The organism is Stenotrophomonas sp. YJH_SMC_64 (assembly GCF_059371375.1).
Genome location: NZ_JCAFUN010000020.1, coordinates 1 through 57,671, shown reverse-complemented (window position 1 = coordinate 57,671; position 57,671 = coordinate 1). Strand labels below are relative to the sequence as shown.

Below are 57,671 nucleotides of genomic sequence, written 5' to 3'. Positions count from 1 at the left end.
GGCTGCGGGCCCGACTGGTCGGCCGGATGGTACTCGGCCTTGCCGGCGCAGGCCGACAGGGCGGCGGCCAATGCCAAGGCGGCGACGGTGGGCAGGATGTGCTTAGCCATGACGACCTCCCTGCAGCACCGGCGGCTGCAGTGACAGCAGGATCAGGCCCAAGGCGATCAGGGCCACGGTCAGCGCCGACAGGATCGTGCCTGGCACTGCAACGGCATACGCATCGCGGCTGTGCACGAAGGCGTTCCAGATGGCCAGCACCACCGCGACCAGGTTGAGGAAGAAGTCGATGCGGTCGATACGGGTGGCCGTGCCGTTGGGGCGCCAGACCGCGAACAGGTTGATCAGGCGCGGAAGGATGGCGATCAGCAGGCCGAAGGTGATCAGCCAGGCGGCGGCCTTGCCCCACATCACCTCGGCGCTGTTGAGGTAGATAGCGTCGAAGATCAGTGCACCGACGAAGAAGCCGAAGGGTATCGGGTTCAACAGGCTGAACAGCGTGGTGCCGAGGCCGCGATGGGCCTGGGCGAGCGGATTGACCATCATCGTGCTCCGTGCGGAAGGGTGCACGGGCTGTAGTAACACAGCGCGATGTGAGGGCGCGCGATGATACCTGGTAGATCCACGCCATGCGTGGATGCAGGTGCCAATCAGGATTGGCGTCCGCCAGATGCGGGGCACGGCGGTCGTCATTACCCCGCGGCATAAGCGTTTGTGACGCAATCGGCACATCTGCACATTGCTTGTGTGAAGAGGTAGGGAGTTCTTCGTTGTGTCGCGTTTGGCTCGTTGCGATGGGGCAGTTCCGCCCCGCCGTCCTGCCATGCCGATTCACAACAGAAGGATTCGTGTATGAAGCGACACACGCAACGCAACGTGCCACCGCGCGCCGCGCACCTGGCCCTCGCCACTGCCCTGGTGCTGGGCAGCCTGGCCGTCACCGCCCAGGCCCAACAGGCCGATCCGCTGGCGGGTATCCAGTGGCACCTGCTCAATACCGGGCAGACGGTCCCGGCCGACACGCTGCCGGTAGCCGGCAACGACCTGAACGTGGATGGCCTGTTCCGCAATGGCATCCGTGGCCAGGGCGTCACCATCGCCATCGTCGACGACGGCCTGCAGATCGCCCACCCGGACCTGGCGGCCAACGTGGCCGCGGTAGCCGGCAAGAACTTCACCAATGGCTCGAACAACCCCACCCCGACCAACCCGGATGTCGACAACCACGGCACGATGGTCGGTGGCATCGCCGGTGCGGTGGGCGCCAACAACCTGGGCGTGCGCGGTGTGGCCCCGGCGGCGACGCTGAAGGGCTTCAACCCGATTTCGCGCTCAGCCCTGGGCAACCAGCAGAGCAACATCGAGTACGCCTGGTGGGACGGCGCGGAGTCGGCCGACGTGCAGGTGTTCAACAACAGCTGGGGCGCCGGCCCGGGCAATCCGAACCTGCCGTTGGCGTACAGCGAAAACACGATTCGTTCGTATGAGCAGGCCCTGTCGGGTACGCGCGGTGGCCGCGGCGGCATCTACGTGAAGTCGGCCGGCAACAACTTCAACAATGCCTCGATCAGCCAGACCCAGGATGTCTGCACCACCGACACCAAGAACCGCAACACCGGCTGCGTGCCGGCTGGCCGCGACCCGCGCAACAACCTGTTCAACGTCATCACCGTAGGCGCGGTGCGCGCCGATGGCGTGCGCTCGTCGTATTCCTCCACCGGCTCGGCGCTGTGGGTGTCGGCCTTTGGCGGCGAGTACGGCCTGCAGGCGCAGTACGCCCCGGGCCTGGTGGCACGCGCCTACGACCCGGCCATCGTCACCACCGACGTGACCGGGTGCGCGCAGGGCAGCAACAAGAACACCAACCGCCAGAACACGCTGGACAGCAACCTGTCGGCCATCGACAGCACCTGCAACTACACCGCCAAGATGAACGGCACGTCCGCGTCGGCACCGATGGTGTCGGGCGTGGCGGCGCTGGTGCTGGAAGCCAATCCGAACCTGTCCTATCGCGATGTGAAGTACATCCTGGCCACCACCGCCACCCGCAACCACCCGAACCAGCCGGCGGTGACACTGGCCGACGGGCGCACGCTGGTGCCGGGCTGGACGGTGAATGCTGCCGGCCGTGCCTACAGCAACTGGTATGGCTTCGGCGTGGTCAACGCTGCACGTGCAGTGCAGGTCGCCGAGAACTTCCAGTCGCTCGGTGCGCTGGTCGACAGCGGCTGGCGCAACACCACGCGTACCGTGGCCATCGGCAACACCTCGGCTGCCGCCGCACGCCTGACCTTCCAGTTGGCCAACGGCGCGCGCAACATCGAAAGCGTGCAGCTGGGCTTCCGGGTCAACCACCGCAACACGCGCCAGCTGCAGTTCGTGCTGGTGTCGCCCAGCGGCACCCGCAGCGTGGTGCAACCGGCGTTCACCGCGATCGGTTCGGGCACGGGTGGCGCGCAGAGCAACTTCACCAGCTGGGACCTGCTGTCCAGCAATGCCTTCCTGGATGAAAATGCCAGCGGCACCTGGACGCTGGAAGTGACCGACATGGGGCAGGCCGCGACCGCAGCTTCGCGCGGCAACCTCGAATTCTTCAAGATCCGCGTTCTGGGGCACTGATGATGAAGACCACCATTCTGTTGAGCACGCTCGCCTTCGCGGCGATGACCTCCCCTGCCTGGGCACAGAGCTCGGGGCAGACCCCTCCAGCCAGGACCCTGTCGACCGTGGATGCGCAGGAACTGAAGGCGTCCGCTACCGGCCGCTCGTTCGATGTGGGCGGCACGCGCTTCCAGCTGTCTCCCTCGACCACCGTGAAGCAGGCCAGCGGCGGTCAGTTCACGATCACCCCGCAGGCGGCGGCGACCACCAGTTCGCGTACCAAGCGTTCGCTGGATGGCGCAGCGGCCGCGCCTGCTGATGCCGGTGCCGGCAAGTTCGCGGCGGCGGTCTCCCGCGACGGAGCGCCGGTGGTGGCGACCTCGCGGGTCAAGGTGTTCTTCACCGATGCGGCATCGGCCCAGCGCGCGGCTACGGCCACCGGTGGCACCGTGGTGAAGGTGTCGAAGGCTTCGGGCCAGGCCATCGTGGAGTATCCGTCGGTGAACGCGGCACTGGATGCGACCACCAGGCTGCTGTCCACCGCCGGTATCCGCGCCACCGAGCCGGACGTGGTGCAGTGGGAAGAGACCAAGTAAGGCGTTGAGCGGTGCCCCGGCCGGCTGGCTCTCCTGGCCGGCCGGGGATTGGTGTGGGGGTGTGCCGACCAACGGTCGGCACCCACCGCGGTAAAGGTGGCGTCAGCGGGCGGCGAGTGTGCCGCTGTGCTTGAGGTGGCAGCTGGCCAGCGCGTCGTTGCCGGCGGCGGGATGAGCGGGCTCCAGCAGCAGTCGCTGCACGTCCGAGAACAGCTTTTCCACCGGCATGCCGTAGGGCGCGAACAGGCGCAGTCGACCCTGGCGGTCGAACACGTAGCCACCGGCAATGTGGCTCATCGTGTAGGTATCCGGTACTTGACCGGGTTCCTTTTCGTAGAACGCCTTGAAGTCGCTGGCCATCGCCGCCAGCTGCGCTTCGTTGCCGACCAGTGCGATTGCCTTGGGGTCGAACGCTTCCACGTAGGTCCGCGCAACCTCCGGGGTGTCGCGGGCCGGGTCAACGCTGACGAACACCACCTGCAGCTGGTCGGCATCCTTGCCCATCAGGTGCTTGACCTGGCTCAGCTCGACCATGGTGGTCGGGCACACGTCCGGGCAACTGGTGAAACCGAAGAACAGATAAGTCACCTGCCCCTGCAGGTCCTTCGGGCCACGCACGGTGCCGTGGCTGTCGGGCATCGACCACTCCTGGCCGAGCTCTTCGCAGGCGATGTCCTTGGAGTAGAAGTCCATGCGCGACTGCGCACTGCAGCCGGCCAGCAGGCCGAGCAGCAGGCCTGCGGCCAGCCGCAGGCCACGTTGGGGGAACGCGATGCCTTTCACGGTTCGCAGGCTCAGTTGATCATCATGTGGTAGTGCATGCTCCAGATGATCCACACCGACAACGCGACGATGATGAACAGGATCACCAGGGTGAACACGAAGCTGGCCAGGTTCCAGCCACCTTCGGACTTGCGGTCCATGTGCAGGAAATAGACCAGCTGCACCAGGATCTGCGCCACCGCGAAGCCGACCAGCAGGAACAGCGTGAGCGGCCGCGACAGCACCGGGTTCATCACCAGTGCGAACGGCACCACGGTCAGCAGCGCGCACAGCACGAAGCCGATCAGGTAGGACTTGGTGGAGCCGTGCGCATTGCCGGCGCGCGAAGTTTCGACGTGGGCCATGTCAGAAGGCTCCGATCAGATAGACGAAGGTGAAGACGCAGATCCACACCAGGTCCAGGAAGTGCCAGAACAGGCTCAGGCACGACACACGGGTGATGTTGGTCGGGGTCAGGCCACGGCGGTAGACCTGGTGCATGACCACCGCCATCCAGATCAGGCCGCTGGCCACGTGCAGGCCGTGGGTGGCGACCAGCGCGAAGAACGCCGACAGGTAGGCACTGGTGCTGGGGCCTGCGCCTTCGTGGATCAGGTGCGAGAACTCGTAGATCTCCATGCCGATGAACGAGGCGCCGAGCACGAAGGTCACGCCCAGCCAGCGCAGCACCGCCGAGGTGTCGTGGCGGTGCATCGCCAGCACGGCCTGGCCGTAGGTGATGCTGGAGACCAGCAGCAGGAAGGTCTCGGCCATCACGAACGGCAGCGAGAACAGCTCCTTGCCGGTGGGGCCGCCGGCGTAGGCGGTGCTGAGCACCGCGTACGAGGCGAACAGCGAACCGAACAGCACCAGGTCGGACATGAGGTAGACCCACATGCCGAACACCTTCATGCCGCCCTGTTCGTGGCCGTGGTCGTGCTCGTGGTGGTCCTCGCGCGCCTGCGTGTCGCTGGCCAGTTCGGGGCGGGTCAACAGGTTCATGCGCGTACCTCCTTCAGCTTGGCAAGGTTGGCCGCTTCGGTGCGCGCCACTTCTTCGGAACTGACGTAGTAGTCCACATCCTCGTCGTAGGACCGCACGATCAGGGTGACGATCATCGCGATGAAGCTGGCCGCGGCCATCCACCAGATGTGCCAGACCAGGGCGAAGCACAGCACCAGGATCCAGATGTTGAGGATCAGCGGCACGCCGGTGTTCTTCGGCATGTGGATCGGTGCGTACTTCTTCGGCGGCGGCGGCAGGCCGCGCTTCTTCGCTTCGTGGAAGGCGTCCAGCTCATCGGCCTTGGGCACCACGGCGAAGTTGTAGAACGGCGGCGGCGACGGCGTGGCCCATTCCAGCGTGCGTGCATTCCACGGGTCGCCGGTCAGGTCCAGGTTGCGCTTGCGGTCGCGCACGCTCACGTAGATCTGCACCAGCATCAGGATGATGCCCGCGAACACGAACAGCGCGCCGATGAAGGCGGCGATCAGGTACGGCGTCCACGCCGGGTTGTCGTACTGGTTCATGCGGCGGGTCATGCCCATGAAACCCAGCATGTACAGCGGCATGAAGGCCAGGTAGAAGCCGATCACCCAGCAGGCGAACGACCACTTGCCCAGGCGCTCGTTGAGGGTGAAGCCGAACACCTTCGGGAACCAGTAGGCGAAGCCGGCCAGGTAGCCGAACAGCGCGCCGCCGATGATGGTGTTGTGGAAGTGCGCGACCAGGAACAGGCTGTTGTGCAGCAGGAAGTCCGCGCCCGGGATGGCCAGCAGCACGCCGGTCATGCCACCGATGGTGAAGGTGACCAGGAAGGCGATGGTCCACAGCATCGGCACGCTGAACTCGACGCGGCCGCCGTACATGGTGAACAGCCAGGTGAAGATCTTCACGCCGGTGGGGATGGCGATGATCATCGTCATGATGCCGAAGAAGGCATTGACGCTGGCACCGGAGCCCATGGTGAAGAAGTGGTGCAGCCAGACGATGAACGACAGGATGCCGATCGCCAGCGTGGCACCGACCATCGACTTGTAGCCGAACAGCTTCTTGCGCGCGAACGTGGCGGTCACTTCGGAGAAGATGCCGAACGCCGGCAGCACCAGGATGTACACCTCCGGATGGCCCCAGGCCCACACCAGGTTCACGTACATCATCGGGTTGCCACCCAATGTGTTGGTGTAGAAGTTGAAGTCCAGGTAGCGGTCCAGGGTGAGCGCACCCAGCGCCACGGTCAGGATCGGGAAGGCGGCGATGATGATCACGCTGGTGACCAGCACGGTCCAGGTGAACACCGGCATCTTCATCAGGGTCATGCCCGGCGCACGCATGCGCAGGATGGTGATGAACAGGTTGACGCCGGTCAGCAAGGTGCCGACACCGGACGCCTGCAATGCCCAGATGTAGTAGTCGACACCCACGCCTGGACTGAACTCGATGCCCGACAGCGGCGGATAGGCGACCCAACCGGTCATGGCGAATTCGCCAACGCCCAGCGAGATCATCATCAACGCTGCGCCGACCACGAAGATCCAGAAGCTGAAGGCGTTGAGGAACGGGAACGCCATGTCGCGCGCACCGATCTGCAGCGGCACGATGATGTTCATCAGGCCGACCACGAACGGGGTGGCCACGAAGAAGATCATGATCACGCCGTGCGCGGTGAAGATCTGGTCGTAGTGCTCCGGTGGCAGGAAGCCGTCACTGCCCGGCCCGGCCGCCGCCAGCTGCGCGCGCATCATCAGCGCATCGGCAAAGCCACGCACCAGCATGACCAGCGCCACCACCACGTACATGATGCCGATCTTCTTGTGGTCCACGGTGGTGAACCAGTCACGCCAGAGCGGCCCCCACAGCTTGAAGTACGTCACCGCGCCGAGCAGCGCGAGGCCGCCCAGCACCATGGCCGCCAATGTGACCACGACGATCGGCTCGTGCAGTGGCACGGCCTCCCACGTCAATTTACCCAACATGTTCGTTACTCCTGGGAAACCTGGGCACCGCCGGCAGCGCCCGCCGGGGTAGCAGCAGCGGTGTTCTCACCGACGCCGATGAACTGGTCGATGACCTTCTTGAACAGCAGCGGTTCAACACTGGAGAAGTGCTGCACCGGTGCGTTCTTCGACGGCGCGGCCAGCGCCTTGAACTGCGTGAAGCTGAGCGCGTCCGGCGCGCTGCGCACCTCGGCCACCCAGCGATCGAAGTCTTCGTTGCTGCTGGCGGTGGCGATGAACTTCATGTTCGAGAAGCCATGCCCGCTGTAGTTGCCGGACATGCCACGGAACTGGCCGGGCTCGTTGGCGATCAGGTGCAGCTGCGTGCGCATGCCGGCCATCGCGTAGATCTGCCCTCCCAGCTGCGGGATGAAAAAGGTATTCATCGTCGAGTTGGAGGTGATGTTGAACGCCAGCGGGCGGTTGGCCGGGAAGTTGAGCTGGTTGACCGTGGCGATGCCCAGGTCCGGGTACACGAACACCCACTTCCAGTCGGTGGCGATCACGTCCACGTGCAGCGGCTCACCGGCCACGTCCAGCGGCTTGTACGGGTCCAGCTCGTGGGTCGACTTCCACACGATCACCGCCAGCACCGCGATGATGATCAGCGGCACGCCCCAGACCACGATTTCCACCTTGGTGGAGTGCGACCAGTCCGGCGTGTATTTCGCTTTGGTGTTGCCAGCGCGGTAGCGCCAGGCGAATACGAAGGTCAGCACGATGGCCGGTATCACCACGATCAGCATCAGGCCGATGCAGATCAGGATCAGGTCGCGCTGGGCGAGCCCGACCATGCCCTTCGAATCCAGCAGCACCCAGTCACAGCCCGACAGGCCGACGCAGGCCAGGGCGACCAGCGCCAGGCGGATGCGGTTCCAGCAGATATTCATTGGAGGTCAACCCTGTTGAAGAAGCGCGCTTGACCGGCTCGCCTGCGCGCAGCGCCCGGGCGTGGAGCGGCTACACTGTGGGTACGAGGTCGCCTACAAGCAGGCGAACCACTCCAATCAAGCCCATACAAGATACATTATTGTATGGACTTGTGCATCTGTACGTATGGAAAAAACTGACCGATGACGCCACCTGCCGCCGGCCGCCGCCTGAAACACCCCAATCGCACCTGGGTTCGCCCCTTCCGCGAGGGCGCCGGCCCGCTGTACCTGCAGATTGCCCAGCAGGTGCGCGAGGCGGTGGATGACGGCGTGCTGCGCCCGGGCGACCGCCTGCCGCCGCAGCGCGACCTGGCCCAGCAGGTGGGCGTGGACCTGACCACGGTCACCCGCGCCTTCGCCGAGCTGCGCCAGGCCGGCCTGCTCGACGCGCAGGGCGCCGGCGGCACCTTCATCGCGCTGTCGGCCGGCAACCGCAGCACCTCGGTGGACCTGAGCATGAACATCCCGCCGCTGCTGGGCAGCGCGCCGTTCGCACAGGGCATGGAGGCCGGCTTCCAGCACGTGGGCCAGCAGCTGGGCCAGGGCGAACTGATGAGCTATCACGTCGGCGCCGGCACCCGTGAGGACCGCGCCGCCGCCGTGCAGTGGCTGGCGCCAATGCTGGGCACGGTCGGCGCCGACCAGGTGGTGATTTGCCCGGGCGCGCAGACCGCGCTGTGCGCGCTGATCCTGGCCCGCACCCAGCCGGGCGAGCTGATCGCCGCTGAGCAGCTGACCTACCCGGGCCTGCTGGCCGCCGCGCGCGTGCTGCAGCGGGGCGTGGTGCCGGTGGCGATGGACGCCGAGGGCATGCTGCCGGACGCGCTGGAGGAGGCCTGCCAGCTACGCCGCCCGCGCCTGCTGTACCTGGTGCCGACCATCCAGAACCCGACCACGGCAACGATGTCGGCGCAGCGCCGGCAGGCCCTGCTGGCGGTGGCGGAGCGCCACGATCTGACCGTGATCGAAGACGATCCCTACTGGTTGCTGGCCGGTGACGCCGCGCCACCGCTGGCCGCCCACCGCGACGCCGGTTGCCCGGTGTATTACATCTCCACCCTGTCCAAGTGCCTGGCGCCGGGCCTGCGCACCGCCTACCTGGTGGTGCCGGCCGGCGAGCCGATGGAACCGGTGCTGGACGCCCTGCGTGCGATCGCACTGATGCCGACCCAGTCGATGGTGGCGGTGGCGTCGCAGTGGATCCGCAGCGGCCAGGCCCGGGACATGGTGCAGCGCTTCCAGCAGGAACTGCGCGAGCGCCAGGCGATTGCCGCGCAGTTCCTGCCGCCCAGCGCCCAGGCGCATCCGGCCGGCCTGCATGTGTGGCTGCCGCTGCCGCCACGGCTGGACCAGTACCGGTTGATCCAGGCCGCACAGGAACAGGGCCTGGGCATCGCCAGCTCGGATGCCTTCAGCGTGGAAGAGCCGCCGCCTGGCAACGCGATCCGCCTGTCGCTGGGCGGCGCGGTCGACCAGGGCGCGCTGGCCGGGGCGCTGGCCAAGCTGAACGAGATTCTGTCCGAAGCCCCCGAGGCCCGGCACAACGCCATCGTCTGAACCGGGTGCATGGCACTTCATCCATACAAGATGATATTTTGTATGCAATGTATGGATGAAGGGACGTGCATCGATGCGCGCCGAGAAACTGAAGTTCCACCTGGTGATGGCCGGGTGCGGTGGCTTTGTGGTGTTGATGCTGGCCGCGCTGGCCTGGGTCTGCCTGCAGCCGCAGACCGTGGACGTGCAGGCCGCCGAACGCCACGCCATCGAGCAGTGCGTGCAGCGCAGCGAGGATCCGTCGCGTAGCGAGATCCAGCGCCGCGCGCAGGCCGATTCCTGCCGCGAGATGCGCAAGCAGTACGTGCACAAGTTCGGCCGGGAAGATTCCTGATGGGCGCAGCCGCGCCGCGTCGCCGCAGGCTGCTGCCGACGATGATCGCCCTCGCCTGCCTGTTCATGGCTGGCGTCGCGGCTGCGCTGTGGCAGTACTTCGGCTACAGCGCGCAGTCCACCTTCACCGAACAGGCCATCGTCTTCGACGATTCGCAGCTGCGCCTGCCGGCCGATCTGGCCGGTGATACCGGCCGCATCCGCGTGGTGCATTTCTGGGACCCGGCCTGCAGCGTGTGCAACCGCGAGACCGGTGCGCACCTGAGCTACCTGATCAGCATGTACCGCCGCGCCGGCATCGACTTCTATGCGATCCGCCGCCCCGGTACCCAGGGCGAGCTGCCCGAGCCGCTGCGCAACAAGGTGATCAACCTGCCGACCATTGATGGCATCGAACACATCCCGGCCAGCCCCGCCGTAGCCATCTGGGATCGCCAGGGCCACCTCGCCTATGCCGGGCCGTACAGCATCGGCATGGTCTGCAACTCGGCCAACAGCTTTGTCGAACCGCTGCTGGACAGACTGGTGCGCGGCGAGACCGTGCGCCCAAAGGGACTGCTTGCCGTGGGCTGCTACTGCCCCTGGCAGGCCAAGCGCTGAGGACGCGCAATGACATCACTGACGCTGGCCGGTGCGGCCGCCGCAAACAACAACGGCGGTCACCTGTCCGAACCGACCGATGGTTATGGACAGGCTCCCGCCGTTGGAAGCAACGATACGCCCCGACATGCTCCGTACATGCCGCGACCGGATGTCGCAGCGCGCGAATGGGTGCAGGACGTGCTCGCGCACAACGGGCCGATCTACCTGCGCATCGTCAATTCGCTGGAACGCACGGTGCGCCGTGGCGGCCTCGCACCCGGACAGCGCCTGCCCTCGCAGCGCGCGTTGGCGCAGCAGCTCGGCATCGACCTGACCACGGTCACCCGCGCCTTCGATGAAGCACGCAAGCGCGGCCTGATCGAAGCACGCGGACCACAAGGCAGTTTCATCGCACCGCCCAAGGCCGGCTTCGACCAGGCGGTGGACCTGAGCATGAACGTGCCGCCGGTGCCCGATGCCGATGCGCTGGCCGAGACGCTGCGCCGCGGTGCGGCCGCCGTGCTTGCGCGCAGCAATGCACCGAACCTGATGACCTACCACCTGGGCGGTGGCAACCCGACCGACCGACATGCAGCGGCGCGCTGGCTGCAACCGATGCTGGGAAAGGTGGACGACGCCTGCCTGCTGCTGACCGAAGGCGCCCAGGTGGCGCTTGCCGCGATCCTGGTCAGCCAGGGCCGCGACGATGATGCGATCCTCTGCGATGCGCTGGTCTATCCCGGCCTGCTGCAGGCCGCCGCTGCACTGGGCCGACGGCTGCTGCCAGTGGACAGCGACGAACATGGCATGTGCCCCGATGCGCTGGCCCGGCTGGCACGCGAAAGCGGCGCGCGGTTGGTCTATCTCAACCCCACCTGCCAGAACCCGACCGCGCTGACCCTGCCGCTGCAGCGGCGCGAAGCGCTGGCACGCGTGCTGGAGCGCGAAGGCCTGCTGGCGATCGAAGACGATCCTTACTGGCACCTCGCCGAGGATGCACCGACACCGCTGGCGGCACTGGCACCGCGTCATGTGTTCTACGTGGCGACGCTGTCGAAGGTGATCAGCCCCGGCCTGCGCACTGCGTTCGTGCAGTGCCCAAGCGCTGCGCACGCCGAGGCGATGACGGCTGCATTGCGGGCGACGCGGCTGATGGGCCATCCGCTGGTCTCGGCGTTGGCCAGCCAGCTGCTGCTGGATGGTTCGGCGCAGTCACTGCTGGCCCAGGTGCGCACCGAGGCACGCGAGCGCATGCGCATGGCGCGCTACCTGCTGGCGCCATCGCTGCTGCAGCGCGCGGAAGGCCTGCATGCCTGGTGCCGGGTGCCGGCGCCGTGGACCGACGCCACGCTGGTGCGTACCGCACAGCTGCAGGGGCTGGCGATTGCGCCGTCTTCGGCGTTCTGTCCGCCAGGGGTCTCGCACCAGAGCGGCGTGCGGTTGTCGCTCGGGCTGGCGGCGGACCGCCGACAGCTGGAGAGTGCGCTGCGACGGATTGATCGGTTGTTGTTGTCCGATGCGTTGCCGGCGATCGAGCGGTAGCCCTGGAATGGGATGTGCCTACCAACGGTCGGCACCCACCCGACCGGTAGTGCCGGCCGCTGGCCGGCGGAAGATTCCCCGGCACGGTTGGAATGTGCCAACCAACAGTTGGCACCCACCCGACCGGTAGTGCCGGCTGCTGGCCGGCGGAAGATTCCCCGGCACGGTTGGAATGTGCCAACCAAGGTTGGCACCCACCAGATCGGAGGTAGATCGTGGAATGGGATGTGCCGACCAACAGTCGGCACCCACCCGACCGGTAGCGCCGGCCGCTGGCCGGCGGAAGATTCCCCGGCACGGTTGGAATGTGCCAACCAAGGTTGGCACCCACCAAAGCAGGGTCAGGCCAAGGCGGAGAGGGCCTTCACCAGCGCATCCATCTGCTCCGGCCGGGTGAACACCGATGGCGTCACGCGTACACAGGCACCCGAGTCCAGGCCATCGCGATACGTGGTGAAAATCCGATGCTCATCCAGCAGGCGCTTCTGCAGCGCGAGGTTGTCAGCCACGCTGGTGCGCCCGCGCAGGCGGAAGCTGGCCAGCGCACTGGCCAGCGCCGGGTTCGGCGAGGACAGCACCTCGATGTGCGCCATCTTCCGCGCTGGCACGGTCCAGCGCTCGCGCAGGTAGCGCAGCCGCGCCTGCTTGTTGGCCACACCTACGCGCTGATGCAGGGCAATCGCCTCCGGCAGTGCCAGGTAGGCGGCGAAGTTGACCGTACCGGTGTGCACGCGGCTGCCGACACGGCCATCATCGGTCTCGCCCATGTACGGGTCCAGGTCCGCCACGCGCCCCTTGCGCACGTACATCGCGCCGACGCCGACCGGCGCGCCGATCCATTTGTGCAGATTGATGCCCACGAAGTCAGCTTTCAGATCCGGCACGGCGTAGTCGATCTGACCGAAACCATGGGCAGCATCAACGATCACATCGATACCGCGTGCCCGCGCACGCTCGGCGATCTCGGCCACCGGCAGCACCAGCCCATGGCGATGGCTGACCTGGGTCAGCAGCACCAGTTTCAGGCGCGGCAACCGCGCGAACGCGGCCTCGTAGGCCTGCAGGATCTGCGCGTGGTCGGGCACGGCCGGTAGCGCGATACGCTCGACCTGCACGCCGCGACGCTGCTGCAGCCAGCGCATCGCGCCGATCATGCTGTCGTAGTCGATGTCGGCATACAACACCTGGTCGCCGGGCTGCAGGCGGTTGTAGCCACCGATCAGCGCCAGCATCGCCTCGGTGGCCCCCCGCGTCAGTGCGATCTCATCAGCACCCACACCCAGCAGTTCGGCTACCTCTCGCTGCACCGCCATGTATTGCGCCGGAAACGCGCGGCGCCCATACCAGGCGTTGCCACGGTTCACTTCAGTGGTGTGGCGCTGGTAGCTGGCCAGCGTCTCGCGACCCATCGCGCCCCAGTAGCCGTTCTCCAGGTGGTTCACTTCATCGGTGATGTCGAAGTGGCTGGCCACGGCGGCCCAGTAGCCTTCATCGCGGGCCAGCACGTCCGGCGCCACGGTCGTCGAGGGAATCTCCATCGGCGAAGCGTAACGCGCAGCGGCGCTGGCAGGCAGTGAAGACAGTGCAGCTGCGGCCGGCAGCAGTGTGCCGGCGCGCAGCAGGGAACGACGACGAGCGTCCATCAGAAGGTCAGCCGGTACTGCGCGTACAGGTTGGCACCGTCGGTGTCGTACGGCGCGTTGCGCGAGTAGACCAGGCCACGGCTGGCCTGGAACGTGGCCTCATCCGGGTAGCGATCGAACACATTGTCGGCGCCCACGCGCAGGCTGTGGTGCTCGTTGATGCGATAGCCCACGGCCAGGTCGAGGAAGCTCATCGCACCGAAGCGCTGGTAGATGTCGCCCACCGCGTTGCCGCTGGAATCGGTCCAGGCGCCGTAGTAGCGCATGCGCGCCATCAGCGACCAGGCACCGATGTCCCAGCTGCTGGTCAGACTTCCCTTGTGCTCGGGCAGGCGATCTTCGAACAGCACGCGCTGGGTCTCATTGGTGGCCACCGAGGTGCTGCCGTTGTCCACGCGTGTACGGTTGTAGTTGTAGGCCAGGGTCAGCGTCATGCGGCCGGCGCCGAGATCACGCAGGTAGTTGCCGACCACGTCCACGCCGGTGGTGGTGGTATCGAAGTCGTTGGTGAAGTAGTTCACCGAGGTGTAGCCCAGTGGATTGGGCGTACCGGCCGGAATGGCGAAGCTGGCCGACTGGCTGAAGCGGTCGGTGAGCTTGATCTGGTAGACATCCACCGAGCCGGACAGGCCCAGGTCGGTGCGCCAGGTCAGGCCCAGCGAGGCGGTGCGCGATTCTTCCGGCTTCAACGGCTTGGCTCCAAGCAGCTGCGCCAGCGGATCGTTCGGCGACAGGCGGCCACTGGTGAAGATCTGCAGCGTGCGCGTGTCCAGGCCCTGGGCGGTGCTGGTGGTGTTGAGCTGCGCCGGCGTCGGTGCGCGGAAGCCGCTGGACACGGTACCGCGCAGGGCCACGTCCGGGGTGATCGCAAAGCGCGCCGACAGCTTGCCATCCAGTGTGCTGCCGAAGCTGGAGAAGTCCTCGTAACGGCTGGCCGCACCGATGCTCCAGCGCTCACCCAGCGGCACCTCCATGTCCACGTAGGCGGCCTTGCTGCGCTGGTTCCACTGCCCGGCCTGGCTGGCCGAGAAGCCCGGCGCGCCATTGGAGTTGGCTTCCAGGCCCGCGGCCGCGCCCGGACCCACCGCGTACGAGGCCGGGTCACCGGCGCGCACCTGGTAGGTCTCCTGGCGGAACTCGCCACCAAAGGCAACGTTGATCGGCTTGGACAGCGCGGCCACGTCCCATTCGTAGTTGAAGTCGGCGTTGGCGTTCTTCTCGGTCTGGGTCAGGCGGCCGAGATCGAACGCGGTCGGGCTGGCGGGACCCAGCGAGGCGTTGATCGAATTCTTCAGGCTGTAGTCGATGGCATTGCGGCCATACGAGGCGCTTACATCCCAGCGCAGCTTCGGCGTGATCTCACCGCGCAGGCCACCGACCAGCTGCAGGTCGTTCTGGACGTTGCCGTACTGCGGGCTGAAGCCGACCGGATACAGCAAGCGCAGGTTCCAGCCAGGGAAGATGGAGGTGGTGCGGTACGCGCCGGTGGTGGTGTCCGGGTTGCGCCAGTTGAAATCACTGACGCCATCGCTGTGGCTGTACAGGCCGAAGGCATAGAGCTCCAGCGTCTCGCTGGCGTTGGCCTTCACGTTGAAGCCGACGCGGCGGCTTTCCAGCTCCGGCTGGCCCCAGCGCTGCACCGGGTTGGGAACGTCCAGCTCGGGATGCGCGGCCTGGAAGGCGATGGCATCGGGGCGCTGGCGGGTGCGCGAGGTGGCATCGGAATTGGAGGATTCAGCGAACAGCACCAGGCTGCCATAGTCGCCCAGCGACCAGCCGGTGCGCGCACTGAAATCGCGGGAGGCACCGTCGCCCTGCGCGTACTGCGAATAGCCGGCGGTGATCTCGGTGCCCGGACCATCCTCGAGGATGATGTTGATGACACCGGCGATGGCGTCCGAGCCGTACTGCGCCGATGCGCCGTCGCGCAGCACTTCGATGCGCTTGATCGCGCTGGTCGGAATCTGTGCAAGGTCGGCCGCCTGTGCACCACGGTTGCCGAGCAGCGCGCTGCGGTGGAAGCGGCGGCCGTTGACCAGCACCAGGGTCTGGTCCGGCGACAGGCCACGCAGGGTGGCCGGGCGCACGAACACCTGGCCGTCGGCCATCGGCAGGCGCTGCACCACGAACGACGGCACCAGCTGGGCCAGCACGTCCTTCAGGTCGGTGGATTCGACGGACGTGATGTCTTCCTTGGTGAACACGTCCACCGGCGCCAGTGTTTCGAACTGAGTGCGGTTGGACGCGCGGGTACCGGTGACCAGCATCGCGTCGAGCTGGGTGGGTGCGGCGCGGTTGCCGCCTGCGGCATCGACCGCATCGGCTTCCGCTGCGATCGCGCCTCCTGCGCTGGCCATGGAAAGGGCAAGGAGGATGGAACGCGAAAGCTTCGAACGATACACGGCAGGGCTCCGGGAGGACGCGACAGGGCCAGCACCTGTGCGGACACAACAGGCCTGGACAAGGCGCGCAGTCTCGGCGCGATGTGTGAAGGAGGCATGACGTCAGTACGACAGCTTGATGCGCCGACCAAGGTTGGCCCCTGCCAGGGCTCATCCGTAGATACACGCCATGCATGGGTGGCAATGAAGACCCACGCCCCATCCCCGCACACTGCGGCTAGCCGTTGGCGTCGTCGCCAAAGCCGAAACGGGCCGGCCGTGCCGTTCGCAGCGGAACGAACATCATGGCGGCGAACACCATCAAGGCGGGGGTGGACATGATCCAGATGCCCCTGTTGCGAATCCCGATCCCCATGAAGTCGACCTGCAGATCGCCGATCCATTGCAGCTGCGTCAGTATCATCACCAGCCCGCCGATAGTCGCGCACGGCAACCCACCGTGACCGGCCCCCAACAACGTCGGTGTCAGAAACCCGCCCAGCAACGCGAAGCCGACACGGTACACCCAGGGATTGCCGCGCCACCGTGGCGCGCCGAACAACATCAGCAGCATCAGCGCCAGGGTCAACAGACTGGGAAGTACCCATAGGGCAAGCAGCATTTCGATCATCTCGATCATCGGCCGGGCTCCGCTGGCCTGGCATCCCACGTCGTCGATCGCATCTCCCTGCCCCTCATCACGTCCATGAAGCACGCATTGTTGCCGGTACGCAGGCAGACGCAAAGCCCCGGCAGCGCAAGAACTGCTAAACGCCGCGCCTGCCGATCCGCTACTGTGCCGGCATTGGATGCGGGGAACGGCAGGATGAGCGCGGCAGGCAAGGCGTTGTGGTACATCGAAACCCATGCGGACCAGCCATTGGCGCTGGCCGATATCGCCGCTGCGGCTGGCCTGTCGCCGTTTCATCTGTCACGCCTGTTCCAGGCCCGCACTGGCACCTCGGTGGTGCGCTACCTGCGGGGACGGCGCCTGACCGCTGCGGCGCAGCGGTTGGCCGACGGGGCGGGGGATATCCTGCAGGTCGCGCTGGGAGCCGGCTATACCACCCATGCCGCGTTCACCCGCGCCTTCAACGAACAGTTCGGGCAGACGCCGGAACGGGTACGCGAACAGGGCACCGATGGCCTGGCGCTGGTACAGGCGATCCGCGTGGACGATGCGCCGGCGCCCTGCGGTGAGGCGCCGCGACTGCTCGACACGCCCGCTTTCCAGGTGACGGGCATCGGCATGCGGCATACCCGCGACAGTGGCGGTGCGATACCCGGGCAGTGGGCGCAGCTCAATCGGGAATGGCCGGCGCCGGCGCCGATCAGCTTCGGCGTGTGCTGCAACAGTGATGACGATGGCGGCTTCGATTACATCGCGGCTCTGCCGGCAAGCGCGGTGCCGAGCGTGCCTGCGCACTGGCGGCGCGTGGACATCCCGGCGCGCCGCTACCTGGTGGCCTGGCACGGCGGACACATCTCGGCCATCCGCTCGACCTGGTTCTGGTTGCTGGATCACTACCTGCCCGGCTCCGGCCTCAGCCTGGCCAATGCACCCGATCTGGAGCGCTACGACACCCGCTTCGACGAGCACACCGGCAACGGCGGCGTGGAGATCTGGTTGCCGGTGGACGAACGCCCTCGCTGACAAGGAGTTGAAGATGCGCATGACCGCCGCTGTGCTGGGAACGATGCTGATGTGCCTGGCGACCACCGCGGCTGCCCGCGAATCCAGGGCGGCCGGCGAGCGCCATGGCACGACGTCGGCGGCCGGCGCCGCCGTGCGCGACGCGCAGCACCGAGACACCCTGCGCTACACGGTCTGGTACCCCGCACAGGCCGGCAGCCGGGAAACCGCGCTGACCCTCGGACCACCCGATGCGCCGCTGTTCGACGTCGGCCGTGCCGCAATGGATGCGCCGGTGGTGGGTGATCGCCTGCCGACCCTGCTGCTCTCGCATGGCAACGGCGGCAGCGCGCGCATGATGGGCTGGTTGGGCACGGCGCTGGCGCGGAACGGTTATCTGGTGATCGCGGTCGATCATCCCGGCAACAACGGTGCCGACGAGATGACCCTGCCCGGCAGCGTGCTGACCTGGCTGCGCGCGGATGATCTGCGCGCCGCGCTGGTGGCAGTACAGGCTGATCCCGTGCTCGGTCCCCACGTCGACGCCGAGCGTCTGGGTGTCGTCGGATTCTCCGCCGGTGGCTACACCGCGCTGCTGGCCGCCGGTGCACGACCGGACCTGCAACGACTGCTGGCCTTCTGCACCACGCATCCGGATGACGGTGTCTGCCGGCCCCAACAGGAAGCCGCCACGCACACGATGGAAGCCCGTATTACCGCTGCAAGCTCGCCGGAACTGTTGCCATGGATCTCCCGCGCCAACGAATCGCGCGCGATCCCCGGCGTGCGCGCGGTATTCCTGCTGGCGCCAGCGATCGTGCAGGCATTTGCGCCCGAGCAGCTGTCCTCGTTGCGGCAGCCGGTTTCGATCGTGCTGGGCGAAGCGGACGCGGTTGCACCTCCACAGAGCAATGGCGCGGCCGCCGGGGCCCTGATTCCGGGCGCGGAACTGCAGCGCTTGGCCGATGTGGGCCACTATGATTTCCTGGCCGCGTGCACAGAGACCGGGCAGCAGCAGCTGCAGGACCTGTGCACTACGTCGGTGCCAAAGGCACAGACCCACGCGCAGGCATTGGATGCAGCGATACGGTTCTTCGACCATTCACTGCGCTAGTGGCCTTCGCACTACGCCCGGCGCTACAGTGGTCGCGTCCACGGAGGAACGATCATGCGCCTGCTGCACCTCACCCTGCCGGTCTCCGACGTCGGTGCCGTGGCCAGCTACTTCCACGATGTGCTGCAGCAGCGCGTGATCGGCCCCCATGTGCACATCGGCTGGAGCACGATCGAACTGCAGCCCGCTGAAGGACGTCCGCTCGGAGGCGTGCACCTGGCCTTCAACGTGCCGGACAACCGCTTCGGCGAGGCGATGACGTGGCTACGCGAGCGCACGCCACTGCAGCGTAATCCGGCGGGGCTGGACTACTTTGCGCTGGAAAGCAGCTGGCAATCGCAGTCGGTGTACTTCACTGGCCCCGATGGCTTGATCCTGGAACTGATCGGCCGCCGCCGCTTGCCCGACAGTACGCATCAGGGCGCCTTCCACGGCAGCGAACTGACCTGCCTGAGCGAGGTCGGCCTGCCCAGCCACGATGTCGATGCTGTGCGCGAACAGTCCAGCCTGCGGTTTGGCCTGCAACCGATCAGCCCGCCTTCGCCGCAGTTCGCGCCGATGGGCGACGACGAAGGGCTGCTGATCGTGGTCGCTGCGGACCGGCGCTGGTTCCCCGAGCAGAAGGACCTGCCCAATGCGCAGGGGCTGTTGCTGCAGGTCGGCGACGTGGCCGGCCCGGGCGTTGTGGAGGACGCTGCACTCGGCTGGCGTGTGCAGGCGACCTGATCTACCAGCTGCCCGACGCGCCGCCTCCGCCGCTGCGGCCGCCGCCTCCGGACCAACTGCTGGAGCTGCTCGACGACGAACTGCTGGATGACGAACTGGACGCGCTGCGGTGGCCGCCGGATGATCTGCGGCTGCCGCGAGCCTTCTCACCTGGCAGCATGGTGAAGATCCAGGTGAAGTACAGCACGAGCGTGCCGGCACTCCACCCGATCGTCGTGGCGAGGCGCGCAACCGGGCCGGCGCGATCGATGGCCAGCAGTGCGAAGAGCACGTAGCCCGCAGTCAGCAGCAACAGCACTGCGCACCTCACCCCGAAGCTGCTGCGGTCCTTGTGCCAGCGCGCGCGGCACGCCTGTACGAGGAAGAACACCAGCATGGCCACGATGCCGACCGCCAGGTCCAGCAACGTGTGCAGGGCCAGACTGGGTGGCAACTGGCCACGCACCACCATCACCACGAAGAACCCCGAACTGACCCCGAGCATGCCGAGCAGCACCACGCGCACACCGCGACTGCGGTGCCAGCACCAGCCAAGCAGGCTCGCCACCGGTACGCACAACGCCAACACGATGCAGAGCGCTGCCAGTGCCTGGCGTGGCGCCCACATGGCCGCCGCCAGCACGCCCGCGGCCACCACGGCCGTCACCAGCAGCGGGCGGGCCCAGGCCGGCAATCGCTCCGGGTGCGCCTGCGCCGTGGTGACCTCGCGCGGCGCTCCACGCCGGCGCTCGCGATGCCTGCGTGCGAAGTCGTCCGGCATCCTGGCCGCCTGCGCCGAGGGCGGCGAGCGCCACAGACCCGCAAGGAAGCCGGCCAGCAGCGTCAGTGCAACCACCGAGTCCGCGCTGCGCCAATCGGGCGGCAGCACGTTGCGCATCGATGGCGCTTCCGATGCCGGCAGGTCCTCGCCATCGATCAGCGCCACTATGATCTTCGTTCCATCCAGCACGCCCTGGTCAAGGTCGCCATCGCGGAAACGCGGCACGATCGCCTTGTCGATGATGCGGGCGGCATAGGCATCGGGTATCGCGCCCTCCAGGCCGTAGCCGGTCTGGATGCGTACACGGCGGTCCTGCACGGCCACAAGCAGCAGCACGCCATCGTCAACGCCTTCGCGGCCCAGCTGCCACTGGTCGAACACCCGCTGTGCGTAAGCTTCGATGCCTTCGTCGCCAACATGGTTGACTACCATCACCTGCAGCTGCGCGCCGGTGCGCGCCTGCAACTGGAATGCCTGCGTGCGCAGTTTGTCGCGGGTATCCGCCGAAAGTGCGTTGGCGGCGTCCACCACCGGATCATCCAGCGCAGGGACTGCAGCACCGGCCATCACCACCCTCGGCAACAGGCACAACAGCATCAACAGCCATGCCGTGGCCCAGGTGCACGTCATCCTGCGCAGCAGGCTCACGTACCCTGCCCTGCCTCGATCCGCGCATGCAGCGCCTGCAGTTGCGCGACCGCCTGGTTGAGCACCTGCAGATCGGCATCCACCAGGGCCGCCCAGTCAGGCGCGTGCCCCAACAGCTGCGCCACCTGCTCGTTCGGCGCGCGATCGAAGCCCTCGCCAAGCACGGCAAGATAGCGCGCACGGAACCCCTCGGGATCGCGCTGGTCCTGCACATACAACTGCACGGCCAGCAGACCCGCATACAGGTAGTTCACCAGATAGTTCGGGTCTTCATACATCAGGCGCTTGCCGATCCAGGCGTTGCGCAGCTGCGGGTAGCGCTCCGGTTGCTGGCCGAAGCGTGCGAGCACCCGCCCGGTCAGCGCGTCCAGGTCATCGGCGGTGCCCAGCGTGCCGGCGGCAACGCCCTGGTAGATCGACTGCTCCAGCTGCGCTTCCTCGGATGAGGTGAACAGCTGCAGCACCATGTCGTCCAGCAGCGATTTCAGGTAGTAGGCCTTGGCACGCGGGTCCTGTGCCTGCTGGTACAGCTGGTCGCGGAAGCGCAGCTCGTTGTAGATCGCGAACGCCTCGGTCAGCCACTGGCTGCCATTGCGCTGCAGCGGCGACGCATGACCCCGCTGCATCCACTCGCCGTGCAGGGCATGGCCAGCTTCATGGGCGATCTCGACATCGCTTTCCAGGTCCCCGCTGCGGACACCAACGAACAGCATTGCCGGCACACCGGGAGCGCTCACGGAGAACGCGTCCTGGCTGCGGTCACCGCGTTCGGTGGCCAGATCCATGCGGTGGCTGGCCGGATCGAGCAGCGCGCGCAGTTCAGCGACGTACGCCGGGCCCAGGTGCTGCATGGCATCGGCGGCGTTGTCGCGCAGCTGCGCCAGCGTCAGCATCGGTGGCGTGTAGCCGGCATCGGGCACCGTGGTATCCCAGATCTGCGGCGCGTCGATGCCCGATCGCGCAGCGTGGTGCAGCAGCATCTCCTGGTAGGCGCGGCGGTCTTCCGCATGCTGTTCGATCGCCACCAGCGTTGCATCCACTGCGGCAGTATCCAGGCCCATGCGCTGATAGCCATGTGCCGGCGCCGAGCCGTCACCCTGCAGGCGTGCCGCGGCGTCATTCACCTGCACCAGCCCCAGCAGCACCGACGCCATCGGCTCACGGCGCGATTGCAGGCCTCGCCAGTAGCCCTTCCAGCCCGCCTCGCGCAGGGCGCGGTCGGGCTGCCGGGCCAGTGCCTGCCTGTCGCGCCCCGTGTCCCAGTGCCGGCCGCCGTGCTCGAGCTGCGGGTACTCGGCGCTGCGCAGGATCTGCCCACGCAGGCGCGCGAAGCTGTCCAGCGCCGGATCGGCCAGTGCCTCCACGGCCTCATCCAGCGCGGCGTTGGCCGGGGCGGCGGCCTCCTTCAACGCGCGTGCGCGCAGGAAGCCATAGGGTGCTGCCCATGGCGCATCCGCGGGCGCCTCGCGCAGAGCGGCGCGGCCGCTGCGGGCAATGCGGCTGCACAGCCCCATCACCTGGTCCAGCGCCTGGGCCGGACGCTGATCACGCGCATTGCGGGCGGCCTGCAGGTGCAGGTAGCTGTGATGGCGCAGGCACTGCGCCTCCAGTACCTCGGCCTGCCGGAAGCGTTCCGCGGGTGCAACGGTGGACGCCTGCTGCAGAGCCTCGACGCGCTTGCCCAGTGCGTCACGCGCGGCCTGTTCGGCGGTGGCATTGGCGAAGTAGGCGCGGTCATCGGCATGCACCGACTGTGCCTGGGCGCCGCTGAGGGAGGCTATCGCCAGCACAGCTGCGATGGCGGTGGTGGTGGCGTGCTTCCTGAAAGCCTGCATCGGCGTCTCCCTGCCTGGACCAGGGATCGAGCCTAGCAGTCACTGGCCCGCCGCGCCTGTGCCGGATCAGGTTTCAGATCGACTCGTCCTCACGCTTGACCAGTGTCCAACACGGCGTCTGCGCAAAGGTGTAGGTCTGCTGGTCGCTGCTGTCCGGCATACGGATCTGCACCTGCCGCTGCCCATCGGCCAGGGGGCTGATCTGTATTTCGCGGCCCTGGCCGGCCAACGCGGCAGGATCGGGCATCACCGGCCACTCCACATCGGCCAGCGCCAACCGGCTCTCCACCTTGCGCGGTTCCGGCTCGGCCTCCGCATCGATGTAGCTGTCCAGCAGCGGGTCGGCAGTGGCCTTTTCCTGCAGCGCGATCTCATTGCCGAAATGCTTCAGGAATGCATCGAATTCCGGGTGGGGGCATTCACTGCGTGCAGCCACAGGTGTGGGCTCGGCGGCAGTGATCGCCGGCGCCGCTGCGGCAGGCCCAGCTTCGCCCGCTGTCTGCTGCGGCTGCGGCGCAGGCGTGCAGGCAACCAGCACCACGCCACAGGCGAGCATCAGCAGTGCGGCAGAACGGTATCGACACATGGGCTCATCCTGAATCCGGTCCGGTCGCTCCATGCTACCGCGCGCCCTACAATTCCGGCATTCCGCCTGTCCGAGAGTCCTCATGCATCGCCTCCTGCTCCTGATCGGCCTGCTGCTGCCCGCCCTGTGGCCAGCGGTGGCGATGGCCGTCGATGTCCACGAAGGCGATCTGCTGTTTGTCACCGCCGGCCGCAGCGGCCTCAGTGCCGCCATTGACGATGCCACCGGCAAGCAGGGCGCGCCCAGCTTCGATCACGTCGCCCTGGTCGCTTCCACGCCGAAGGGCTGGGAGGTATTGCATGCGGACGAGAAAGGATCGCGCCGGCAATCGCTGGTCGAGTTCCGCCAGGAGGCGCGCGCCAAGCAGCGGCAGATCGTGGTCTATCGCCTGCATGCGCCGCAGCAGGCGGCCATCAAGGATGCCGTCGCCACCGCGCGCACGATGCTGGGCAAGCCGTACAACACGTCGTATGTGTTGAACGAGGACAGCTACTACTGCTCGGACTTCATCGAACGCGTCTTCCGTGCGCACCACGTGTTCGCATTGCAGCCGATGAACTTCCGCAACCCGCAGACCGGGGAGATCGCCCAGCACTGGGTGGATCTGTACCGCGGCATGGGCATGGACGTACCGCAGGATCAGCCCGGCACCAATCCGAACGACATGTCGGCAGCGCCGGTGCTGCAGCGTCTCGGCGTGCTGGAATAAGCAAAGCCCCGCACGGGGCGGGGCTTTGCATCACCGGAGCTGGTGGCGAGGTCACTCTTCCTCGTCCTGCCCACCCTGCTGCTGGTTGCGCTGGTTGCGCTGCTGCTGTTCCTGCTGCTGTTGCTGCTGCTGGTCGCGGCCACGACCCTGCTGCTGATCCTGCTGGTTCTGCTGGCCCTGCTGCTTCTGGTTCGGGTTCTGGTTCTGCTGTGCCATGTCCGATCTCCAAAGCCACTCGCGGAATGCGGTGGACGTGGCCATCGTCTGCAGCGAATGGTTAATCACGCGTGGGTGCGCGGCTACGTCTGCGTGTACGCCTGTGAATGAACGCGCAGAAGCCCTTGTGGCACAAGCGGCTGAAGAATTCATGCGGGTTCGGCATGTGCTCATGCAGTGGTCAGCATGGCGCGCATTCATGGCGTTCTCAGCCGGAAACACGCGCGGAAGGAGGCTGGCTTCCCAACTCACGCAGGCAAGCCAGCCCAGCATTCAGGGCATCACCGGCGGCACATAGGCCAGGGTCATGCCCAGCAGCCACAGCAGGCCCAGCACCAGCGGGATGTGCACCAGCAGCTGGATGAAGGTGAAGCCCACGATGTCGCGTGCCTTCAGGCCCAGTACGCCCAGCAGCGGCAGCATCCAGAACGGATTGATCAGGTTCGGCAGCGCTTCGGCCGCGTTGTAGACCTGCACCGCCCAGCCCAGGTGTGCCTTCAGTTCGTTGGCGGCCTGCATCACGTACGGCGCCTCGATGATCCACTTGCCACCACCGGAGGGCACGAAGAAGCCGAGCACCGCCGAATAAACGCCCATCACCAGCGCGAAGGTATCGGTGCTGGCCACGTGCACGAACAGGCTCGACAGCCGGTGCGCCAGTGTCTGCCCGTCGCCACCGGCAGCGTGGGTGAGGATCATCGCGATGCCACCGTACAGCGGGAACTGGATCAGCACGCCGGTGGTGCTGGGCACCGCCTTGGCCACCGCGTTGAGGAAGCTGCGCGGCCGCCAGTGCAGCAGCAGGCCCAGCGAAATGAACAGGAAGTTGTAGGTGTTGAGGTTGGCGATGGCGGTGACCACCGGCTTGTTGGCGAACTCGTTGAACAGCCAGCCGAACGCCAGCAGCGAGAGCAGCACGGTCAGCAGCGGGCTGTACTCCAGCCATTCGCCCGGGCGCGTGCGGCGCTGCAACGGCTCCGGCTCGGCCTGCGCGGCGCCGGGGAAGTCTTCAGCGGTACGGGCACTGCCGGCGGCCGGGGCGGTCAACCAGGCGATCAGCAGCGAGACCAGGATCAGCACCGCGGTCAGTGCGATCGACTGCCACAGGAAGATGGTTTCGGTGAACGGCAGGACGCCGGTGATCTCGACCAGGCCCGGCGGCATGCTGGCCGGATTGGCCTGCAGCTGTGCGGCCGAGGAACTCAACCCCATCGCCCACACCGCCCCCAGGCCGAGATACGCCGACGCACCGGCCGCGCGGTAGTCCATGCGCAGTTCGGTACGGCGGGCCAGCGCGCGCACCAGCAGGCCACCGAACACCAGCGAGAAGCCCCAGCTGAGCAGCGAAGCGAGCATGCTGACCAGGCCCACGTACACCACCGCACCGCGGCCGGTACGCGGCACCCGGGCGAGGAAATCGATGAAGCGTGCGACCACCGGCGCGGTGGCCACGGCGTAGCCACCGATGACCACGAAGGCCATCTGCATGGTGAAGGGAATCAGGCTCCAGAAACCGTCACCGAAGGCGCTGGCGGTGGCCTGCGGGGTCGAACCGAAGCCCATCGCGGCCAGCGCGACGATGACCACGCCCAGCACCGCGAACACGTACGCATCGGGGAACCACTTTTCCGCCCAGGCGGCCGAGCGCAGCGCTGCGCGCGCCATCCAGCCGTCCTGTACTGCTGCCGTCGAGGCCATCGCCTACCCTCCCAGGTTCGATGGATCGATTCTGGGCGGTGGGGTGCGGCCTGTCAGCCACCTATTGGTCGTAGGTCGCGGAGGAGGGTAGTGCCGGCCGCTGGCCGGCAACCTCGGGATCGCGCACGGGTGCAGCCGGCCAGCGGCCGGCTCTACCAGATCCAAGCATCATCGCAGGTGGTGGAAGGCGGTAGTGCCGGCCGCTGGCCGGCAACCGCAGGATCGCGCACGGGTGCAGCCGGCCAGCGGCCGGCCCTACCTCACCTTGGGCTCAACGCAGTGCCAGATCCACGGCGATGCCGGCAAACAGCGCGGCACCCACCCAGTTGTTGTGCAGGAACGCCTTGAAGCACGGGCCGCGCTCGCGGTTGCGGCAGATCCAGAACTCGTACACCACCAGCGCGGTGGCCACGGCCACGCCGGCCAGATAGTACCCACCCAACCCGCCACGCACGCCGACCAGCGCCATGGTGGCCAGGAACAGCGCGTACAGCACGCCCTGGATGACCAGGTCGAGGTCGCCGAACAGGATCGCGGTGGAGTGCGAGCCCATCTTCAGGTCGTCCTCGCGGTCGACCATGGCGTACCAGGTGTCGTAGGCGGTGGACCACAGGATGTTGCCGGCGTACAGCAGCCAGCCCAGCATCGGCACCTCGCCCTGCACGGCGGCGAAGGCCATCGGGATGCCCCAGCCGAATGACATGCCCAGGTAGACCTGTGGCAGGTGGGTGTAGCGCTTCAGGTACGGGTAGCTGGCGGCCAGGAACACGCCGATGAAACTCAGGCCGATGGTCAGCCCGTTCAGGGTCAGCACCAGGCCGAACGCCACCAGCATCAGCACCGCGAACAGAGCGAGCGCGGCGCGTCCGCTGATCGCGCCGGTGGCCAGCGGACGCGCCTTGGTCCGCTCCACGTGCGGGTCGAGCCAGCGGTCGGCGTAGTCGTTGATGACGCAACCGGCCGAGCGGGTCAGCCACACGCCGGCGGTGAACACGAACAGCGTCCACAGCGGCGGCAGGCCGCCGGCAGCCAGCCACAACGCCCACCAGGTGGGCCACAGCAGCAGCAACGTGCCGATCGGGCGATCAGCACGCATCAGACTCCAGTAATGCCGCCAACGCGGCGTCGCCGGCGACTGCGGCGAAGTGAGGGGGGTATCAGCCATGGCGATAGGATACTCCTGCCCCTCCGGCAGGGCTTTGCCGGTGGGGGGAGATTTGTTCGACGAAACTGGATAGAATGCCGGTCCCGCACCGCTTCATGGCGCTGCGATGCCCGCCCCGGCACTGGCCGACGGCGCGGCGGTTCTACAACGCGCCCGTAGCTCAGCCGGATAGAGTAGTGGCTTCCGAAGCCATTGGTCGGGGGTTCGAATCCCTCCGGGCGCGCCATTTTTCCTTCATTGCCTGTACGCAGCGTCCCAACCGGGCGATGCTGCGAAGTCGCAAGGAATCCGGCTCGCCGCCAGGAATGTCAGGGAATGAACGTTGCCGAGCGATGTTCGCAACCGGCAGCGTCCTGTACCACGATGGAGTAATTCGCGCCCGCGCTGGATGCGCCGGGCAGGAACAGGCCATCACCATCGAACAGAACGCTCTGCTGTTCATCCTGCCCGATCGACACCCCGATCGCTCCCGGTGTGATTTCCTCAAGGATCACGTTGTAAGGCCGCCAGGCATCTTCGCCTGTGCGCCTCATCTCTGCGCGAGCGGTCCTTGAGTTCAACCTGCGTCTCTCATCCACCCACAGCTGAAGCGGCTGACCAGCGTTGTGGCTGACCTGGAAGCGCCCATAGGTCAGCCCGTCGATGCTCTCGGTGCCGATGTAAGTGAATTGGGCCGGCTGACACTTCGTCGTGCGGTTCGGATGCGCCGCACAGGATGTCAGTGCGGCCGCGAGGCAAAAGGCAGTCAGGCGCTTCATGGGTTCGAGGCCTGATGTGGGTGGTTGTCGCGGCGGAATGCGGCGGTGAGGGCAACCAGCACTACGCCCCAGAGCGGCGTGAGCAGCACGACGCTGATCACCGTCAGCGAAACCGGTACGTGCCAGAGCAGCGATGGCCTGAATCCGCTGAATCTGTAGGCTTCCAGTACAAGTACCACGACCTGGGCCAGAAGGCCCGCGAGCAGCCCCAAGCCAGCCCCCTTGGCAAGCCGCCTGAACGTCAGGCGGCCAGCGGCGGGAACCCGTGCGCCAATTCCCAGCAACAGAAGGCTGACGGCATACAGCCAGAAGAAAACCTGATGTGAGTCGAAGGCGTAAAGCGCCCTGCCCACAAAGTGCAGGAACAGCCAGAGTGCTCCACACGACACCGCGTAGGCCAGCCCGTACCGAAGAATCTGCCTCGCTTTCATCTTGTACCTCTCCGAGGCGTGCAGGCCGATCGCGTTCTGTTGTGGAGGAGCGCGGGAGCTCATGCACCTTGCCTCCTGCTTGGCGGCCTACTCACGCAGCCCATCGCGCAGCGCTCGAGAGTACCTGCCTGCCCGAGTCACTGTCGACACCGAACCGGGAAAGCAGTTCGCTGAGTACAGGATCCATGATGTTCATCTAGCTGCACGCACGGTAGAGCCCATTGCGTTGGCCCGATGGTGATCCGTCCTGTAATCCATCCCTGCGTCAGCTCCCTGCCGGCCTACATGCCCCGCAACCTGCCCCAGCTCAAGCCAAGCGGTGCGTGCACCGCGGGGTGATGCCCTCAATCGATCAATGCGCCACAACGGCCAATCGCTCCGCACCCACCATGGATTCGCATGAAAAAGAACAGCCCGTCCCCATCTGGTCTAGCGGTCTACTGTTACGCCTGTGATCGATAGCTCGATCGTCCCGGGAAGCTCTGCTCAAGAGTCATGATTTGACAGGAATCAACCGGCCTTCCCAAGCGCCCTCTACTAGAAGTGCAATCTTCTGCGCCGACAGAGGCCTCAATGAAGACCACGGTGTCGCCAAGCCGCTCAACAGCTGCAATCTATGCCCCCGCCCGCAAACACACCAACAGAGCGCTCGCAAATTAAATTCCCACTTCCCTATTCCCACCTCAGACCCACACACATAAGAATCTTCAAAGCGCTCCTGAACACCCTCCGAAGACCTTGGCAGGCCTCTTACTCAGGCTCACAGCAACCACTCGATGCACTTGCTCCCCACAACTTCCCATTACCCCGTACAAGATGAGAATTCCATTGTCATTTATGTAGCCGACAAAACTCCCGCCTCCTGCACCCCAGGCCGCTCTGACGAGATAAACAGTCTCCCCCTCTGCCGGCACTAACCCATTCAACTGTAGTGGCGCGAATTTCTCAGCCGCATCCGATGCTTGGATGATGCTCAAGTTCTGATCGAGCATCCACTGAGCAATCGATTTTTCGCTCTGCGGATTCAAGGTGGCCAAGCGGTCACTTCGAAGTGTCGTCGAGTTCCCAGGAATGATCTCATCCGATGAAACGTCCACCCAATCTGAGTTCCATTCAATGTGTTTGATCTGGCTAGTGCCACAGCCTCCGAGCAATGGAAGAAGGAGCGCAGCCACGCGTAGACTCACCATCATTTGCACCCCAACCGCTTCTTGATAGCATCCCGAACCCTATCGTCTGGAACGCCAAGATGCTCTGCCATGATGTTTCCCTCCCACCCCGGAACGGGCTTGGTAGAACGAGATGGCGCCTGCGACACCACATCGTACATATCAAAACGACCATCGTACTTGAATTTCATCAAATGCCCTGCTTCGTGCGCAGCCGTCCACTCAGTGTTTCCTGCATACCATTTACCGACACTGCCTCCAGTTACGGTCGCCCCCTCCCCAGCGGAACCTCAACACGGTTTAACCGACCTTTCTCCGGCTGGCTAGCAGTCACTGTAAATCCGGGCGCAGACCAGGTCGATTCAATTGCATTTATCATTTTTCTCAAAGTCTCAGGAGTAGCTCCCTCACCACTGAAGCGAATAGGGATGTCGATATGAACTCCACCGTCCACGCAAGTGCAATTGGCCAGCAGTCCGAGCGGATCAACCGCCTGCACTGGATCAGCTGATACATAGGAGAAGGTAGATACCCCTCCGTCGAATCCCATCGGATCACTCTGCGAATAGCGCCCCGCTGCCGGGTCATACTCCCGCTGGTAGTTGTAGAACAACCCACTCGCATCCGTGGCCTGCTGGCCCGGGAATCGTAGCGCCAGCTCGAACGCCCCACCATCCCCATCCGGATCAGCGTTCGGAATCTGGTTGCCGAACACCTCGCTCTTGTTGTTCCACTCCCAGATCGCCGCATCGCGCATCGGATCGATCACCACGCGCGGCGTACTCAGATGATCCGGCTGCACGTAGGCCAGCTGCGGAACACCGGTACTCGGCACATTGATCAGCGCCACCGGATAGTTGTCCAACCAGATGGCCTGCAACTGCGCCTGGCCCGTGGCCGAGTAGTTGCCCAGCCATTGCCCCGCCTCGTCATACAGGGTGATCTGAGCCGCACCACCGGCAGGGGTCCGCAGCACGCGCTCGCCGCGATGGTTGTAGGCGTAGCTCTCCAGTACAGCATCGCCCTGCTTCACCGCGTTCATGCGGTTGGCATCGTTGTAGGTGAACGTCTTGCTGCCGATGCTGCTGGTATTGCCCGCTGCGTCATGGGTACGCGCCTCGCCATCCACCGCAGTCAGGCGATGGCTGCTTGCGGGATAGGTGTAGCTGGCGGTGCTTGCCGACGTGGTCAGCGCGGTACGATTGCCGGTGGCGTCATACGCATAGGTTTCAATCGGCGTGCCGGTCGTGCCGTCCTGGGTCTGGGTCAGGCGGCCCAGAGCGTCGTAGGCGTACTTGGCCAGCACCGTCGAGCATGTGCCGTTCTTCAGTTCAGAGGTCGTTGCGGCCGATTGAGTCCAAGGATGGCAATTCTACGATTCCGTACCCGCGCAACGCACCGCGTTTTTGGCGTGAATTACCATGGCAGGAGCGAGGACCAAGAGTGCAAACACTATTACAACTGTCAGGGCCAGCCACCATTTATTGCCTGTAACCGCAAGCACGAAGGTAATGCAGCGATGACGGCCAGTACATGAGCATAGAGTAGAAGAAGCACATATCTGTACAGACTCGATGCCGAATCCGCAACGCCCGCAATACTTCCGCACCGACCTGTTAAGTGAATTGAATGTAGAGAAGCTCTGTTCACGTGCCCCGCAGGAGGAGCACGTGAATGAAAGTATCGACCTCACCGGCAAACCTCCTCGCCAACTATTGCCGCCGCTGCGACAGCATCAGGATGCTGATAGGTAACTCTAAAGGATGAACATAGACAGCGAGCCGGATACCGGGATCCTTACCGCTGGTGAAAATATACAACTGACACCGAAACCCGAGGCAGCGCGGCTCAGTAGCTGTACGGGATACTTGGATGCTACTGCACTGACTGCCGTCGCGGTCTGACCAGGGGGCGAGGATACCTGGGAGAGCACGGCGTTCAGTTGAGTATGGGTACTGATTGCTTCCTGTTGAGTCCCTTGGCCCCACCAGTGTTCTCGTCCAGTGAGAGCTGCCGCACGCCACACGGGCCCGATGCGGATGTTATGGAACACACGCCGCACATGCGGCGTGTGCTACCGAACAATGGCGATCATGGAGGTAGCGTTCGAGAAGAATCAGCTCGGGTCCGACGCACGGGATGCTAGGGCAGACGGAGCAAACGTAGAGACCCGATGTGGATGGGGCTAGTTCTCCCATAGATGTGTCTTCTTGACCCGCCATACTCCTTCCTCTTTTCTCAAGAACACATCTGCGTTCTTTCCTGTCGGAGGGAATCCGATTTCCATGAAAGCAGCATCGTCATCAAAGTACAACTTCTCAATGGCAATGAATGGCGAAGTGCGATCATATGACGACGACTTTACGAACTGAAATCTCCCGCCGTTGGCTTCGCACAACGGCAATGAAGATGACGATTCATCGCCATCCCATAGAACGTTTATCCGTGAAGATCCCCATCCATCTCCTCCGTATGCAGAAAGCGCTGAATCCGAGGATGCCGCCTGGATGATTGCCACCGGATCATGACTACACGGAGCACCTCTTTCACTGGATGACTTTGCGCATCCAAATAGGGTAAATGCAATTATCAAGCACAAGCCAACGCGAAAGAGGTTAGTGTGAAGCAGGCCTTCTGATCCCATAGACATACTCTTCATAGCTCCAACCCTCCTCGCCCTTGTACTGATTTTTGTTCCAGAAATACTCCGAGAAGTGAACCAACTCGTGCTCCAGTGTTCTTTCCAGCTTCTGCAGGAGTTCTGGGCTTCGGTCACCCGATTCGAAGCGGTCAAAATAGGTCTCATGAATAAATATCTCACCCGAGCCAGGCGCGTAACTACCATCGTCATGCCTCATGTATTTTGGCGTAATGACTGGCCCATCGCATTTCGATAGAAGCTGATCAAGATGCCCCTGTCCGATGTTTCCGTATCGCTGGAATCCATCATATTTGCGACTGGTCATTCGATCTTTCGTTCCATTCAAGAATTCCGTCGTCGCGGGGTACTTCTTGCTGACCCACGAGTGATAGCGGAGAAGTCCTAATGGATCGACAAAGTCTAACGGATCATTTCCTGTGTACGCGTAGATTGAAGCTCCGCCTCTCAAACCGATCGGATCACTCTGCGAATACCGCCCCACCGCCGGGTCGTACTCGCGCTGGTAGTTGTAGAACAACCCACTCGAATCCGTCGCCTGCTGGCCGGGGAAGCGCAACGCCAGCTCGAACGCCACACCATCGCCATCGGGATCGGCACTCGGAATCTGGTTGCCGAACACCTCGCTCCTGTTGTTCCACTCCCAGATCGCGACATCACTCACCGGATCAATCACCACGCGCGGTGTGCCCAGATGATCTGGTTGGACGTAGGCAAGTTCCGGCACGCCGGTGCCCGGCACTTTGATCAGCGCCACCGGGTAGTTATCCAGCCAGATGGCCTGCTGTTGCGCCTGCCCCGTGGCCGAGTAGTTGCCCAGCCACTGCCCGGCCTCATCGTACAGCGTGATCTGAGCTGCGCCACCGGCTGGAGTACGCAGCACGCGCTCGCCGCGATGGTTGTAACCGTAGCTTTCCAGCACGGCATCGCCCTGCTTCACCGCGTTCATGCGGTTGGCATCGCTGTAGGTGAAGGTCTTGCTGCCGATGCTGGTGGTATTGCCCGCTGCGTCATGGGTGCGCGCTTCGCCATCCACCGCAGTCAGGCGATGGCTGGTTGCGGGGTAGGTGTAGCTGGCGGTGCCTGCCGAGGTGGTCAGCGAAGCGCGATTACCGGTGGCGTCATACGCGTAGGTTTCGATCGGCGTGCCAGTCGCGCCGTCCTGGGTCTGGGTCAGGCGGCCCAGCGTGTCGCAATCGCAATTGGCCCGCGGGACAGAGCATAGCGCAATGGCTTCAGACCAACGGAAGAGGATCAGCGCATAATCCAGATCACGATCAGGGGAATCAGCGATATGAGATACACAAGGAACGAGAACCAGAACACCAAGAGGAACAACTTGCGCACTCCTGATGCGCCGTTATGAACCCGCTTCCATCCGCAGATCGGATACTTGGTTAAGAAATGATCTCGCTCCAGGATCGCAGGTCTGCCAAGGGTGTCCCACAGTTCAGGGGAGTTTCTCCTTAACTCCCAAACCAGAAAAATTCGCGAAACGAAAGCTATCAACAACGTTGCGATAGCGAGCATGCAAAGGGCTTCAAAAACTGATTCTAATGACATTCGCAGTCGCTCCAGGTAACTCCATTCCCCATGAATCTGGTGGTCACGCTGATGGCGCCTGTGGCAGCATCGCTGGCCTCGGAATAGGCATACTGGGTGACAACGCCTCGGCGATCGGTCACCGACTGCAGCCGGCGCCGGAAATCGGTGCCCTCGGGCAGATAGGTGCGACTGATGCTGCCGTTGCTCTCGGTGACGCCGTTGACCTTGCGCGGAAGGCCGCTGGCGCCGCTGGCGGTCAATGCGTAGGTGCTCTGCTTGCCCAGTGCGTCGGTGACGATCGTGGTGCCTGCCAGGGTGTACTCCAGGCGCACGCCATCAATGCCCACGTCGGCCTGACTGCAATCGCCGGAATGGCGGCTGCAGGTGACCCGCCCCTTGGCGTCGTAGCCGTACCAGCTGTAACGCTGGTTGCCCTCGGCGGTAATGCCGGTCAGGTAGCCCGGGAAGCGGGCGTCCTCATAGTGATACGTGCGGCTGGCACCGTCTGCGTAGGTCGCACTGATCAATTCCCCGGCCGGGGAATAGGCGTAGCTCACCACGGGCTGGCCGGCGATCACCAGGGCCGGGATCAGCGAATCGTCACCCGGCGCGAGATACTGGACGTCCACGCGCCGGCCGGTTGAATGGGTGATGCTGAGCAGGCGGCCACGGCTGTCGTGTGCATAGGTTAGCGAGGTTCCGTCTTCGAAATCGCGGCGCTGCATCAGGCCGCCGGCATCGAACTGAATGCGCTCCTGAGCCCGCGACAACAACCATAGGCTCCCCTGTTGAGCCACGCGGTCCCCACTGCCATCCATTGCCTCATACACCGCTCCCACCTTCTTGAAGGCGAGCTGGCCACCCTCAGCGTCAATCAAACCCACCTGGACTTCCGAACTCGGTGGAAAGTCCGTGTCGTCAACGCCGAGCGTCAGGCGAATATTGTGCGAGTGCGTCCATCCTTGGCCCATGGCTCCGCCGCTGGTGCCGGTCAAGGAATGATACTGGCGATCGAAGCGGACCCACCCGAGATCAAGGTCCGCTTCCGGCTGAGACTTGTCGCCGGTGGTGGGTTCGCACGGATTACCGACTTTGCACTCCTGCGGCGGCAAAGGAGAAGTCCAGTACGCCAGCAGCATTGCCATGCTTGGGTCGTCCTGCTGGATCAGGGCACACATGCCCAGGTTCTCGTCCCACATCATCGGGGGGTGATTCATGCATTTTGCGGTTCTACTCCGATAGGCGTGTTCCCAAAAGACCAGCTCCGAGCAGGCCTTGGTCCCCTCGTAGTAACTGTTTTTGACGAATTTATAGCGTTTGCTCTCGTTGATGACGCTGCCGTCATCTCCCACTCCAAGCCCGCCAACCTCCTCCCAGGCCTCTTCAGTCATGACGGTGGCAGCGCACCGCGGATCGCTCGCATTCTTCGACAGGAACATGCTGCGGACGGCATCCTCCGTGGCGTACTTCTGATGGTTCTGCTCATACACCCAATCCGTGGTGACGATCTTCTCGGGCTTGACGCGATAGTCATAGATCGTCTTGTTAGGAAGGGCCCTCTGGCGCTTGACCTCCCAAACGAAAGGCTTATCGACCTCATACTCGGCGAAGAAGGCCCGTATGTCTTTCTGGACAGCCGCCTCCGTGGAACGGGGCTCTCCCATCGAGAAGTAGCTTTCCCATTTCTTCTCGATCTCCTGCGCCTGCACGCTGGACGTCGAGCACGCCAGCACGAACAGCGCCAGACTGATGAGCGAAGTGCCAGAGTTTGCCTTCAACATCCCTGTTCTCCTTCCTGGACGGACACAGCGCCGGCGGGAACGAGAACGTGGGGCAGCAGCCTCCTCACGTCATGCTTCGGATCGTCCCTGGTCCGGAATGCGGCGTGGCCGCATGGGGACGTTATCTCCGATGTGGTTTACACATCCAAGTCAAAAACTGTGGAATGAGTCGAATTTCAGAACTTTCTGATGCGGGGGGGGCGTGTCGGAAATGCAGCCAAGCGTGGGCTCGGCTCTACAAGGCGAATGCCCCAGAAACAGAAACGCCGGGCATCGCCCGGCGTTTCCGTCACCGCATGGAAGGGGTAAATCTCAGTATTTCCCATCAAACGCAAAGATCGGCTTGCGCTGCTTCCACGCGCCAGCAGTAAAGTCCGGGAACTCCAGGGTCTGGAAGCTGTTGGCGATCGACTGCTCGCTCAACGGGGTAATCGCACTCCAGGTCACCGCATCGTAGATATCGATCGGCATCGGAGCCTTCGCCTTCAGCGCCTCAACAAAGGCATGAATGACGAACCAGTCCATGCCACCATGCCCTGCACTCGCGGCGGTGTCGGCGTTCTGCTTCCACAGCGGGTGCTCGTACTCGTCCTGGTACTTCTTGAACTCTTCCCACTGGTGCGGCGGGCTGCGGCCTTCGATGTGGATCGAATGGTTCACGTCCATCCAGAGGCCCTTGGTGCCCTGCACGCGGAAGCCCATCGAGTACGGGCGCGGCAGCGAAGTGTCGTGCTGCAGCAGGATGGTCTCGCCGTTCTCGCAGGCCAGCGTGGTGGTGACGATGTCGCCCAGCTTGAACTTCACCTTGGTGCTGGGGTGGGTGGTGCCACCACTCTTGGCAACGGTGTACTCGTGCAGGCCACGCGCCTTGGTCGCGAAGGCATTGATATGGGTGAAGCGGTTGCCACGGTTGATGCCGGTGTACATCGCGCACGGGCCGATGCCGTGGCTGGGGTACAGCTCGCCGTTGCGTTCCACCGAATGCTCGGTGCGCCAGCGTGCTTCGCTCCAGCCCTTGGGGCCGAATTCCACGCCGCTGTCGTAGGGCTGGTTCGGGTCGCCGGAATTGAACTTCACCCCGCGCAGGTCATGCTGGTAGCCGGCCTGCAGATGCACCAGCTCGCCGAACAGGCCCTGGCGCACCATCTGCAGCGCGGCCATCACGTCGCGGCGGTAACAGACGTTCTCCAGCAGCATGTACGGGGTGCCCGTGCTCAGCTGGGTCTTCAGCACGTCCCAGTGGTCCTGCAGGGTGATGCCGGCCACCACTTCGCAGCCCACGGCCACGCCGGCCTGCATGGCGGCGATCGCCATCGGTGCGTGGTACTCCCACGGCGTGGCGATGATCACGCCATCGATGCCCTTCTGTTCCAGCAGGCGCTTCCAGGCGTTGGTATCGCGGTCCTGGCCGTAGGTCTTCGGGGCCGGCTTGCCGGCCTTGGCCACCATGTCCATGGCACGGCCGAGCATGATCGGTTCGATGTCGCACAGCGCGACCACCTCGACATCGTCGCGGCGCACCAGCTCCTTCAGCAGCACAAGGCCACGCATGCCGGTGCCGATCATGGCCAGGCGCACTTTGCGCCCGCGTGCCCACGCCGGGGTCTGCGGCAGCAGGCTGCTGGCGGCGACAGCGGCACTGGCCGCGATGAATTCCCTACGCTTCATGGCAAACATCTCTCCTCTTGGCAGCGAGCCGGCCGTAGCCGGCCCGCCGGGTCACGCAAACGGAATTACTTGAAACGGTAGCCGATGGTCACACTGTAACCACGACCGAAGATGGTGGCGTAGTCACTGGAGTCACGCAGGAAGCTGTTCGGATCGTAGAACGGCAGGCGGTTGAACAGGTTCTTGACAGTGAAGCTCAGGTTCCACGCATCATCCGGGCGCCAGGTGACACTCATGTTGGCAGTCCACCACGACGGCGCACCATCGCACTTGCTCTTCTGCAGGGCCAGGTAGCCGCCGGTGCAGGTTTCCTTGTTGTTGCTCACCTCATCAACCTGGTCGGTGGCCCACTTGGTGCCGCCCACGTAGTTGACGAACATGCTGGTGGTCACCTGCTTGTAGGTCCAGTCGGCATTGAGCGTGGCACGCAGGCGCGGGTTGTTGTAGTAGCCCACCACGTCGCCGTAGTACCAGCCGTTCTCCGCGTCCATGTAGAAGCGGTTGCGGTTGGCGATGGTGGCGGCCAGGCCGATATTCAGGTTGCCCCAGTCGCCCAGCGAGAAGCGGCTGCGCGCATCGATGTCGAAGCCGTCGATCAGGGTCTTGCCACGGTTCTTGTACTGGCCCACCACGCTGGCCACGTTGCCGGCCGAATAGCCCGGCAGCACCGATGGGCAGCTCACGCCACTGGCCGGGTCGGCACACATGGCCGCCAGCTGCGCCAGGTTGGCGCGGTCGCTGTCGGTGATCGGCGAGCGCGACATCGAGATGATGTCTTCCATGCGGCGATAGTCCGGCGCGACGATTTCGTTGTTGCGGTAGATGAACCAGTAGTCGGCCGACACCGACAGCCAGCTCGCCGGCTCGTAGACGAAGCCGAGGGTGGCGATCTTCGCCTTCTCCGGCTTCAGGTCCTTGTTCGGCTGGGTCATGCGGGCCACGGTGCGGCTGCAGTCGACGTTCAGCATGTTCTTGCCGAGGTCGACATCACCCGGCCGCTGCGACTTCAGCAACAGGTTGGCGATGGCGTTGGTCTCGTTGCAGCGCAGCTCGTCGCGGAAGCCGCCCAGCTGGGCGAACACGCCGCCATTGCCGGACTCGGCCAGGCTCGGTGCACGGAAGCCGGTGGAGTAGGTACCGCGCAGCATCAGCTGGTCGAACGCCTGGTACTTGAAGCCGATCTTCGGTGCCACGTTGGCGCTGAAGTTCGGGTACTTGTCCACGCGCACCGCCGCATCCAGTTCCAGCTTGTCGGTGATCGGCGCCACGGTTTCGGCGAACAGCGCGTAGGTGTTGCGCTTGCCGTCAAACCAGGAACCGCCCTGCTGGGTGATCAGACCGTTGGCGGCGTCGACGTTGCCCGGAGTGTAGAAGGTTTCGCGGCTGGCGTTGAAGCCGAATGCCGCCCGCATCTCACCGGCCGGCAGCTGGAACAGCGGGCCTTCGATCTTGCCGTCGAGGGTGTGCAGGCGGGTCCACGACTGGATGTCGAAGGTCGGGAACGCTTCACGGATCAGCGCGGCGTTGGCTTCGCTGATCTCGCCGAACTTGTACGCCGGATGGTCGGAGATGATCACGCGGCCGGTGCCCGGATCGATCGTGTACGGGCCGAAGGCCTTTTCGAAGCCCTTGGTGTTGACGTTGATCGTCTGGTAGGTGGTGGAGTGGGTGCCGGCGCTGGCGAACGCGGTTTCCCAGTTCCAGTCGCCCCGGTTGCCACGCGCACCGGCCAGCACGCGGTAGCTCTTGTCGGTATTGCGCTGGCCGAAATAGTTCGGGCCGGCATCCTGCAGCAGGTAATTCAGGCCGACCACACCGCCCATCATCGCCTTCATCTGCGGGCTGGCGTGGTTGTACTCGTTGTTCGGGCCCAGGAACGGGTACAGGAACTGGTTGACGGTGTTGCCGGTATTGCGCGAGAACCAGCTGGTCGGGTTGCCGGTGGTGGTGCCGTAGGTGCGCGGCGTGCCGCCGTTGGCGCGCAGGTCGATGTCGGTGTAGGTCGCCTCGGCGAAGATCTCGGTGCTGTCACCGACCAGGAAGGTGCCGTTGAGGTAGGCGGTGTTGCGCTCGGACTTGGCACCGGCGTCGATCTCGTTGTTCATCCAGGTTTCCCAGACGCAACGCGGACCGGCCGCTTCACTGGTCAGCACGTTCCTGCAACCCGGCGCAGCTTCCTGCACACGGCGGCCGGTGACTGGATCGAAGGCGAAGTAAGTGCCCGGATTGAATTCACCCGGCTTGCTGCCCACGCCCAGGCGCAGGTTGTTGAGGTAGTTCGGATTGTTGACGTAGTACTGGTCGGGCCGCTTGTCGTAGAAATCGCTCAGCGGGATCGCGTCGCGGCGGTACATGTTCACCGCGCCGTAGATGTTGAAGCGGTTCTCGGCCAGGTCACCGAAGCCGGCGGTGATGCTGGCCTGGCGTTCGCCGTAGGAGTCGATGCGCGAAGAGGTGTCGTTGGTGAAGCTGACCTCGGCCCCCTGGAAGTTGCGCTTGGTGATCACGTTGATCACGCCGGCCACCGCGTCGGTGCCGTACACCGCCGAGGCGCCGTCGGTCAGCACTTCCATGCGCTCGATGGCCGCGGCCGGAATCGCATCGATGTTGACGAACTGGGTCTGGAAGCCGGCCGGTGCACCGTAGTACGACAGGCGGCGACCGTTCAGCAGCACCAGCGTGCCCTGGGCACCAAGGCCACGCAGATTGGCCTGCGAGGCACCATCGGAACCGGTGAACAGCGAACGCGCGTCCTGCTGCGCCGGGCGGGCGGCCGGCAGGTTGTCGAGCACCTGCAGCAGCGTGCGCGCCCCCATGTTCTGGATGTCCTGCTTGCTGATCACCTGCACCGGCGAGGCGGTTTCCACGTCGGTGCGGCGGATGTTGGAACCGGTGACCTCGATGCGGGCCAGGTCGGTGGCCTTGTCCTTGCTCTCCTGGGCGAAGGCAGGAACGGCGACCGACAGCAGCACGCCGGCGATGGCCAGCGACAGCGGAGCGATCGAACGACAGGGGGGGCGGTGGTGGCGGGCGGGCAACATCGGGGTTCTCTCCTGGCAGGGGTGCAGCGCAATAAGTGAGCGCGTGGGCGTTCGGCGGGCAAAACGCTCCCGGGCCACGGCCACGAGGGCCGTAGTCGGAATGGGCGGGGGGAGGAGCGGTGTTACGAGGGGGTCATGGGGCGACGATGCTGGCGGAGTCGCCCTCCTGGCCGATCAGTACGGCATTGGCCCAGTTGGCGCAGACCTGGGCGGGTTGACTGCCCTGCGCACCCAGCGTGCGCAGGCTCAGGGTGGAAAGGCCTCGGATGTCCAGCTCCGGCTTGACCACGCCGGGTGCCTTCACCAGGCCGCTGTCATACAACAGGCGGTTGTCACCCCAGACCTGGAACTGCAGGCCACCGGCGGTGCGGCAGGCGTCGTCGATGCCGAGGTCGGCACGCAGCAGGTGCCAGCCGCCCTGCAGGCGCAGGTCGATGCGGCTGTTGGCGCCGACGCCCAGGCCACGGCGGAACTGCAGGCCGTTCATGCGCATGCCGGCGTCGCCACGGAAGGACTGGTCGGTGCGCACCTGGCTGGCCAGCGCGGCCGGCACCGGCAGCTCGGAGAGATAGCGCTGCCGGGCCGGTCGCTCCGGTTCCTGGTGTTCGAGGATGTGGAAGGTGGACAAGGCGATCGGGCCGACGTCGCGTGGCTGCAGTGCATCGAATGCGCGGGCGCTGCCCTGTGCGGCGGTGACCATCGGGTCGGTGCTGCTGGCGCCGTCGCCTTCGGGGTTCTGCACGCTCAGCACGCGGAAGCGCAGCAGGCGCCCGGCATGGGCCGGGAACGCGATGCGCTGCACGCCCTCCTTCAACTGCAGGCGGCCACGTGCGATCGGCTCGCCCCACTCGCCATTGCTGTCGCCCAGGTACACCTCGTAGTCGCGCACCTGGCCGTGCTTCCAGTTCTTGTCGTTGCGCGGCGCGATGTCGATGCCGTCGATCATCCTGCGCTCACCGAAGCCGATCACCCACTCATGCGCACCGGTGCGCACGGCCTGGTTGCGCACACTGCGGAACCAGGTGGCCGGATCGTCGTCGAAGGCATTTTCCAGCGCATGGCCAGGCTCTTCGGCCGGGCGGTTGACCACCAGCAGGCTGTCGGCCGGCAGTTCGCGGCCCAGCACCGGCGCGGCCGGATAGGCATCGTCGGTGGCCGCAGCGGCCACCGCGAAGTCCAGCTGCAGTTGCAGCGGCTGGCGGATGTCCTGGGTAGCGGTACGCACGTGCAGCGTGCCACGGCGCTCCTTGGCATCGAAGTACCAGCCTTCAGCCGCACCGTTGAACGCCGCCGCATCGGCCAGCGCCGGCAACGCGCGGCCACCGGCCTGCACCGCACGCGGCGCCTGGCGGCTGAGCACGCGCAGGCCATAACGGCGCTGCGCCAGCTGGCCGTTGTACTGGCCCTGCACCGGATCGATCTGCACCTGCACCGGGCCACTGCCCTGCACCGGCGCCTGCACGCGGATTACCTGCGTGCTCGACTCACCCTGCTGGTAGCGGCGCGTGTTGCCATCGTCTTCGTACAGCGTGTACTGCGACTCGCCCTGCGGGTACAGGTCGAACGTCACTTCATCCAGCGGCTTCTCGCCGTCGAACAGCATCGACGGGTACATCGGCAGGATCGCACCGGCACGCACGAACACCGGCAACGTGGCCAGGTCCACCTGGCGGTCGAGCTGGCGGCCGTCGGCGCCGGCCTGCACGCGGCGGCCATCCCAGTAGTCGATCCAGCCGCCGGCCGGCAGGTGGATGTCGCGGCGCCAGCCACGGCTGGCGGCCTGGCTGCGGTACACCGGCGCCACCAGCAGGTCGCGGCCGAGCAGGAACTGGTACTTGTAGGTTTCATCCTGCGCATGCGGATCGCGCGGGTTGTCCCACATCAGGCCGCGCACCGGCGGTGCACCGGTCTGCGCAGACTCGTGCACCAGCCCGTACATGTACGGGGTCAGGCGCATCTTCAACTTCAGGTAATCGCGGTTGATGCTGCGATAGGGCTCGTCGTACCACCACGGGTGCTTGCGTGCGTTCGACGACCAGCCGCTCATGCCCATCAGCACCGGGGTGAAGGCTTTCCACTGCAGGTCGCGGGTGAAGGTTTCGGCGCTGCCGCCGAAGATCGCATCCACATCGCCACTGGCGTAGGCCATGCCGGACAGGCCCGAACCGACCAGGGTTGGCACGTGCCAGCGGATGTAATCCCAGCTGCTGCTCTGGTCGCCGGTCCACGCTACGGCGTAGCGCTGGATGCCGGCCCAGCCCATCACCGTCCACAGGAACGGGCGCGAATCGGAACTGTCGAGGATGCCGTTGAACGCCTGACGGTTGGCGTCCATCGCGAACTGGTAGCCCTTGCCGGTCCAGGCCACGTCCAGCTTCTGCACGCGGCTGCCGGCCTTGCCCACTTCCCAGGCGATCTTGTCGACGCCGTTCTCGGTCCACAGACCGGTGCGGAAGCCGTACTTGGCCAAGCCCTGCACGGTTTCCGGCAGCTTCTTGTAACCGCAGCCGTAGCCATCGTTGGGCAGGATCCAGCCACCGGGCATGTCGTGGGCGCGGTACTGCTTGGCCACCGAGTCGATCACATCCGGCGTGGTGCCGGTCGGGCCGTCACTCCAGCCTTCGGGCACGGTGCCGGGCTTCTTGGCATTGTCACCGTCGTTGTAGCAATCGGCATCGCCGTAGGACAGCGCCCAGCGCGCGACCATGTTCGGGCGGCCGGTCAGCTGGGTGTAGCGCTCGATCAGTTTCGGCAGGTCGGCGCCGACGAAGTAATAGGCATCGAAGCGGTCTTCGCGGTGCAGCAGCGTGGCCTGGTCGGCCTCGCGCAGATCGTAGCTGCCATCGCTCCAGGTGTTGCGCAGCATGCCCCAGCCACGGCTGCTCAGCAGCATCGGTGCAGGGCTGGGGCGGTCGCCCTCTTCCCAGCCGCCGGAGTAGGACACGTCCAGCTCGCGGCCCTTGAACTGGTAACGGCCGTTCTGCTGGCCGCCACCGAAATAGCCTTCATCAGCCTGCGAGGACAGCACCTGCACGCTCTGCGTGGCATCCAGGTCCAGCGGCTGCAGTTCCTGCCACAGCGCGGTGGGCTGGCCGTTGTCCAGGCGTTCCAGGCGCATGCGCAGCGGCTGCCGCTGTACATGCAGGATCAGTGCATCGGTGCGCACGCGGATTTCCTGTGCGTCTTCTTCCAGCTGCGCCTTCACGTTCGCCTTGGGCTGCGGCAGCACGATCGGTGCGGCCTTGTCGCCGGCACCGGTCAGCGTGCCGTTGCGGCCGGCCTGCACGCGGATGATGTCGGTGGCCGGCAGTTCGATGCGGATGCGCGCGCCCTTGTCGGTCTGCAGGTCCCAGCCCTGCACGCCGTCGCCGCTGGCGCTGGCGGCAACCGAACGCAGGTTGCCGACCGGCTCGGCCTGGGCCGGCATGGACGCCAGCATCAATGCCGGCAACAGGGCCAGCATCAGCGGCGAGCGACGAACGCAGTTTTCCACGCGGACTCCCAACCCGTTCACCGGGCGTTTCGAAAGCGATTGGGCCGACTCTAGGGCAGCGATTCGAAAGATGTCAACAAATTGAAAGGAAAAAGGAAGATATATTCCATTGAAACGAAAGTTGTTGCGCCGCAATACTTTGTGTAATCGCTTGCACACGCCTGTTAAGCATTGTGCGATACGGCATCCGGCGGATTCTTGCGTTTTCCGACGTGCTCCGGGCAGAGCGAAGTCGGCGTCACATTTTCTTTCTTTTTACTTTCGCTATTTGACATTTCGAAAGAAAACGCAGATGGTGCGCTGGCCCAACTGGAACCTCCGAATGGACGTCACCCTGCTTTCCGATGTGTCCGCCTGGCAGCGCCTTGGCGGAGCCGATACCGCTACCGAAATCGCCCAGCAGCCTGCGCTGTGGGAAGCCCTTGCACAGGACCTGTCGCGTGCCCGCGACCGCCTGCAGGCCTTCCTCGGCGACAGCCTCAACGATCCCAACCAGCGCGTGCTGTTCACCGGCGCCGGCAGCTCCGGCTTCATCGCCGAAATGGTGGCCGACGCGATCAACGCGCAGTGGCCAGCCGATGTGCGCGTGGTGCACACCACCAGCCTGCTGACCCACCCGGCGCTGTACCTGCAGCGCGACCGCCCGACCCTGCTGGTCTCGTTCGGCCGCAGCGGCTCCAGCCCGGAAAGCGTGGCGGCGGTTGACCGCGTGCGCAGCGACGTGGATGACGCGCGCTTCCTCGACATCACCTGCAACGCCGATGGCGAACTGGCCCGCCGTGGGGCCGGCCGTGCCGATACCTGCACCCTGCTGATGCCGTCGGCCAGCTGCGACCGCGCCTTCGCCATGACCAGCAGCCTGACCTGCATGCTGCTGGCCGCGCTGACCGTGTTCGATCGTTCGCCGTGGGATGCGCGCGTGGCGCGCCTGAAGCAGATCGCCGCGCTGGCCCGCGAAGGCCAGGCGCAGTGGGACGCACCGGTGGCGGCGCTGGCGCAGCGCCCGTTCAACCGCATCATCTACCTCGGCAGCGGCCCGCTGGAAGCGCTGGCACGCGAGTGCGCGCTGAAGGTGCTGGAACTGACCGCTGGCCGCGTGCTGGCGCTGGCCAACACCCCGCTGGGCTTCCGTCATGGGCCGAAGTCGACGCTGGATGGCAACACCCTGGTGGTGGTGCTGCGCAGCGTGCAGCCGCTGGCGCGCCGCTACGAACAGGACCTGCTGGAAGAACTGCGCCGCGACGGCGTGGCCGGCCAGGTGCTGGCGATCGGCCCGCATTCGGACATCGGCGCCGATGACGAATACACCCTCACCGTGCCGGCACTGGACGACCCGTGGCTGGCGCCGGTGTGGCTGGGCTTCGCGCAGCTGTTCGCGCTGCAGCGCTCGGCCGCGCTTGGCCTGACCCCGGACAACCCGTTCCCGGATGGCACCGTCAACCGCGTCGTCAAGGGCGTCACCATCCACCATGGCTGAGCTGATCGCCCACGCCTGCTACGGCATCGACATCGGCGGCACCAAGATCGAGCTGGTGGCGTGCGATGCGGCGATGCAGGTCACCTGGCGCCGCCGCGTGGCCACCCCACAGGGTGACTACGACGGCTTCCTGCAGGCGGTGGTGGCGCTGGTGGCCGAGGCGGACGCCGCCCTCGGCCGCAGCGATGCGGCCATCGGCATCGCCCTGCCCGGCGTGCGTGACCGCCGCAGCGGCCGCCAGCTCAGCGCGAACGTGCCTGCACTGACCGGCCAATGCGTGGCGCAGGATCTGCAGGCACGCCTGCAGCGCCCGCTCCACTTCGGCAACGATCTGCAGTGCTTTGCCCTGTCTGAAGCGCACGGCGGCGCGGCTGACGGCTACCCCAGCATGTTCGGCGCCATCCTCGGCACTGGTGCCGGCGGCGGCTTCTGCCTGCACGGCCGGCTGCTGTCCGGCTTCAACGGCCTGGCCGGCGAATGGGGCCACTGGAGCGTGCCCGGCCACCTGCTGCAGCGCCACGGCCTGCCGCTGCTGGACTGCGGCTGCGGCCTGCAGGGCTGCGTGGAGCGCTATGTGTCCGGCAGCGGTGTGGCGATGATCGAGCGCCACCTCGGTGGCAGCGCCGCCGACGCCAGCGCCGTGATCGCCCTGGCCGAAGCCGGCGATGCACGTGCGCGCAAGGCGTTGGACATCCACCGCGATCTGCTTGGCCACAGCCTGGCCGCGCTGGTGCTGGCGCTGGACCCGCACGTGATCGTGCTCGGCGGTGGTCTCTCGCAGTACGCGCCGCTGTACCAGCAGCTGCCGTCGGCCATCGCTGCCCATCTGTTCAACGGCGTGCAGGTACCGCCGATCGTGCCGCCGCGCTTCGGCGATGCCGGTGGCGCACGTGGTGCCGCCCTGCTCGCCTGCCAACCCTCGTTTTCCTGATGTCCGGAGCCTGACCATGTCCCCGTTGCAGACCCTGCTTGCCTCCCACCGCGCCGGTGCCAACGTCGGCCTGTACAGCGTCTGCTGCAGCAACGAGCAGGTGCTGCGCGCGGCCATGCACGTGGCGCTGGCACACGGCACCGTGCTGCTGGTCGAGGCCACCTCCAACCAGGTCGATCAGTTCGGCGGCTATACCGGCATGACCCCGCCGCAGTACCGCGACTACGTCGGTACCCTGGCCGATGAGGAAGGCTTCCCGCGCGAGCGGCTGATCCTCGGCGGTGACCATCTTGGCCCGAATGCCTGGCAGAAGCGCCCGGCTGCCGAAGCGATGACCCACGCGCGCGTGCTGATCGAAGCCTACGTCGCCGCCGGTTTCCACAAGATCCATCTCGACTGCAGCATGTCCTGCGCCGATGACCCGGTGCCGCTGCCCGATGCCATCGTTGCCGCACGCTCGGCCGAGCTGGCCGAGATCGCCGAACGCACCGCCGCCGAACACGGCCTGCCGCCGCCGGTCTACGTGATCGGTACCGAGGTGCCGATTCCCGGTGGAGAAGCCTCGCTTGCCGAGGGACTGCAGGTGACCACGCCGGCCGCCGCCGCGCAGACCCTGGCCATCCACCAGCAGGCGTTCGACACGCCGCAGCTGCGTGATGCGTGGCAGCGCGTGATCGCGATGGTGGTGCAGCCGGGCGTCGACTTCGACCACAGCAGCGTGCACGAGTACGACCCGGCCGCCGCCAGCACGCTGGCCGACTTCCTGGAACAGCAGCCACGCATCGTGTTCGAGGCGCACTCCACCGACTACCAGCGCGAAAGCGGCCTGCACGCGCTGGTGCGCGACCACTTCGCCATCCTCAAGGTCGGCCCGGCGGCGACCTTCGCCTACCGCGAAGCGCTGTTCGCGCTGGCCGCGATCGAGGCCGAACTGCTGCCGGCCGCACAATGCTCGCGCCTGCCGCAGGTACTGGACGAGGTGATGGTGGCGCAGCCGAAGTACTGGCAGTCCTACTACCAGGGCGATGAGGCAGCGCTGCGCCTGCTGCGCAGTTACTCCTTCAGCGACCGCTGCCGCTACTACTGGGGCGAGCCGGCCCTGGTACAGGCGGTGCAGACCCTGTTCGCCAACCTGGAACAGCACGCGCCGCCGCTGGTGCTGCTCAGCCAGTACCTGCCGGAACAGTACCGCGCCGTGCGCGAAGGCGCCCTGGCCAACACCCCCACCGCACTGGTGCAGCACCGTATCGGCCTGTGCCTGGGTGAGTACGCCCGTGCCTGCAGCGCCAACCAGGCCGGAACCCGCACTCACCACGCAGGTTCGGCTGCCGCCGTTGCTGCGAACGGCTAATCTCTACCTTTCCCCGCGACACCGAGAATGGCCATGCGCAACACCCGCTCCCGCCGGCAACAGATCCTGCAGCTGCTGATCGAGCACGGCTCGGTGCAGGTGGCCGATCTGGTCGAGCGCTTCGGCGTGTCGGCGGTGACCATCCGTGCCGACCTGACCCATTTCGAATCGCAGGGCCTGGCCAACCGTACCCACGGTGGCGCCACGCTGGTGCGCACGCCGCCGCAGGAACAGGACATCCACGAAAAGGACGCACTGAACCTGCCGCTGAAGGAATCGATCGGCGCGTGTGCCGCGCGCCTGGTACGGCCTGGTGACAACATCATCATCGACTCCGGCTCGACCACGATGACCCTGGCCCGCCACCTGCGCACGCAGCGCGACGTGACGGTGATGACCAACGGGCTGAACATCGCCTGGGAACTGGCCAACGCGGCCGGCATCAACGTGCTGCTGACCGGCGGCCTGCTGCGCCAGCAGTCGCTGTCGCTGCAGGGCAGCCAGGCCGAAGCCAGCCTCAACTCCTACAGCTTCGACACGCTGTTCCTGGGCGTGGATGGCCTGGACCTGCAGTTCGGGTTGACCACCCATGACGAAGCCGAAGCCCGCCTCAACCATCGCATGGTCGAGCGTGCACGCCGTATCGTGGTGCTGACCGACGCCTCCAAGTTCGGGCGCGTCAGCCTGCACCGCATCGCCCTGCTGGATCAGATCCACACCATCATCACCGATGCCGGCATCGACGACGCGTCCCGCGAGGGACTGCAGCGGTTGGGCATCGAGGTGATCATCGCCGAGCCCACCGCATGAGCGACACCCGTTCCCTGCATGGCCGCATCCTCACCCCGCTGGGTTGGCGGCGTGGCCACGTCCACTTCGATTCGCACGTGCGCCAGCTGCAGGTGGACGACCACAGCGGCGCTGACGATCTGCAGCTGCCGGTGATCCTGCCCGGCTTCATCGACCTGCATGTGCACGGCGCTGCAGGGGTGGACCTGATGCAGGGCGGCGACGTGGCGCGCACCATCGCCCGCACCCATCTGCGCTTCGGTACCACCACGCTGCTGGCGACCACCATGACCGCCGGCCTGGATGAGATCGAGCACGCGCTGCACGGCGTGGCCGCCACCATGGCCGCACCCGATGCAGACGCCGCCAGCATCGTCGGCGTACATCTGGAAGGGCCGTTCATCAGCCCGCAGCGGCTGGGCGCGCAGCCCAACCGCACCATCGAGGCGACGCTGGCGCTGGTACAGCGGCTGCACGCGCTGGCGCCGATCCGTGTGATGACGCTGGCGCCGGAGATCGGCGAGCACACCGCGCTGATTCCCGCGCTTTCGGCAATGGGCATCCGCGTGCAGCTCGGCCACAGCGCCGGTACCTACGAAGAAGGTGTTGCTGCGCTGCAGGCCGGTGCCTCCGGCTTCACCCATCTGTTCAACGGCATGACCGGCGTCGATCACTATCGCCCGGGCATCGCGGCGGCGGCACTCGCGCATGCGCAGTACGCCGAAATCATTCCCGACCTGCAGCACATCCATCCCGGCGTGATCCGCCTGGCCGCGCGTGCGATCCCGCGCCTGTACGCAGTGACCGACGCGACTGCCGCCACCGGCATGCCCGACGGCGAGTACGCACTGGGCGAGCAGCGCGTGCACAAGTGCGGCGGCTGCGTGCGCCTGGCTACCGGTTCACTGGCCGGCAGCGCGCTGACCATGGACCAGGCGCTGCGCAACCTGGTGCAGGTGGGCCTGGAGCTGGCCGATGCCTCGCAACGTGTCTCCACCTTCCCGGCCGACTACCTGGGCCTGGGCGATCGCGGCCGCATCGCGCCCGACGCCCGCGCCGACCTGGTAGCGCTGGACGCCGAACTGCGCCTGCAGCAGGTGGTGGTGGGTGGGCGCATGGTCGATTTGAACGCAACACCAGCCTGACGCACCGTGCCTTCGTAGAGTCGAGCCATGCTCGACTGCTCTGCCGCGCCATGCGCGGTCAGTCGAGCATGGCTCGACTCTACAGAAAGCGATCCGCACCGAAACACCTTCTGGGATATGCCGATGACTGCACGCACCGCTCCGCGCTGGCCCGTACGCTACCTGCTCTTCATCGGCGGCCTGGGTGGCCTGCTGTACGGCATCGACATCGGCATCATCGCCGGCGCCCTGCCCTATCTTGAAGCAACTGCCAGCCACGCCTGGCAGCTCAGCAGCCAGCAGCTCGGCTTCGTGGTGGCAGCGGTACTGCTGGGCAGCGTGCTGTCCTCGCTGTTCGCCGGCATGGTTGCCGACCTGATCGGCCGTCGCGGCGCGATGCTGCTGGCCGGCCTGCTGTTCACCGCCTCGATTCCGATCATGGCACTGGCCTCCGGCTACACGCCGCTGCTGCTGGGGCGCCTCCTGCAGGGCATCAGTGGCGGTTTGATCGGCGTAGTGATTCCGCTGTACCTGGCCGAAGTGCTCAGCCCCGAGCGGCGTGGGCGCGGCGCGGCCATGTTCCAGCTGCTGCTGACCGTTGGCCTGGTGCTGGCAGCCCTGATCGGCCTGTACCACGCCCACGCCGTCGATGCCGCCGCCGAAGCCGTGCGTTCGCTGCCGGTCGCGCAGCAGGCGCAGGAACTGTTCACGGTGAAGGACCACGCCTGGCGCACCATCTTCTGGACCTGCCTGGCGCCGGGCCTGCTGTTCTGCGCCGGCATCTTCTGGCTGTCCGAGTCACCACGCTGGCTGGTGCGGCGGGGTCGCATCGATGAAGCCCGCCGCAGCCTCCAGCGCGTCCTGCCCGCCGCAGATGTCGAGCCCACGCTGGCCCAGATCCAGGCGCCGGAATCGAGCAGCAGGGACGGCAAGCGCGATCCACTGCTCAGCCGCCGCTACGTGGTGCCGTTCCTGCTCGCCTGCGTGGTGCTGGCCTGCACCCAGGCCACCGGCATCAATTCGGTGCTGGCCTACGCGGTCAACATCCTCAACCAGGCCGGCCTGTCCGGTTCAGTGGCCAACGGCGCCGACGTGGCGATCAAGCTGCTCAATGCGGTGATGACCGTGGTCGCGTTGCTGCTGGTCGACCGCAAGGGCCGCAAGTTCCTGCTGATGCTCGGCAGTGGTGGCATCTGCGTGGCCCTGCTGGCCGCGGCCGCGCTGTTCTTCCAGGCCGAGCGTGGCCGCGCCGATGTGCAACCGCAGCTGCAGGCGGCGGTCAGCGGCGATGGCCTGCAACTGGTTCTGGATGACGCGCAGTGGCAGCGCCTGAGCAATGGCATCGACAGCCAGGGCCGACCGATGCAGCTGACCGTGTCGTACGCGTATGGTGACTTTACCAACGTGCGCGCCCTGCGCAGCGACAACCTGACCGATCGCGAGCTGCGCATCGAGCGCGCCGGCACCGTGCAGCCCGACAGTGTGATTGGTGCGTTCTTCCGCAAGCTGCATCTGAACCCGTTCGCCGACCCGGCCAGTGCCGCGCAGGCGCCGCTGCGCATCGAACAGGCGCGCATCGGCCCGGTGCCGCCACCGGCACACGGCTGGGCCGTGGCCGCCTGCATCCTGGTGTTCGTCGCGTTCTTCGCGGTCGGCCCCGGCGTATGCGTGTGGCTGGCACTGTCGGAGCTGATGCCGAACCGCATCCGTTCCAATGGCATGAGCATCGCGCTGCTGATCAACCAGTTCGTGTCCACCACCATCGCCGCCATCTTCCTGCCCACGGTGGGCCACTACGGCTACGCCAGCATGTTCGTGTTCTGGGCGGCGTGCACCTTCGTGTTCTTCCTGGTAGCCGCGTTCTGGCTGCCGGAGACCAAGGGCAAGTCGCTGGAGGAGATCGAGGCACGGTTCGCGGGAAAGCGGGGCTGACAGCGCCTGCACCTGGCGTCGGCCATACCCCATGACATGCCAACGGGGTATGGCACGCCGATGACGGTATGGCACGCCGAAGGGTGTGGCACGCAGATCGGGTAGAGTCGACTGTTGGTCGACTGCTCTTCGCTCCAACACCAGGAACGCCGCGCTGCGCGCGTGAGTCGACTAACAGTCGACTCTACCGCTGCCATCACTTCCCGGTGATATGCCTGGCCAACGCCTGCGCCTCGGCAACGCTCGGCAGCCCGCTCAGCATCATCGATTCACCGAACGGGCCTTTCACCGTCGCCACCATCAGCACGCGGCCATCCACACTGATCGCTGCTCGCTGGCCCACCAGTGCTGCCGTGCCATCGTGGATGCGTTGGCGTGCTTCTGGCCGATACCGGATCTGCAGGCCGGGCTCCTGGCCCGCGTCCAGCACATAGCGCACATCGGCGATATCTGCACTGTCGGCAATCGGCGGCTCGCGCAGCGCCAGGGTCTCGCCCTGCCACTGCGCTTGCGTGCCCTTGCCATCCGCATCGACCGCGCTCAGGCGCACATCCACACCGGGGCGCGGTGCATGGCGCTCGACTGTCTGCACTGCGGGCGTGGCGCCCGGCATGCAGCCGGCCAGGGTCAAGGCCACGCCCACCAACAGCGGAAGCGCCGTTCTCACTTCAGCTTCCGCAGCTTGAATGCCACCAGCACCTGCAGCAGGCCGTACAGCAGGCTGCCGATACCGATCCACAGCGTAGTTACCGCCACGCCGGCATATGGATTCGCCGCAAACAGCAGGCCCAGCACCACCGCCAGCACGCCGCTGAGGATCAGCAACCATTCGCCCTGGATCTGCTTGCGCACGCGGATCGCGAACACGATGCGATAGATGCCGGCCACCAGCAGCCACGCCGCCAGGAACAGCACCAGCACGCTGGCCGTTGCCAGCGGATTGATCACCGCCAGGATACCGAAGCCCAGCGAGGCGAGGGCGTACAGCGCCAGCCAGCCGCGGGACGCGCCGCTGCCGCCATTGATCAATGCGAACAGGCTGATGACGCCCTCGATGATGGCCATCACGCCCAGCGTCCAGGCCAATGCCATGGCCGCCGACAAGGGCCAGCCGATGGCGATGATGCCGAAGCCGAGAGCGACCAGGCCATACAGCAGGAGGATCCACCAGCTACGGCCGATTGCCGACAACAGGGGAGACAAGGGGGAATTCATGGCCACTCCTTCGATACGGAACCGGGTTCATCGTAGCCCGTTGTGATGAAGAGGGAGATGACGGTGGTTCTGGACGGGTTCGTCTTGGATCGACGCCCCAATAGACATGAGCGTCAAGCACCGCGACTGTTAGATCAAGGCCTGCTTCGACTCTCATTTGGACTCCGCAACCACCCGGCCGGCGGCAGTATGAGTACCGGTGGTGGTGCTGTCATTTTCTTCGCACTGCCCAGGCCGGCCAAGTTCTGCGATGCAAGTCTGCTGTGCGGGTTGTCCCGGGTGTGTCCTGCACCACCACATTCACCGCATGACCCCGGGGATGGATTGATAAGGCCCTCCGAATCAGCGATATGCACGACCCACATTCCAATATCAAGACAAGCCGGGACGCCATCCAACCAGTACGCCAAGCGCGCTTCAGGTGAAGCGCCGGCTTATCTGCTACTTGAACCAATCAAACGTAGCCGCCTGCTTCTTCCAGGCCAGCAAACATGTGCATCATGCCGTCCTCAATGCTGGAAGTATCCCTCCTCAGCACAACATCCCTTGCACGATCACAAAAAACGAACGTCAGCCTTGCACCGACCCTATCTCCGTCCGTCTTAATAATGAAGTATGAACCATCTCCCTTGACGCGCGCATTCATGACGTCGAAAAAATCAGATAGATAACGCCTATCAATGGGCACACCAACTCGCTCCGAGAAATCGATAGCCAATGAATTCTTGTCTTTCACTCGCGCTCCCTTGACAGCCCTTACCACTTATTTAATTAACTTTAGTTCACCGAACCAAACTCTGCCAACAACCTCCCACAACACTCCACTCCATGGGTCGTCAACAGCGCTCTGGTGGTGCCAGGCTTGGCTGGCAACAGAGCTGAAGGCATCCGCGCCTGGCGACAAAGCTCAGATGTTGGCCCCCACTCCAGCGCTCGTTGCCGCACAAAAACGTGCCGTCAGCCTGGGTCTGCTTGCTGGCGTAGTCGTCGGTGTCCTGCTCGCTGATGATGGACAGGTTGCCGCCGATGCTGGCCACCACCTTGTCGCCACTCAGCTGGGCACCCTGCAGCGTGGTGTCCTTGCCACTGATCACGGTCAGGTTGCGGTCGGCGTCCACCACGGTTTCAACATGCGTGGTGCCGTTGCCGCTGCCCTTGCCCTTGGCGGTGCTGGCCGACACGTACCAACCGGTCTGCGCGCCGATGCTGAAGCCGATCTCACCGCTGCCGCTCTTGTTCTTCGACGACTGCGTGTGGTCTTCCGCTTCGCTGCGCAGGGTGATGTTGTCCCACGCGGCCAGCGCCACGTTGTCACCCTTCACCTGGCTGCCGATGATGCTCAGGTCACCGGCGGTGGCCACGATGCTGACGTCGCCCTGGCTGCGGATGGTGCTGCCCACCGCCGACTGGTCGTGGCTGGTCTGGCTGGCACTGGAACTGGAGGCGCCAATGCCGATAGGACGGACTCGCCCTCAACCGAAAGCACTAGCTCCGCCATTACGCCAAATTTTTCACTTCAGCGTCTGCCACCTTGGTTTTCAAGAATTCCTCATCGAGTCAAAGGATCCTGGGAATTTTAGACTAATGGCATGAACAAAAATCACTAAGAATATCTAAACTGTGTAGTTACAGTCTTATCGGAATTAATCACAATATCAAACTCCCTCCAATCCCCTCCCGTATGCTCCTTCATTACATCATGGAGATCACAAACCAAATCAGCACAACCCTTATCACCATAATCATTCAACAATGCAGATACGGAAACGCCACCGATCGTGTAAAAAAATGAGGAATCAATGCCAAGAGATCCATCCTCCTCTGGAAGATAGCGAAATCTACACGCAGCATCCGTGTAACCATTCTCAGCACTTGCATCCATCGCCCTATATAGAGAATCAATTATCTCAACCTGCCTTTCAACGTAACTCACAGACCACCGCCACGTTTATTCTTGGAAGTTCTCGAGGATATTTTGCCATCAGCATTGCATATAACATATAAACGTTTCCAGCCTCGCATTGCCCTGCGATGACCTTGCAAAATAATCTATCAGCCGCCGCTGATCATGCACAGAATCATGGAAATCTTGCACACAGAACCATCCTTTAGACCCTTCGAGCCCTATCCCTAATTAAACTCTCGGCGTGCATATACAAAACCACTAAGTGATGGCAAGCCCCTCAGAGGGCCTGAAACATACAGGCATTCAACGTCGATCCTTGAAATACCAACCTCCGAACTTGCTGCATCAACATTTGTCGCCACGACCTCTACGCTTTCCCAATCAAGATCAGTCGGGTCACGCTCAAGATAATATCGAATCAAAACCCTCCCCTTCTCGTCGTACCCTACAGCTATGGCTCGGATCTCCTGATATATCTCACCGAGGAGCGCCACCCTGAAGCACACCACTAGCCAATCCGGCAACCTATTCAAAAACATACCGCTTACTTCCTCGCATCCGGAACAATATGAGCACCATTGTTACTATAGTGTATCTGCCCCCTTGTTACGGCCTGTCCGGTTGTTCCATCAACGCCTATCGGCCGACCAAATTCCACAATTGGGTTCCCTCGTGAACCATTCCCGACGACAGGGCACTTTCCACTATGAACCCCAGCTAGGAGCTCAGACGGGTCCACGTCACTATTGAACATGTCGCGCAGCAGCGCGCGGCCGTTGCCGCCGTCGGCCCAGATCGCCCTGCCTTCCTCGGTCTCCGCCTTCTGGCTCAGGTAGCCGCCCAAGTCACCCACGCCCTTGAACAGCAGCTGCCCGCCCAGCTGCATCACCTCGGCGCGCTCCTGCATCTTGCGCAGGTCAACGGCCGACAGTGCACTATCGGTATCAAAGCCGGTCGCGGTCCGATCAAGACCGGCCAGGGCGCTTTCATTGCCATCGCGCACCACCACCGTGCCAGCGGCAATATCCGAGTGGGTGGTGGTGCTGTCGTTCTTCTTGGTACCGCCCAGCAGGCTCAGTCCTGCGCCGGCCATGCTGCCCAGCGGGTTGCTGATGCCACCGCCACTGGTCTTGGCGCGGGATTCGTTCTCGATGTCGACAACGCTCAGGCTGCCGGTATCCAGGCGGTTCTTCGAGGCATCGGCAGTACTGCCGATCACGCCGCCTTCCAGGTGCGTGTTGCCGCCCACGGTGATGTTGAAGCCGCCGCTGCAGCAACTACGCCACTAAGGTGCCACCGACCTGCGTCTGCTTGCTGGCGTAGTCGTCGGTGTCCTGCTCACTGATGATGGACAGGTTGCCGCAGATGCTGAAGCCGATCTCGCCGCTGCCGCTCTTGTTCTTCGACGACCGACTGCTGGTTCCGCGCAGCTGTATTCGCTCAGGGCCACCAGAATCATCTGAACTGATGAAGTGCCATCCGGTTTCACATACCTGCCGTATGTGCCAGCAGCAGCAATCAACCCACCTCGAACATCCATCTGTCTTTTACGCGGACTCCCGATAACGAGGATCTTCCCGCATGATTCTTAGAACTTCGGACCAATTCCATATGATTCCTGGGATATGACTCTCGGGAACGATCTTCGCTCGCTCCGAGGAAGGAAACTCTTCCATAGCCCGCCTGCACCGCGAATAGAACAAATTAAAGCAGCTCTCATCGACGTAGTCGAGAACAATGAAATTCTGTCCCTGCTCATCCAGCGGGGCATAGATATCGCTTAGGCAGCACTGTTCGTCGGGCCGAAAGAGCATCCTTGTCGACTCTACAATGCAATCGAACACCCCACCCGAAGTGGACCAGCCAGCACCTGGCGGCCCGTTCCCGTCGCCAATAGAAATGTACATCGCCATAATTTACCTCAAAATAATAATTTTACCCTGCTGCTCCTGAGTGAGCATTTTTATCCAAGAGTTTACCAAAGCCTGATTTTCAGGAGCGAGATTCCTGTAATCCAGAGGAACCATATCCGCCTTGTTTACATAATCTATCAGCTGCCGCTGATTCTGCGCTGAATTATTGGAGAAGAATTTATTTATTTGAGTAGACTTTGTACCGTCTGTCCACATGAAATCCACGGTCTTCCCCGCATAGGGCCCACTGACAAATACGAAGTCGGGATTTTTACTGCCCTGCACCGGGTCTGTCCTCTTCAGAGTCCCTCCCAAGGAATTCTCTAACTGGACGGCCGCCTGACCTTCATGCACTGCAATTTTCCCCTTATCCGGATCCAAACCAACCTCCAAAATTCCACCTCGATTATTGGAGCGGACAGGATTTATCGAGTTTAGACCTGTTTCAACATCTTTGAACAAAGGTGTCAGCTCACGCCCAGCAGTCAGAGCCCTATTTGCAGCCTGGCCCGCCGTTTCTGTCGATGAGTTCTGCACAGACTTCAGGATCTGCTCGGATTGCAGCCCCCCCTTCTTTGCAGCATTCCCTGCGATCTCAGCACCTGCCGCGCTGCTCGACAATCGAAGCGTGTCTTCCGCAGCGGTAGCAGCCTTTGCCGCCACCAGGGCCGGCAGCACAGGTGCAAGCGAATGACCACCCACGTAGTCACCCATCACCGCATCGGCGGCTCCGCTGATGGCCTTGGTGCAACTGTACGGATTGAGGATGCACCAGCCACCGAACTCAACAGCCGCCGCCGCACCGATGCCAAGAGCGGCTGCGCCAGCCTGGACCACGGCAACGCCCTTCTGAGAGCGCGAGGCGTCGCCGTAGTAGCGCAGTGGCTCCTGGAACTCGAAGCGCCAGTCCTTGGTTGATCCGGCGGCGTAAGCAGTTCCCGAGATGGCAGTGTAGACGTCTTTGAAATAGCCGGTTTCGCGCCCAAGCTCTTCGCTGAACTTAGAGAAGTTGTCCCGATCGCTGCTGTCGAACGCGGTACCCCAGTCGTACTTGTTCTGGTTCTTGCGCAGGAAATCAATTGCGTCAGTGTTGTTTTCTACTCCACTCAGGTCGGACTGTATTTTCGAGTCAACGTACGCAGCCGCTTCCACAAGAAGGATGCGATAGGCCTCTTCCTTCGAGATCTTCTGCTCGCGGGCGAATTCCTCTGCATGGAAGCGGATCCACTTCACCTCATCCGGATGCAGCTGCCGATTGAACCGATCCCCGGTGACGGCAATGTTGGCGCCCGTACTTCCCCCCAGGGCCCCACCCACCATCGCGCTGCCGATTTCCATCAGCGACTGGTAGTCCTCCCAGCTCAGGCTGCCCTTGTTGTTCTCGAGGAATTCCGAGATCGCGATCTTGGCCTTCTCCGCACCGGCAGCACTCACCGCGCCGTTCAGCGCATCCGCACCACCCAATGCGGCCAT

The 57,671-nt window shown here is 64.7% G+C and carries 48 protein-coding genes, 1 tRNA gene and 4 pseudogenes (1 of these 53 running past the window's edge); 17 read left to right on the top strand and 36 right to left on the bottom strand.

All coding sequences use genetic code 11. The features are described from left to right. Together AC5P9L_RS19485 and AC5P9L_RS19480 are read right to left on the bottom strand one after the other, a co-directional pair. Positions 1 to 110, bottom strand: the 5' end (the start) of a protein-coding gene (locus AC5P9L_RS19485) for a PQQ-dependent sugar dehydrogenase (protein WP_262101569.1). It extends 1,201 nt beyond the left edge of the window; the window shows 110 of its 1,311 coding nt (coding positions 1–110); it begins with the start codon at positions 108 to 110; its stop codon lies beyond the left edge, outside the window. Continuing rightward, the gene (locus tag AC5P9L_RS19480) at positions 103 to 543 is read right to left on the bottom strand and encodes a DUF2231 domain-containing protein (RefSeq protein ID WP_062605460.1); all 441 of its coding nucleotides are present in this window, start codon (positions 541 to 543) and stop codon (positions 103 to 105) included. Before AC5P9L_RS19480 ends, AC5P9L_RS19485 begins: the two co-directional genes overlap by 8 nt. A 309-nt stretch (positions 544 to 852) precedes the next feature. Between AC5P9L_RS19480 and AC5P9L_RS19475 the strand changes: the two genes are divergently transcribed. After that, positions 853 to 2,619, top strand: a complete 1,767-nt coding sequence (locus AC5P9L_RS19475; RefSeq protein ID WP_138970020.1) for a S8 family serine peptidase — start codon at positions 853 to 855, stop codon at positions 2,617 to 2,619. After that, a complete protein-coding gene (locus AC5P9L_RS19470; protein ID WP_005414757.1) occupies positions 2,619 to 3,197 on the top strand; it encodes a hypothetical protein in 579 nt (192 codons plus the stop codon). The genes AC5P9L_RS19475 and AC5P9L_RS19470 overlap by 1 nt, the downstream gene beginning before the upstream one ends. Positions 3,198 to 3,299: 102 nt before the next feature. Here the strand turns inward: AC5P9L_RS19470 and AC5P9L_RS19465 are convergent, their stop codons facing one another. The 5 genes from AC5P9L_RS19465 to cyoA are packed head-to-tail and all read right to left on the bottom strand — an operon-like array spanning position 3,300 to position 7,845. Next, the gene (locus AC5P9L_RS19465) at positions 3,300 to 3,980 is read right to left on the bottom strand and encodes an SCO family protein (RefSeq protein WP_262101568.1); all 681 of its coding nucleotides are present in this window, start codon (positions 3,978 to 3,980) and stop codon (positions 3,300 to 3,302) included. A gap of 11 nt (positions 3,981 to 3,991) precedes the next feature. Beyond that, positions 3,992 to 4,324 (bottom strand): cytochrome o ubiquinol oxidase subunit IV, encoded by a 333-nt coding sequence (gene cyoD / locus AC5P9L_RS19460; RefSeq protein ID WP_005411473.1) that lies wholly within the window; start codon positions 4,322 to 4,324, stop codon positions 3,992 to 3,994. 1 nt (position 4,325) lies between these two features. After that, positions 4,326 to 4,961 (bottom strand): cytochrome o ubiquinol oxidase subunit III, encoded by a 636-nt coding sequence (gene cyoC / locus AC5P9L_RS19455; RefSeq protein ID WP_012481498.1) that lies wholly within the window; start codon positions 4,959 to 4,961, stop codon positions 4,326 to 4,328. Beyond that, a complete protein-coding gene (gene cyoB / locus AC5P9L_RS19450; RefSeq protein WP_012481499.1) occupies positions 4,958 to 6,934 on the bottom strand; it encodes a cytochrome o ubiquinol oxidase subunit I in 1,977 nt (658 codons plus the stop codon). Before cyoB ends, cyoC begins: the two co-directional genes overlap by 4 nt. Before the next feature lie 5 nt (positions 6,935 to 6,939). Further along, positions 6,940 to 7,845, bottom strand: a complete 906-nt coding sequence (gene cyoA / locus AC5P9L_RS19445) for a ubiquinol oxidase subunit II (protein WP_049418470.1) — start codon at positions 7,843 to 7,845, stop codon at positions 6,940 to 6,942. 183 nt (positions 7,846 to 8,028) lie between these two features. Here cyoA and AC5P9L_RS19440 point away from each other — a divergent pair, with 183 nt between their 5' ends. From AC5P9L_RS19440 to AC5P9L_RS19425, 4 genes are read left to right on the top strand one after another with little or no spacing between them, the layout of a single operon-like run. After that, a complete protein-coding gene (locus AC5P9L_RS19440) occupies positions 8,029 to 9,444 on the top strand; it encodes an aminotransferase-like domain-containing protein (RefSeq protein WP_005411477.1) in 1,416 nt (471 codons plus the stop codon). Between the two features lie 55 nt (positions 9,445 to 9,499). After that, positions 9,500 to 9,778, top strand: coding sequence for a hypothetical protein (locus AC5P9L_RS19435; protein ID WP_005414763.1), 279 nt, complete (start codon positions 9,500 to 9,502; stop codon positions 9,776 to 9,778). Further along, on the top strand, positions 9,778 to 10,377 hold the full coding sequence (locus AC5P9L_RS19430) for a DUF6436 domain-containing protein (protein WP_005411479.1): 600 nt from the start codon (positions 9,778 to 9,780) through the stop codon (positions 10,375 to 10,377). Before AC5P9L_RS19435 ends, AC5P9L_RS19430 begins: the two co-directional genes overlap by 1 nt. Positions 10,378 to 10,386: 9 nt before the next feature. Beyond that, positions 10,387 to 11,901 (top strand): aminotransferase-like domain-containing protein, encoded by a 1,515-nt coding sequence (locus AC5P9L_RS19425; RefSeq protein ID WP_262101567.1) that lies wholly within the window; start codon positions 10,387 to 10,389, stop codon positions 11,899 to 11,901. Between the two features lie 341 nt (positions 11,902 to 12,242). Here AC5P9L_RS19425 and AC5P9L_RS19420 read toward each other — a convergent pair whose 3' ends face one another. The 3 genes from AC5P9L_RS19420 to AC5P9L_RS19410 form a co-directional block, all read right to left on the bottom strand. After that, on the bottom strand, positions 12,243 to 13,544 hold the full coding sequence (locus AC5P9L_RS19420) for an aminotransferase class V-fold PLP-dependent enzyme (protein ID WP_262101566.1): 1,302 nt from the start codon (positions 13,542 to 13,544) through the stop codon (positions 12,243 to 12,245). Then, complete coding sequence (locus AC5P9L_RS19415; protein ID WP_262101565.1) at positions 13,544 to 15,946, bottom strand: TonB-dependent receptor plug domain-containing protein; 2,403 nt, start codon at positions 15,944 to 15,946, stop codon at positions 13,544 to 13,546. Before AC5P9L_RS19415 ends, AC5P9L_RS19420 begins: the two co-directional genes overlap by 1 nt. 217 nt (positions 15,947 to 16,163) lie before the next feature. Then, positions 16,164 to 16,565 (bottom strand): hypothetical protein, encoded by a 402-nt coding sequence (locus tag AC5P9L_RS19410; protein ID WP_099484234.1) that lies wholly within the window; start codon positions 16,563 to 16,565, stop codon positions 16,164 to 16,166. Positions 16,566 to 16,751: 186 nt separating this feature from the next. On the opposite strand from AC5P9L_RS19410, the gene AC5P9L_RS19405 reads away from it, so the two are divergent. The 3 genes from AC5P9L_RS19405 to AC5P9L_RS19395 are packed head-to-tail and all read left to right on the top strand — an operon-like array spanning position 16,752 to position 19,398. Then, positions 16,752 to 17,579, top strand: a complete 828-nt coding sequence (locus tag AC5P9L_RS19405; protein ID WP_099484235.1) for an AraC family transcriptional regulator — start codon at positions 16,752 to 16,754, stop codon at positions 17,577 to 17,579. Positions 17,580 to 17,592: 13 nt separating this feature from the next. Then, positions 17,593 to 18,672, top strand: coding sequence for an alpha/beta hydrolase family protein (locus AC5P9L_RS19400; protein ID WP_088611089.1), 1,080 nt, complete (start codon positions 17,593 to 17,595; stop codon positions 18,670 to 18,672). A 54-nt stretch (positions 18,673 to 18,726) separates the two neighbouring features. Further along, positions 18,727 to 19,398, top strand: a complete 672-nt coding sequence (locus AC5P9L_RS19395) for a VOC family protein (protein ID WP_099490424.1) — start codon at positions 18,727 to 18,729, stop codon at positions 19,396 to 19,398. A 1-nt stretch (position 19,399) separates the two neighbouring features. Here AC5P9L_RS19395 and AC5P9L_RS19390 read toward each other — a convergent pair whose 3' ends face one another. From AC5P9L_RS19390 to AC5P9L_RS19380, 3 genes are all read right to left on the bottom strand, one after another. Beyond that, positions 19,400 to 20,800 carry a TPM domain-containing protein gene (locus tag AC5P9L_RS19390; protein ID WP_062605447.1) on the bottom strand — a complete coding sequence of 467 codons (1,401 nt, stop codon included), beginning with the start codon at positions 20,798 to 20,800 and terminating at the stop codon, positions 19,400 to 19,402. Between the two features lie 2 nt (positions 20,801 to 20,802). Continuing rightward, the gene (locus AC5P9L_RS19385; RefSeq protein ID WP_111193513.1) at positions 20,803 to 22,641 is read right to left on the bottom strand and encodes a M3 family metallopeptidase; all 1,839 of its coding nucleotides are present in this window, start codon (positions 22,639 to 22,641) and stop codon (positions 20,803 to 20,805) included. 73 nt (positions 22,642 to 22,714) lie between these two features. Next, positions 22,715 to 23,227, bottom strand: a complete 513-nt coding sequence (locus tag AC5P9L_RS19380) for a hypothetical protein (RefSeq protein ID WP_111117764.1) — start codon at positions 23,225 to 23,227, stop codon at positions 22,715 to 22,717. An 82-nt stretch (positions 23,228 to 23,309) separates the two neighbouring features. Between AC5P9L_RS19380 and AC5P9L_RS19375 the strand changes: the two genes are divergently transcribed. Beyond that, the gene (locus tag AC5P9L_RS19375; protein ID WP_099484241.1) at positions 23,310 to 23,936 is read left to right on the top strand and encodes a YiiX/YebB-like N1pC/P60 family cysteine hydrolase; all 627 of its coding nucleotides are present in this window, start codon (positions 23,310 to 23,312) and stop codon (positions 23,934 to 23,936) included. Between the two features lie 51 nt (positions 23,937 to 23,987). Here AC5P9L_RS19375 and AC5P9L_RS19370 read toward each other — a convergent pair whose 3' ends face one another. The 3 genes from AC5P9L_RS19370 to ubiA all read right to left on the bottom strand — a co-directional run bounded on the left by AC5P9L_RS19370 (position 23,988) and on the right by ubiA (position 27,015). Further along, on the bottom strand, positions 23,988 to 24,152 hold the full coding sequence (locus tag AC5P9L_RS19370; protein WP_005414774.1) for a hypothetical protein: 165 nt from the start codon (positions 24,150 to 24,152) through the stop codon (positions 23,988 to 23,990). Between the two features lie 273 nt (positions 24,153 to 24,425). Continuing rightward, positions 24,426 to 25,850, bottom strand: a complete 1,425-nt coding sequence (locus AC5P9L_RS19365) for a short-chain fatty acid transporter (RefSeq protein ID WP_005411492.1) — start codon at positions 25,848 to 25,850, stop codon at positions 24,426 to 24,428. A 271-nt stretch (positions 25,851 to 26,121) separates the two neighbouring features. Further along, on the bottom strand, positions 26,122 to 27,015 hold the full coding sequence (ubiA, locus tag AC5P9L_RS19360; RefSeq protein ID WP_005411493.1) for a 4-hydroxybenzoate octaprenyltransferase: 894 nt from the start codon (positions 27,013 to 27,015) through the stop codon (positions 26,122 to 26,124). A 149-nt stretch (positions 27,016 to 27,164) separates the two neighbouring features. Here ubiA and AC5P9L_RS19355 point away from each other — a divergent pair. Further along, positions 27,165 to 27,241 (top strand) — tRNA-Arg (locus tag AC5P9L_RS19355). Between the two features lie 82 nt (positions 27,242 to 27,323). Here AC5P9L_RS19355 and AC5P9L_RS19350 read toward each other — a convergent pair. The 12 genes and pseudogenes from AC5P9L_RS19350 to AC5P9L_RS19295 form a co-directional block, all read right to left on the bottom strand. Further along, a complete protein-coding gene (locus AC5P9L_RS19350; protein WP_043034236.1) occupies positions 27,324 to 27,773 on the bottom strand; it encodes a hypothetical protein in 450 nt (149 codons plus the stop codon). Next, positions 27,770 to 28,267, bottom strand: a complete 498-nt coding sequence (locus AC5P9L_RS19345) for a hypothetical protein (protein WP_223846447.1) — start codon at positions 28,265 to 28,267, stop codon at positions 27,770 to 27,772. Before AC5P9L_RS19345 ends, AC5P9L_RS19350 begins: the two co-directional genes overlap by 4 nt. A gap of 644 nt (positions 28,268 to 28,911) precedes the next feature. Further along, entirely contained in the window at positions 28,912 to 29,379 is a 468-nt protein-coding gene (locus tag AC5P9L_RS19340; RefSeq protein ID WP_223846448.1) for a hypothetical protein, read from the bottom strand. Positions 29,380 to 29,393: 14 nt separating this feature from the next. Then, a complete protein-coding gene (locus AC5P9L_RS19335; protein ID WP_154329644.1) occupies positions 29,394 to 29,564 on the bottom strand; it encodes a hypothetical protein in 171 nt (56 codons plus the stop codon). Between the two features lie 281 nt (positions 29,565 to 29,845). Further along, positions 29,846 to 30,709, bottom strand: a pseudogene (locus AC5P9L_RS19330) (RHS repeat-associated core domain-containing protein); the annotation flags it as partial. Between the two features lie 1,279 nt (positions 30,710 to 31,988). Next, positions 31,989 to 32,375: pseudogene (locus AC5P9L_RS19325) on the bottom strand (hypothetical protein); the annotation flags it as partial. Between the two features lie 36 nt (positions 32,376 to 32,411). After that, positions 32,412 to 33,224: pseudogene (locus AC5P9L_RS19320) on the bottom strand (RHS repeat-associated core domain-containing protein); the annotation flags it as partial. A gap of 62 nt (positions 33,225 to 33,286) precedes the next feature. After that, complete coding sequence (locus AC5P9L_RS19315) at positions 33,287 to 33,562, bottom strand: hypothetical protein (RefSeq protein WP_049418016.1); 276 nt, start codon at positions 33,560 to 33,562, stop codon at positions 33,287 to 33,289. A 23-nt stretch (positions 33,563 to 33,585) separates the two neighbouring features. Further along, on the bottom strand, positions 33,586 to 35,358 hold the full coding sequence (locus tag AC5P9L_RS19310) for a DUF6531 domain-containing protein (protein WP_279915665.1): 1,773 nt from the start codon (positions 35,356 to 35,358) through the stop codon (positions 33,586 to 33,588). Positions 35,359 to 35,670: 312 nt separating this feature from the next. Beyond that, on the bottom strand, positions 35,671 to 37,026 hold the full coding sequence (locus AC5P9L_RS19305; protein ID WP_005411496.1) for a Gfo/Idh/MocA family protein: 1,356 nt from the start codon (positions 37,024 to 37,026) through the stop codon (positions 35,671 to 35,673). Positions 37,027 to 37,091: 65 nt separating this feature from the next. After that, complete coding sequence (locus AC5P9L_RS19300; protein ID WP_059035741.1) at positions 37,092 to 40,067, bottom strand: TonB-dependent receptor; 2,976 nt, start codon at positions 40,065 to 40,067, stop codon at positions 37,092 to 37,094. Between the two features lie 133 nt (positions 40,068 to 40,200). Then, the gene (locus AC5P9L_RS19295) at positions 40,201 to 43,560 is read right to left on the bottom strand and encodes a TIM-barrel domain-containing protein (RefSeq protein WP_262101563.1); all 3,360 of its coding nucleotides are present in this window, start codon (positions 43,558 to 43,560) and stop codon (positions 40,201 to 40,203) included. A 322-nt stretch (positions 43,561 to 43,882) separates the two neighbouring features. Between AC5P9L_RS19295 and AC5P9L_RS19290 the strand changes: the two genes are divergently transcribed. The 6 genes from AC5P9L_RS19290 to AC5P9L_RS19265 all read left to right on the top strand — a co-directional run bounded on the left by AC5P9L_RS19290 (position 43,883) and on the right by AC5P9L_RS19265 (position 51,164). Then, positions 43,883 to 45,037: an SIS domain-containing protein gene (locus AC5P9L_RS19290; RefSeq protein WP_005411499.1), complete on the top strand. Its 1,155-nt coding sequence runs from the start codon at positions 43,883 to 43,885 to the stop codon at positions 45,035 to 45,037. Continuing rightward, a complete protein-coding gene (locus AC5P9L_RS19285; RefSeq protein ID WP_024958683.1) occupies positions 45,030 to 45,968 on the top strand; it encodes an ROK family protein in 939 nt (312 codons plus the stop codon). The genes AC5P9L_RS19290 and AC5P9L_RS19285 overlap by 8 nt, the downstream gene beginning before the upstream one ends. A 16-nt stretch (positions 45,969 to 45,984) precedes the next feature. Further along, positions 45,985 to 47,319, top strand: coding sequence for a D-tagatose-bisphosphate aldolase, class II, non-catalytic subunit (locus tag AC5P9L_RS19280; protein WP_049395701.1), 1,335 nt, complete (start codon positions 45,985 to 45,987; stop codon positions 47,317 to 47,319). 33 nt (positions 47,320 to 47,352) lie between these two features. Further along, positions 47,353 to 48,129, top strand: a complete 777-nt coding sequence (locus AC5P9L_RS19275; protein ID WP_033833750.1) for a DeoR family transcriptional regulator — start codon at positions 47,353 to 47,355, stop codon at positions 48,127 to 48,129. Beyond that, complete coding sequence (nagA, locus tag AC5P9L_RS19270) at positions 48,126 to 49,253, top strand: N-acetylglucosamine-6-phosphate deacetylase (protein WP_005414784.1); 1,128 nt, start codon at positions 48,126 to 48,128, stop codon at positions 49,251 to 49,253. Before AC5P9L_RS19275 ends, nagA begins: the two co-directional genes overlap by 4 nt. A 123-nt stretch (positions 49,254 to 49,376) precedes the next feature. After that, positions 49,377 to 51,164 (top strand): MFS transporter, encoded by a 1,788-nt coding sequence (locus AC5P9L_RS19265; protein ID WP_099485107.1) that lies wholly within the window; start codon positions 49,377 to 49,379, stop codon positions 51,162 to 51,164. 196 nt (positions 51,165 to 51,360) lie between these two features. Here the strand turns inward: AC5P9L_RS19265 and AC5P9L_RS19260 are convergent, their stop codons facing one another. The 8 genes and pseudogenes from AC5P9L_RS19260 to AC5P9L_RS19225 form a co-directional block, all read right to left on the bottom strand. After that, entirely contained in the window at positions 51,361 to 51,831 is a 471-nt protein-coding gene (locus tag AC5P9L_RS19260) for a SecDF P1 head subdomain-containing protein (RefSeq protein WP_012481528.1), read from the bottom strand. Then, positions 51,828 to 52,379, bottom strand: a complete 552-nt coding sequence (locus AC5P9L_RS19255; RefSeq protein WP_005414787.1) for an HdeD family acid-resistance protein — start codon at positions 52,377 to 52,379, stop codon at positions 51,828 to 51,830. Before AC5P9L_RS19255 ends, AC5P9L_RS19260 begins: the two co-directional genes overlap by 4 nt. A gap of 454 nt (positions 52,380 to 52,833) precedes the next feature. Beyond that, the gene (locus tag AC5P9L_RS19250; RefSeq protein WP_227416101.1) at positions 52,834 to 53,115 is read right to left on the bottom strand and encodes a hypothetical protein; all 282 of its coding nucleotides are present in this window, start codon (positions 53,113 to 53,115) and stop codon (positions 52,834 to 52,836) included. A 100-nt stretch (positions 53,116 to 53,215) separates the two neighbouring features. After that, positions 53,216 to 53,830 carry a hemagglutinin repeat-containing protein gene (locus tag AC5P9L_RS19245; protein ID WP_258391032.1) on the bottom strand — a complete coding sequence of 205 codons (615 nt, stop codon included), beginning with the start codon at positions 53,828 to 53,830 and terminating at the stop codon, positions 53,216 to 53,218. A 152-nt stretch (positions 53,831 to 53,982) separates the two neighbouring features. Then, positions 53,983 to 54,312 (bottom strand): hypothetical protein, encoded by a 330-nt coding sequence (locus tag AC5P9L_RS19240; protein WP_140416109.1) that lies wholly within the window; start codon positions 54,310 to 54,312, stop codon positions 53,983 to 53,985. 197 nt (positions 54,313 to 54,509) lie between these two features. Then, positions 54,510 to 54,824, bottom strand: a complete 315-nt coding sequence (locus AC5P9L_RS19235) for a MafI2 family immunity protein (protein WP_012481530.1) — start codon at positions 54,822 to 54,824, stop codon at positions 54,510 to 54,512. Positions 54,825 to 54,829: 5 nt separating this feature from the next. Next, entirely contained in the window at positions 54,830 to 55,504 is a 675-nt protein-coding gene (locus AC5P9L_RS19230) for a polymorphic toxin type 50 domain-containing protein (RefSeq protein ID WP_146256517.1), read from the bottom strand. Positions 55,505 to 56,201: 697 nt separating this feature from the next. After that, positions 56,202 to 57,671 (bottom strand): annotated as a pseudogene (locus AC5P9L_RS19225) (hypothetical protein); the annotation flags it as partial.

Coding starts and splice junctions, on each gene's coding strand:
- AC5P9L_RS19425 (WP_262101567.1), top strand. CDS start 10,387: ATGACATCACTGACGCTGGCCGGTGCGGCCGCCGCAAACAACAACGGC.
- AC5P9L_RS19475 (WP_138970020.1), top strand. CDS start 853: ATGAAGCGACACACGCAACGCAACGTGCCACCGCGCGCCGCGCACCTG.
- AC5P9L_RS19255 (WP_005414787.1), bottom strand. CDS start 52,379: ATGAATTCCCCCTTGTCTCCCCTGTTGTCGGCAATCGGCCGTAGCTGG.
- AC5P9L_RS19430 (WP_005411479.1), top strand. CDS start 9,778: ATGGGCGCAGCCGCGCCGCGTCGCCGCAGGCTGCTGCCGACGATGATC.
- AC5P9L_RS19400 (WP_088611089.1), top strand. CDS start 17,593: ATGCGCATGACCGCCGCTGTGCTGGGAACGATGCTGATGTGCCTGGCG.
- AC5P9L_RS19405 (WP_099484235.1), top strand. CDS start 16,752: ATGAGCGCGGCAGGCAAGGCGTTGTGGTACATCGAAACCCATGCGGAC.
- cyoA (WP_049418470.1), bottom strand. CDS start 7,845: ATGAATATCTGCTGGAACCGCATCCGCCTGGCGCTGGTCGCCCTGGCC.
- AC5P9L_RS19310 (WP_279915665.1), bottom strand. CDS start 35,358: ATGTTGAAGGCAAACTCTGGCACTTCGCTCATCAGTCTGGCGCTGTTC.
- cyoC (WP_012481498.1), bottom strand. CDS start 4,961: ATGAACCTGTTGACCCGCCCCGAACTGGCCAGCGACACGCAGGCGCGC.
- AC5P9L_RS19285 (WP_024958683.1), top strand. CDS start 45,030: ATGGCTGAGCTGATCGCCCACGCCTGCTACGGCATCGACATCGGCGGC.
- AC5P9L_RS19385 (WP_111193513.1), bottom strand. CDS start 22,641: ATGCAGGCTTTCAGGAAGCACGCCACCACCACCGCCATCGCAGCTGTG.
- AC5P9L_RS19275 (WP_033833750.1), top strand. CDS start 47,353: ATGCGCAACACCCGCTCCCGCCGGCAACAGATCCTGCAGCTGCTGATC.
- AC5P9L_RS19420 (WP_262101566.1), bottom strand. CDS start 13,544: ATGGACGCTCGTCGTCGTTCCCTGCTGCGCGCCGGCACACTGCTGCCG.
- nagA (WP_005414784.1), top strand. CDS start 48,126: ATGAGCGACACCCGTTCCCTGCATGGCCGCATCCTCACCCCGCTGGGT.
- cyoB (WP_012481499.1), bottom strand. CDS start 6,934: ATGTTGGGTAAATTGACGTGGGAGGCCGTGCCACTGCACGAGCCGATC.
- AC5P9L_RS19410 (WP_099484234.1), bottom strand. CDS start 16,565: ATGATCGAGATGATCGAAATGCTGCTTGCCCTATGGGTACTTCCCAGT.
- AC5P9L_RS19265 (WP_099485107.1), top strand. CDS start 49,377: ATGACTGCACGCACCGCTCCGCGCTGGCCCGTACGCTACCTGCTCTTC.
- AC5P9L_RS19395 (WP_099490424.1), top strand. CDS start 18,727: ATGCGCCTGCTGCACCTCACCCTGCCGGTCTCCGACGTCGGTGCCGTG.
- AC5P9L_RS19370 (WP_005414774.1), bottom strand. CDS start 24,152: ATGGCACAGCAGAACCAGAACCCGAACCAGAAGCAGCAGGGCCAGCAG.
- AC5P9L_RS19375 (WP_099484241.1), top strand. CDS start 23,310: ATGCATCGCCTCCTGCTCCTGATCGGCCTGCTGCTGCCCGCCCTGTGG.
- AC5P9L_RS19440 (WP_005411477.1), top strand. CDS start 8,029: ATGACGCCACCTGCCGCCGGCCGCCGCCTGAAACACCCCAATCGCACC.
- AC5P9L_RS19365 (WP_005411492.1), bottom strand. CDS start 25,850: ATGGCCTCGACGGCAGCAGTACAGGACGGCTGGATGGCGCGCGCAGCG.
- AC5P9L_RS19305 (WP_005411496.1), bottom strand. CDS start 37,026: ATGAAGCGTAGGGAATTCATCGCGGCCAGTGCCGCTGTCGCCGCCAGC.
- AC5P9L_RS19435 (WP_005414763.1), top strand. CDS start 9,500: ATGAAGGGACGTGCATCGATGCGCGCCGAGAAACTGAAGTTCCACCTG.
- AC5P9L_RS19235 (WP_012481530.1), bottom strand. CDS start 54,824: ATGTTTTTGAATAGGTTGCCGGATTGGCTAGTGGTGTGCTTCAGGGTG.
- AC5P9L_RS19300 (WP_059035741.1), bottom strand. CDS start 40,067: ATGTTGCCCGCCCGCCACCACCGCCCCCCCTGTCGTTCGATCGCTCCG.
- AC5P9L_RS19290 (WP_005411499.1), top strand. CDS start 43,883: ATGGACGTCACCCTGCTTTCCGATGTGTCCGCCTGGCAGCGCCTTGGC.
- AC5P9L_RS19345 (WP_223846447.1), bottom strand. CDS start 28,267: ATGAGCTCCCGCGCTCCTCCACAACAGAACGCGATCGGCCTGCACGCC.
- AC5P9L_RS19335 (WP_154329644.1), bottom strand. CDS start 29,564: ATGAAATTCAAGTACGATGGTCGTTTTGATATGTACGATGTGGTGTCG.
- AC5P9L_RS19380 (WP_111117764.1), bottom strand. CDS start 23,227: ATGTGTCGATACCGTTCTGCCGCACTGCTGATGCTCGCCTGTGGCGTG.
- ubiA (WP_005411493.1), bottom strand. CDS start 27,015: ATGGCTGATACCCCCCTCACTTCGCCGCAGTCGCCGGCGACGCCGCGT.
- AC5P9L_RS19280 (WP_049395701.1), top strand. CDS start 45,985: ATGTCCCCGTTGCAGACCCTGCTTGCCTCCCACCGCGCCGGTGCCAAC.
- AC5P9L_RS19350 (WP_043034236.1), bottom strand. CDS start 27,773: ATGAAGCGCCTGACTGCCTTTTGCCTCGCGGCCGCACTGACATCCTGT.
- AC5P9L_RS19315 (WP_049418016.1), bottom strand. CDS start 33,562: ATGCTCGCTATCGCAACGTTGTTGATAGCTTTCGTTTCGCGAATTTTT.
- AC5P9L_RS19480 (WP_062605460.1), bottom strand. CDS start 543: ATGGTCAATCCGCTCGCCCAGGCCCATCGCGGCCTCGGCACCACGCTG.
- cyoD (WP_005411473.1), bottom strand. CDS start 4,324: ATGGCCCACGTCGAAACTTCGCGCGCCGGCAATGCGCACGGCTCCACC.
- AC5P9L_RS19470 (WP_005414757.1), top strand. CDS start 2,619: ATGATGAAGACCACCATTCTGTTGAGCACGCTCGCCTTCGCGGCGATG.